This is a genomic window from Nonomuraea sp. NPDC049309, from assembly GCF_043196965.1.
GTDB lineage: Bacteria > Actinomycetota > Actinomycetes > Streptosporangiales > Streptosporangiaceae > Nonomuraea > Nonomuraea fastidiosa.
Map to the genome: position 1 here is coordinate 1 of NZ_JBICSH010000006.1, position 55,451 is coordinate 55,451.

Consider the following 55,451-nt stretch of genomic DNA (forward strand, 5'->3'; position numbering starts at 1 on the left):
TGGGGAGGCCGGGCTTTGTGTGGTGTCGGTCCTGCCGCAGACTCAGGGTGTTTCTGGTCACGTATGTTACGGTCGCTCGCTATCCGACGCCGGTGTCGGCGAAGCCACTCGCGCGTGTCTTGGGGCGGAGGGGTCACAGGCCCTGGTGTGTGTTTTGGGGTGAAGGTCGCAGCCGCTTGTGTGTCTTGGGTGGAAGGGCCCAGTCTGCTTGTGCGTGTCTTGGTGGTGGGGAGGGGCGGTGTCGGTGGGCTGAATGGTGGTGCATAGAGGTCGGTTTGCCCACTCGGTGCTGTTTGTGTGGGCGGTTTTCTGGTGAGGGTTGGTGGCGGTGTGGGGGTAGGAGCGCGCCTTCGGTGGGGTGGCGGGTGTGTCGGTGATGTCGTGATAATGCTCGAATGGTCGGGGCCTGGGGCAGGGTGGCGTGGCTGTTCGTGGGGCTTTTGGGGGTGATGGTGCCGCTGGTCGTCGGCGGTGACGTGCGGGCGGTGGTTCGAGGGTCTGCGGAGGCGGTGGTTCGGGGGCCTGCGGAGGCGGTGGTTCGGGGGCCTGCGGAGGCGGTGGTTCGGGGGCCTGCGGAGAGTGCGGGGGTGACCGGCGGCGGGCTTACGTTCCTTGGTGTGCGGGTGCCGCTGCTTGCGGCCGGATGGGAGGTTCTGCGGGGGCCGGAGGGTGCGCGGCTGCTGGTCGATCAGCGGCGGGTCTCGGCGCGAGGCGAGGTGCCCGGCAAGGAGATCGCGCGGCGACTGGATCGGTATCTGGCGGGGCGGACCGGGCGGGTGGCGGTGATGGTGAAGGAGCTGGGGTCCGGGCGGACCTACTCCTACCACGCCAAGGAGCGGATGATCACCGCCAGCGTGGCCAAGGTACAGATTCTCATGGCCCTGCTGCTGCGTACGCCGTGGAAGAAGCTGCCGGCGGCGGTGCGGCGGGACGCCGATCGGATGATCCGCTACAGCGACAACCACGCGGCCGACCGGCTGTGGGTGCGGATCGGCGGGGTGAAGGGGTTCGACGCGGCGGGGCGGAGGTTCGGGCTGCGGCACACCAGGGGAGTGGCGGGCAGGTGCGTGGACCTGTACTGCTGGGGGATCACGCAGACGTACGTCGACGACCAGGTACGGCTCATGGCGGCCCTCGTCGCGAAGAAGAGCCCGCTCGATCGGCGCGACCGCGCTCAGGTGCGCAGGCTCATGGGCGCGGTCGTGGACGGGCAGAACTGGGGCATCAGCGCGGCCGCCTGCCGCGGCGAGCGGGTGGAGCTGAAGAACGGCTGGCTGCGCCGGGAGTCGAACGGGCGCTGGGCCACGGCCAGCGTGGGGCTCATCAGGGGCGACGGGCGGGACTTCGCCGTGGCCGTGCTGAGCGAGGGCAGCCCTGAGGTGGGCTACGGCATCGCCACCGTCGAAGGCGTGGCCGAGCGCGTCATGAAGGCTTTTCGGAGCTGCCCGGGGTGACCAGCCGGTAGCCCACGCCGCGTACGGTCTGGATGAGCTGGTCGTCCTCGTCACCCAGGCGCGCGCGCAGCCGTTTGACGTGCACCGCGATGGTGTTCGTCGAGGTGCCGGCGGCGGCGTGCCAGACGTGGCGCATGATCTGCTCGCGGGTCACGGTGCGGCCGGCGTTGCGCATGAGGTACTGCAGCAGCTCGAACTCGCGCAGTGGCAGGTGGACGGCGCGGCCGCCGACGCGTACCTGGTAGGCGTGGACGTCCAGCTCGACGCCGCCGACGGTGAGGACCTGGCGCGGTTCGGGGGAGCTGGCCTGGATGAACGGCAGCAGTTCCGGCACCCGGTAGGGCCGGGCCACGCAGGCGGCGGCGCCCGCCGCGAGCGCGCGTACGGCCTGCTCGGCGTGCCCCTCACCGACGCCGAGCAGGACGGGCACCGAGCGTGAGATCCGTACCGCGCGGACGAACTCGACCGGGTCGATGACCGGCAGCGTGGCCGCGACGAGCACCACGTCCGGCTGGAGCGCTCCGGCCTGTAGCAGCCCTTGGGCGCCGTCGGGCGCCCCGGTGACGGCCACGCCTTCGCGTTCGAGGGCGGTGGCGACGTCGTCCACCACGGAGCCGTCGGGGTCGGCGATGAGCAGTACGGGCTTGGCCCTCGAGTCCCCGTTCATCGTGGGCGCCGCCTGCTGGTGGGCCATCAGCCGAAGCGCCCCGTGATGTAGTCCTCGGTGGCCTTCTGTGAGGGGTTGGTGAACATGCGCGACGTCTCGTCCATCTCGATGACCCTGCCGGGCTTGCCCTGCTCGGCGAGGTTGAAGAAGGCGGTGCGGTCGCTGACCCGGGCGGCCTGCTGCATGTTGTGGGTCACGATGACGATCGTGTACTGGTCCTTCAGCTTGGCCATGAGGTCCTCGATGGCCAGCGTGGAGATCGGGTCGAGGGCGGAGCAGGGTTCGTCCATCAGCAGGACCTCGGGGCGTACGGCGATCGCGCGGGCGATGCACAGGCGCTGCTGCTGGCCGCCGGACAGGCCGGCGCCGGGCTTGTTGAGGCGGTTCTTGACCTCGTTCCACAGGTTGGCGCCCTTGAGCGAGTCCTCGACGATGTCGTCCATCTCGGACTTGCTGATGCGGCCGCCGTTGAGCCGGAGCCCGGCGGCCACGTTCTCGTAGATGGACATGGTGGGGAACGGGTTCGGGCGCTGGAAGACCATGCCGATCATGCGGCGCACGGAGACGGGCTCGACCTCCGGGGCGTACAGGTCCTCGCCGTCGAGCAGCACCTTGCCCTCCACGCGCGCGCCGGGGATGACCTCGTGCAGGCGGTTGAGCGTGCGCAGGAACGTCGACTTGCCGCAGCCGGACGGGCCGATGAACGCGGTGATGGACCGCGGCTCGATGGTCATCGACACGTCCTCGATCGCCTTGTGCGACCCGTAATACGCGTCGAGGCCCGAAACCTGGATCTGCTTGGACATTGTGGTTATTACCCCCTATCGGCCCTTGGCGGGCGCACGCCACCAGGCGATCAGGCGCGCCACCAGGTTCAGCAGCATGACGATCAGGATCAGCGTGAGGGCTCCGGTCCACGCCCGGTCGATGGCGGTGTCGTTCGGACGGGCCGCCTGGTCGAAGACGAAGAGGGGAAGGCCCATCTGCGGCCCGCTGAACGGGTCGTGGTTGATGGAGTTGGTGAAGAACACCGTCATCAGCAGCGGAGCCGTCTCGCCGGCGACGCGCGCCACGGCCAGCATGACGCCGGTGACGATGCCGGTGAACGCGGTCGGCAGCACGACCTTGACGATGGTGCGCCACTTGGGCACGCCCAGCGCGTACGAGGCCTCGCGCAGGTCGTTCGGCACCAGCCGCAGCATCTCCTCGGCGGACCTGACGACCGTCGGCATCATCAGGATGGACAGCGCCAGCGCGCCCGCCCAGCCGGAGTAGGGGAAGCCGAGGAAGAGGATCCAGAACGCGAGGATGAACAGGCCGGCGACGACCGAGGGGATGCCGGTCATGACGTCGACGAAGAAGCTGATGGCCCGGGCCAGGCGGCCGCCCGCACCGTACTCGACGAGGTAGATGGCGGTGAACAGGCCGATCGGCACCGAGATGACGGAGGCCAGCAGCACCTGTTCGAGGGTGCCGACGATGGCGTGGTAGGCGCCGCCGCCCGCGTCCCTGGCGCCGATGCCGTTCATGGAGTGGGTGAGGAACTCCATGTCGAAGCGGGCCAGGCCGTTGGAGACCACCAGCCACAGCACGGAGACCAGTGGCACCACGGCCAGCAGGAACGCCGCATAGACCAGGCCCTGGACGACCCGGTCCTTGATGCGGCGGCCGGTGGAGATGCGTTGAATCGAGGTCATGCGCCGGCCCTCGCGTACTCCTTGCGGCGGTTGATGATCAGTCGCGCGGCCATGTTGACCAGCAGCGTGATGAGGAACAGCACCAGGCCGGAGGCGATCAGAGCGCCCCGGCCGATGTCGGTGGCCTCGCCGAAGCCGTTGGCGATGTTGGCGGCGATGCTGTTGGCGTGCGGGGTGAGGATCTCGAAGGTGATGTCGAAGGTGGCCGGGAAGATCAGCGCGACCGCGATGGTCTCGCCCATGGCGCGGCCGAGGCCGAGCATGGCGGCGCTGATGACGCCGGGCCGGCCGAACGGCAGCACGGCCATCCTGATCATCTCCCAGCGGGTCGCGCCGAGCGCGAGCGCCGCCTCCTCGTTCATCTTGGGCGCCTGGAGGAACACCTCGCGTGAGATGGCCGCGATGATCGGCAGGATCATGATGGCCAGCACGATGCCGCCGGCGAGCATGGTCTTGCCGCCGATCACGCCCTCGCCGGCGAACAGCGGGAACCAGCCGAGGTGCTCGTTCAGCCACTGCGACGGCGTCCGCATGAACGGCACCAGGAACGCAAGGCCCCACAGGCCGTAGACGACGCTCGGCACCGCGGCGAGCAGGTCGATGAGGTAGCCGAGCGGCGCGGCGAGCTTGCGGGGCGCGTAGTGCGAGATGAACAGCGCCACGCCGACCGCGATCGGGGTGGCGATGACCAGCGCGAGCGCGGAGCTGAGCAGGGTGCCGAAGGCCAGCGCGGCGATGCCGAAGACCTGCTCGCCGTTGGGGTCCCAGGTGAGCTCCGTGAGGAAGTTCGCCTTGTTCGCCTGCAGCGCGGGGATCGCCTCGCTGATGAGGAACACGGCGATGGCCGCCATGATCGCCAGCAGGGTGACGCCCGCAGCGGTGGAGACGAAGCGGAAGGGACCTTCACCGATGCTGCGCCGCGAGGCGGACCGGCTGGTGTCCGGTCCGCCTTCACGGGTACGTACGTCCGTCGTCATGTGCCGCTCAGGAGATGGCCTCGACGGCGGTCCTGACCTTGGTGAGCAGGTCGCCCGAGAGCGGGGCGTAACCCAGCTCCTTCAGCACCGCCTGGCCCTCGTCGCCGGCGGTGTAGGTCAGGAAGCTCTTGACGATCTTCTGCTGGTCCTCGGGCAGGCCCTTCTCGCAGGTGATCTCGTACGTCACCAGGACGATCGGGTAGGCGCCCGGGGTCTTGGTGGCGTAGTCGATGGACAGCGCGAGGTCGTTGCCGGTGCCCTTGATCTCGGCGGTCTCGACGGTCTTGGCCGCGCTCTCCGGGGTGAGCTCGACGAACTCGCCGGAGCCGTTCGCGATCTTGGCCTTCTGCAGCGAGGAGTTCTCGGCGTACGAGAGCTCGACGTAGCTGATCGCGCCCTCGGAGTCCTTCACGCTGGCGGCGATCTGGTCGGAGCCCTTGGCGCCCTGGCCGCCCGCCTCGGCGGGCCACGCCTTGGCCGGCTCGTACGGCCAGTCGCCGGTGGCCTTGAGGAACTTGGTGAAGTTGTCACTGGTGCCCGACTCGTCCGAGCGGTGGACCGCCTGGATCGGCGTGGACGGGAGCTGGGCGTCCGGGTTCTCGGCCTTGATGGCCGGGTCGTCCCACTTGGTGATCTTGCTGTTGAAGATCCCGACGAGCGTCTTCGGCGACAGCTGCAGGCCGTCGACGCCGGGGAGGTTGTAGACGACCGCGATCGGGCCGGTGACCATCGGGATGTTGATGGCCTTGCCGGTCTTGCACCGGGCGTCGGCCTGGGCCGACTCGTCGTCCTTCAGCGCCGAGTCGGAGCCGGCGAAGGCCACCGTGCCCTGGATGAACGCCTGCACGCCCGCGCCGGAGCCGCTGGGCTGGTAGTTGAGGGTCACTCCCGGGTTCGCAGCCGTGAAGTTCTTCGTCCACTCGGTGATCGCGTTGGCCTGGGCCGAGGAGCCCGCGGCGTTGACGGAGCCGCTCAGACCGTCGCCCGCCGCGGGCGCGGCGGCGCTGGCGGAGGTCGTGCTGCTGCCCGAGGGGTTGTTGTTGTCTGTGCCGCACGCAGCGAGCGAGAGCGCGCCGGCGACGGCGACGGCGACGGCGGCGAGCCGGCCTGCATACTTCACGGTTGGGTTCCTCCCACTTGGTCCTTAGTCGGGCATGAAGCTAGGCGGCGAAAGTGACTCAGCCCCCGAAAGCGGATGAACGGACAGTGAACGCTGCGGGTCGGTGTGCTGCACCGGCCCCGATGCGGCCGGTTCATCCGGCGCGGTACGTACGTGAACGGCGCAGGTCGGAGCACTTGCCCGGCTGGCCACAATGGAGGCATGACGTATCGCGTATGCGTGGTGTGCATGGGGAACATCTGCCGGTCGCCGATGGCCGAGGTCGTGCTGCGGAAGGTGCTGGACGACCGCGGTCTCGGCGGGCAGGTCGTGGTCGAGAGCGCCGGCACCGGAGGGTGGCACGTGGGCTACCCGATGGACGAGCGGGCGCTGGAGACGCTCTCCCTGCGCGGCTACGACGGCTCGTCGCACCGGGCCAGGCAGTTCACCAGGGACTGGTTCGACCGGTACGACCTCGTGCTCGCCATGGACCGGGACAACCTCTCCAACCTCCAGCGGATCGCCCCGGACGGGGCCGAGGTGCATCTGTTCCGGTCGTTCGATCCGGCCGCGCCGGAGGGTGCCGAGGTGCCGGATCCGTACTACGGGGGCCGCGAAGGGTTCGAGGAGGTGCTCGACCTGGTCGAGTCGGCCGCCGAGGGCATCGCCAAGCACATCGCCGATGAGATCCGCTGAGGAGCCGGGCCCTGAGAATCACTGAGGAACTGGGCACGTCGCACGGCCGGCGGCTGCGGCGGGGCGTGCTGGACGACGGGCGGGCGGTGTTCGTCAAGAGCGGTCCCGCCTCCGAGGTGCTGCTGTCAGAGGCCGCCGGGCTGCGCTGGCTCGGCGAGGTCGCGCAGGTGCCCGAGGTCATCGAGGCGGAGCCGGATCGGCTGGTGCTGGCCTGGGTACGCGAGGAGCGGCCCACTGCCGAGGCCGCCGAGCGGTTCGGGCGGACGCTCGCCAGGATGCACCGTGCGGGGGCGCCGAGTTTCGGCGCGCCCTGGCCCGGGTTCATCGCCGAGCTGCCGATGGACAACGCGGCCGCCCCCGACTGGCCTGCCTTCTACGGCGAACGCCGGGTGCTGCCGTTCCTGCGGCAGGCGCGGCTGCCCGCCTCCGACGTCGCGTTGGTCGAGCGGGCGGTGGAGCGGCTGCCCGAGGTGGCAGGGCCCGCCGAGCCGCCCGCGCGGATCCACGGGGACCTGTGGAGCGGGAACGTGCTGTGGTCCGGCGGGCAGGGCGTGCTGATCGATCCTGCGGCCCACGGTGGGCATCGGGAGACGGACCTCGCGATGCTCGATCTCTTCGGGCTGCCCTACCTCGATCGGGTGCTGGGGGCCTATCAGGAGGAGTGGCCGCTCGCCGACGGGTGGCGGGAGCGGGTGCCGCTGCATCAGCTGCATCCCCTGCTCGTGCACGTCGTGCTGTACGGCGGGGGGTACCGGGACAGTTTGATGGCCGCCGTTCGGCGGGTGCTGGCGCTCTGACCTCAGGGTTCCGCGGCCTCCGCGAAGCGCCCTGGCCCTCGCCTCGTTACGGTGTCCCGCGCTCTGTCACGGGCTTCGCGCCGTCATGGCTTTCGCGCCGTCATGGCTTTCGCGCCGTCACGGCTTTTTCTCGTCCGGTATGCGCGTTGCTGGCAGGCGCGGGAGCAGTAGACGCGGGGGCGGCCGGTGGAGGCGGGCTCCAACGGTCTGCCGCATTCGCGACACGAATCATCACGAGTTTCATCACGCTCTTGGATGAGGACCTCGATGCCGTCGAGGATGCGGCGCAGGCCGAACTCGAAGGAGTCCTCGGGGTCGTCCCAGCCGCCGGACTCCCACAGGCGGGTGATGGTGGGGTAGGCGGTCAGGCGTTCGTACAGGGAGTCGCGGGCGCCCCACCACTCCTCCTCGGAGACGCCGCTGCTGCGCTCCTCGCGCAGAATCTCGACCAGGCTCAGGGCCTCGGCGTCCACGAAGCGGCCGATCAGGTTGACGGCGGCGATCACCTCGTGAGGGCGGAGCGGGGTGTCGGCGAGGGTGCTCAGCATGCGTTCGAAGGTCGCGACCGCGTTCGGGCCGGGGATGTCGCGTGAGCCTCTCACCTCGGCGAGCCAGGGGTGGCGGCGGCGGAGACGCCAGCCCTGCCTGGCCAGCGCTTCGAGACGGGGGCGCCAATCCGGGCCCTGCTGATCCCGCCGGCCTGCCCGCCCTGTGCCGGCGTCCCGGCCTGGGCCGGCGTCCCGGCGCCCGTCAAGGCGCTCGTTTCGGTGCCCGTCCGGGTGATCGTTCCGGGGGTCGTCCGGGCGCTCGTGTCGGGGGTCATCCGGGTGATCGTTTCCGGGCTCGTCCGTACGTTCGCTCGGGTCTTCCGCTATCTGCTCGCCCATCACGGCGTCGCGCATGAGGGCGACGAGCCGGTCGCGGCCCGGTACGTGCCGGTAGAGCGACATCGTGGTGAAGCCGAGACGGTCGGCGACCTTGCGCATCGACAGGCCCTCAAGGCCCTCGGCGTCGGCCAGCTCGATGCCCGCCCGCACGATCCGGTCGAGGGTCAGCCCGGCGCGCGGCGCGCTCCCCTCGCCGCGGTCCCGCCACAACAGTTCGACGCCGTCGTCCATGCGTCCAGTTTATGGTGTACAAATCTGAGTACGACATAAACACAACAGGGGTGGTGTGCCGTGATCCAGATCTACGTGTCGCCGTCCGGTGACGACTCCGCGCCGGGCACCCGGGACCGGCCGTTCGCGACGCTCGAACGCGCCCGTGCGGCGGCGCGGGAGGCGGGTGGGAAGGCGGTCGTGCAGCTCAGGGGCGGTGTCCACGTCCTGGATCGGACCTTTGAGCTGGGCGCGGCCGGTTCGGGGACGGTCTACCAGGCGGCCGGCCACGGCACGCCCGAGCGGGAGGAGGCCGTCGTCAGCGGCGGCCGGGAGATCACCGGCTGGCGCGTGCGCGACGGGGTGTGGCTGGCCGGCGTCGGCGGCCTCGACATCCGCCGGCTCTACGTGAACGGCCGCCGCGCGCCCCGTGCCGCCGTACCGGGGCTGCCTGGCACGGTCACCGCGACCGAGACCGGTTGCGTCACCACAGCCCCAAGCCGCTGACCTGGCAGAACGTCGAGTTCGTGCACCGGGGCGTCTACCCGTGGACCGAGGCCCGCCTCCAGGTGGCCGGGATCGCGCGTGAGGGCGGCTCCACCGTGATCACCATGGCGCAGCCGGGGTTCGGGTGGGCGTACGAGCTGTACCGGTCCGTCTACGAGGGCCGCACCTCGACCGGACCCGGGCGGCCCACCTCCGTCGAGAACGACCCGAGCTTCCTGCGCGAGCCCGGCACGTTCGTGCTCGACCGGTCGCGGCCCGGCGAGCACGTGCTGATGTACCTGCCGCTGCCGGGGGAGGAACCGGAGTCCGCGCGGGTGGTCGCGCCGGTCCTGGAGACGCTGGTGCGGGTCGCGGGGGTGCGGGACGTGGCGTTCAGGGGGCTGGTGTTCGCCGAGGCCACGTGGACACGTCCCGGGCGGCCCGAGGGGTTCGTGCACTATCACGGCAGCGGGTTCCACGAGGGCGGGCCGGTCGGGCGGGCGGAGCTGGCTGAGGGCTCGTACGTGACGTATCCACTGAGTTCCGTCACGATTCCGGCGTGTGTAGAGATCGTCGGCGCGGATGGGGCCGAGGTCGAGGGATGCCGGTTCACCCGGATGGGCGCCACCGGGCTGGGCGTCAGCGGGGGCGAGGGCGTCACCGTATCCAGGTGCGAGTTCGACACACTGTCCGGCGGCGGCGTCACCATGAACGGCACCCGGGACGGCGCGATCGAGGACAACCGGGTGCGCGGGATCGGGCTGGAGTTCAGCGGGTCGCCCGGCATCGCCGTCACCGGCACCCGAGGCTGCGTCGTCGCGCACAACGAGGTCACCGGCGTGCCCCACTGCGGCATCGTGGCCGGGCCCGGCGAGGGAACGCGGATCCTGCACAACCTGACCGCGGACACCATGCAGGTGCTCGCCGACGGAGCCGGCATCTACCTCTCGGGGCCCCAGGGCGACTCGGCCGAGACCGGGGCCGTGATCCGGGGCAACGTCATCACGGACACGCGCACGCCGTACAACTTCGGGCTCTACACCGACTACGGCGCGAGCTGGGTGCTCGTCGAGGAGAACGTGGTCATGCACGCCCACAACACGGCCGTGCTGCACGTCGGCCCGCCGCTGGAGAACGTCACCTACCGGGGCAACTACTGGGACGCCGATCCGGTCGGGCACGACGATCCGCCGAGCGGGGTGACGTACGAGGAGAACGTCACGATCGCCGATGCGGACGCGCTCGCCGCCGCGACCCGGGAGATCCGGGACAGGGCGGGCGTGCGGCGTCGTTAGGTCCTGACCGTCGTGCCGTTGAGGCGGTCGATGACCTGGTCGTGCAGCAGGCCGTTCGTGCAGACGAGGCTGCCGCCCTCGAGGCCCTTGACGCCGGCGACGTCCGTCCAGATGCCGCCGGCCTCCTCCACGATCACGGTGAGCGCCGCCATGTCCCACGGCGACAGCTCCGGCTCGGCCGAGATGTCCACCGAGCCCTCGGCGACCATCATGTGCGACCAGAAGTCCCCGTACGCGCGGGTCCGCCAGCAGGCGCGGCTCAGGTCGAGGAAGTTGTCCAGCTTGCCGGCCTTCTCCCAGCCGCCGAAGCTCGAGTACGAGAACGACGCGTCCTCAAGCGACGACACCGATGACACGTGCATGCGGGTCGCCTTGGTCAGGCTCTTGCCCGTCCACGCCCCGCCGTCGGCCGCCGCCCACCAGCGCCGGCCCAGGGCGGGGGCCGAGACCAGGCCCACCACGACCTTGCCGTACTCCATGAGCGCGATCAGCGTCGCCCAGACGGGCACGCCGCGAACGTAGTTCTTGGTGCCGTCGATGGGGTCGATGATCCACGAGCGGGCGCCCCAGCCGGTCTTGCCGAACTCCTCGCCGACCACCGCGTCACGCGGCCTGGCGCGGCGCAGCGTCCCCCTGATGGCCTCCTCCACCGCGCGGTCGGCGTCGCTGACCGGCGTCAGATCGGGCTTGGTCTCGACCTTGAGGTCGACCGCCTTGAACCGTCGCATGGTCAGGTCGTCGGCGGCGTCCGCCATGACATGCGCGAGGCGCAGATCATCGTTATAACTCTGCACGGTCGCCCACGCTACCGTGTCGGCCTTACGGACATCAGTTACCAACGCCCCTTTTCTGGTAACCGCCTTTTCAGTTACTCATCAGTAGCATGTCCTGCATGTCGCAAGATGTCGGTGAGCTTCTGCTGCGATCGGTCCCTTTCGCTCGGACCCTGGGCATCGTCGTCGAAACCGCCGAGGACGGGCGGGCGATCTGCCGCGTACCGCCGCGGGCGGACCTCGCCAACCATGTCGGCGGGCCGCACGCGGGGGTGCTCTTCACGCTCGCCGAGTCCGCGTCCGGGGCCGCCGTGCTGTCCCTCTTCGCCGACCAGCTGGAACGGGCGGTGCCGCTGCCGACCACGGCGACCATCGCGTTCCGCAAGATCGCCACGGGCGAGGTGCGTGCCTCGGCCCGGCTGGCCGTCTCGCGGGAGGACGTGCTCGCGCGGCTGGACGCGGGGGAGCGGCCGGAGTTCGACGTGGAGGTGGAGATCACGAACGCGGACGGCGCCGTCGTCTCCACCCTCGCCGTCACCTGGACCCTCCGCCCCAACCGCCCCTGATAACCGCCGGTGGCGGGCCGGCGGCTTGCGCCCGGCCTTTGGTGCGCCTCGGCTGACCGCGCCGCATCTTCCGGGGTGGTTCCCGTGACCGGAAGCGTCTCGCCGGTCGCCGCACGTTCACCTCGTGCCAGGCGAATCTCACGGGCGTACTTCCCGGCGCACCGCGTGGCACCGCCGAACCGGGGCACTCGCCCCGGGGGTGCGCCCGCCGTGCCGGAGGGGTGCGGTCGCGCGCTCGCTCGGCGCGCAACGCGGCGCGTAGGTCACGCCCCACCGACACCATCGCCGGCCGGGATCGCTGCAGGCCGGGATCGCTGCAGGCTGCGACCACCGCCGGCCGACACCATCGCCGGTTGACACGACCGCCGGTCGACACCACCCCCGGTCGACACCACCGCCGGTCGCGACCACCGCCGGTCGCGACCACCGCACCGGTCGGTGCGCAGCCGACCGGCGCCCCCACGCAGGGTACGGCGGTACTTCAGTGGGCTGGAGGCGGCTTCGGGTCGGCGTCGCCTGCCAGGCGACGGTCGCCCACGCGGCCCTGCGGTGGTGCGCCGGTGACGTCCGTGGCGGCTCATGCGCGCCGGAGCCCTACGCCCCTGAACGCCCGGCCTTTTCAGGGTGTCTCGCCCGCCGGGGCGCCGTGGTGCTCGGAATGTTGCCTGGTGGTCAGAGGGCTCAGGCGTGGCGGGTGGCCGTGGGGTCGTCCAGGGTGCCCTCGCGGCTGGCCAGCAGGCGGCGCAGCGACTCCAGGCGGGCGGGGTCGGCGTTGCCCGCCGCGACCCAGGCGTCCAGAGCACAGCCCTCGCTCAGGTGATTACAGCCCTTGGGGCACTCGACCGTGCCCTCCACCAGGTCAGGGAACGCCGCCAGCACCGTCTCCGTCGAGACGTGGGCCAGCCCGAAGCTGCGTACGCCCGGCGTGTCGATGATCCAGCCGCCCTCCGGCAGCTCCAGCGCGACGGCCGAGGTCGAGGTGTGGCGGCCGCGGCCGGTGACGGCGTTGACCTGGGAGACGGCGCGGTTGGCGTTCGGCACCAGCGCGTTGACCAGGGTGGACTTGCCCACCCCCGAATGCCCGACCAGGACGCTGATCCGCCCCGCCAGGCGCTCGCGCAGCTCGTCGAGCGGGCCGCCCTTGTGCACGACGACGTGCGGCACGCCCAGCGGTTCGTACAGCGCCACCAGCTCGTCGGGCGGCGCGAGGTCCGACTTGGTGAGGCAGAGCAGGGTGTCGATCTCCGCGTCGAACGCCGCCACCAGGATGCGGTCGATCATGCGCGGTCTCGGCGGCGGGTCGGCCAGCGCGGTCACGATCACGAGCTGGTCGGCGTTGGCCACCACCGGACGCTCGATGCCGTCGCTGTCCTCCACGTCGTCGGCCGAGCGGCGCAGCATCGACGTGCGCGGCTCCACCCGTACGACGCGGGCCAGGGTGTCGGGCTTGCCGGACACGTCGCCGACCAGCGCGACCCTGTCGCCCACGACGATGCCCTTGCGGCCCAGCTCGCGGGCCTTCATGGCGACCACGAGCCGGCGCTGGGGCGGCCTGCGTTTCTGTGCCGAGCCCTTGGGGCGCTCGGCTTCGACCAGCGCGGTGTAGCGGCCGCGGTCCACGGCCACCACGAAACCTTCCACAGCGTCCTCATGCGCAGGACGAATCCGGGTCCGCGGCCTGGAACCCTTACCCGGCCTGACCCTGACGTCGTCCTCGTCGTACTCCCGCCTCCTCAGCGGTCCGCTCCCATGCGCTCGCTCCACTTTCGTGAGAATTGTCTTGGTAGTGGTGATGGTAGGCAGGTTGCGGAACGTCCTACGACATCCCGCGACCGATCGTCACCCGACCGTCGCCTGCCGGGTCGGTTGCCCGTCGAGTCCGTCGCCTGCCGGTCGGTCGTGGTCGTCCATGCGGTCGAATCGCTGGGCGGTCCCTCTCCGGCCGGCCCTCGCACCCATCCCGGCCCTGGCTTGTGCGCTCGGCCTGCAGGCCGGTGAGGCCGGGCGGGAGGCGGGTCGGCCGGCGCATCCGGTGCGGCGGTCTGCCTGCCGGCCCGCGTGCGGTGCTCTGCACGCCGGTCCGTGTGGCGGTCTGCGCGCCGGTCCGTGTGGCGGTCTGCGCGCCGGTCGGTGTGCGGCGGTGTGCGTGCCGGTCGGTGTGCGGCGGTTCGAGTGTCGGCCCGTGTGCGGTGTTGCCTGGACGATCGTCGTGTGTCTGCGCGCCGGTCCGTGAACCGGCCGTCGGCTTGCCAGTCCGCGTGGCGGGTGCGAGCCGACGGGTGGGGTGAGCCGGGTGCGGATGAGCCGGGTGGGCGGCTGCTCTCCGGCACCCGTGGGATGTGGTCGGGCCTGGCGGGCGAAAGTGCGTCTGGTGGCCGGGTGAGTGGTCTCCGGAGCGGGCGGTGTCACCTGGGGTCGCTCGAGTGGGGCGGGCGGCGTTACCCGGGGTCGCTCGGGTGGCGGTGTCGTGCTGGTGGGTCTCATGGTCATCCGGGCGACGTGCTCTCACGTGGTGGCCTTCACCGACGTGCCCGGGGCTCCCACGGTGAAACCAGCGGTGCCGGAAGGGTGGCCGTTCGCGCAGGTCAGGACCGTGACGCCGCTCCAGGGAGCCGTGGAGATCCGCGACCTGGCCTCAGCGGCCGCCGAGGCGTGGCGTGCGGAGGTCATCGCGGGTCCGGCGGTGGCGTGCACGGGGCGCTGATCACCGGGAGGCCAGCATCGTGGTCCACATCTGGACGAACTCCGGCAGGGTCTTGGCGGTCGTCGCGATGTTCTCCACCTCGACACCCGGCACCGCGAGGCCGATCACGGCGCCGGCCGTGGCCATGCGGTGGTCGTCGTAGCTGTGGAAGACGCCGCCGTGAAGCGGGCGGGGCCGGATGATCAGCCCGTCGTCGGTCTCCTCGGCGTCGCCGCCGAGGCGATTGATCTCGGTGACGAGCGCGGCCAGGCGGTCGGTCTCGTGGCCGCGCAGGTGGCTCACGCCCCTGATGCGGCTCGGCGTGGTGGCCAGCGCGGCGAGCGCGGCGATGGTCGGGGTGAGCTCGCCCACCTCGTGGAGGTCGGCGTCGAGGCCGGTGACCTTCCCGGTGCCGGTGACCACGAGGTCGTCGCCGGAGCGCGCGACCGTGGCGCCCATGGACGTGAGCAGCCCGCGCAGTGCGTCGCCCGGCTGGGTGGTGCGCTCGGGCCAGGCGGGGATCGTCACCGTGCCGCCCGTCACCAGGGCCGCCGCCAGGAACGGGGCCGCGTTGGACAGGTCGGGCTCGACCGTCACGTCCCTGGCCGCGATCGGCCCCGGCTCCACCCGCCACACGTCGCGCTCGCCGGCGTCGACCGAGACGCCCACCGCCCGCAGCATCTCGATCGTCATCTCGATGTGCGGCTGCGAGGGCACCGGCGGGCCGACGTGGCGTACGGTGATGCCCTTCTCGAAACGCGCGGCCGTGAGCAGCAGACCCGACACGAACTGCGACGAGCCGGACGCGTCGAGCGTCACCTCGCCGCCCGTCGTCGGCCCGCTGATCGTGAACGGCAGCGCGTCGTTGTCGACGCGGGCCCCGAGCGCGCGCAGCGCGTCGAGGATGGGGCCCATCGGGCGCTTGCGCGCATGGGGGTCGCCGTCGAACGAGACCGGCCCGTCGGCCAGCGCCGCCATCGGCGGCACGAACCGCATCACCGTGCCGGCCAGGCCGACGTCGATGTGGGCGCCGCCGCGGATCGGGCCCGGCGTCACCGCCCAGTCGACGCCCGCCGAGGTCTCGCGCGTGGCCTCGAACGTGGTGCCGAGCGCGCGCAGCGCCGCGACCATGAGGTCGGCGTCGCGGCTGCGCAGGGCCTGGCGCACGACGCCTGGACCGTCGGCGAGCGCGGCCAGCAGGAGCGCGCGGTTGGTCACCGACTTGGAGCCGGGCAGCGGGACGGTGGCGACGACGGGAGCCGTCGCCGTCGGAGCGGGCCAGTGCTGAGCGGGCATGGTCAAAGAGTACTGGCCGTGGGCGGGCGGAGACCGCAGGCTGTGGACGGCGGGTCCCGCACCGTCTCTCCCTGTGGACAACCGGCCCAGCCTCAGTGGGGGACCTGCGCAGGCGCGTCGGCCGGGCTCCAGCGGGGGCGACCCACGCAGGGGCGCCGGGTCGGCGGAAGAGGGCGGGTGGCGGCGGTCGGGTGGCGGCCGTGAGGCGAACATGCGCGCGAAAGCCGGACGTGGCAGTGTGGGGTCATGTGCGGTAGATACGCCTCGGCGCGCAAGAAGCACGAGCTGCTGGAGGAGTTCCAGGTCGAGCAGGACCCGGAGCCCGACAAGGAGCTCGGCCCCGATTACAACGTCGCGCCGACCAAGAACGTCTACGCAGTTCTGAGCCGCGTGCCCAAGGACGCCGAGCGGGCGGTGCGGCAGCTGAGGATCGTCAAGTGGGGCCTGGTGCCGGCGTGGGCCAAGGACCCGTCGATCGGCTCCCGGCTGATCAACGCCAGGGCCGAGACGCTGGCGGAGAAGCCGTCGTTCCGGCAGGCGTTCGCCAAGCGCAGGTGCCTGCTGCCGGCCGACGGCTACTTCGAGTGGATGCCGGTCGAGGGCGAAAAGAAGAAGCAGCCGTACTTCATCCATCCGGCCGACGGCGGGGTGCTGGCCATGGCCGGCCTGTACGAGTTCTGGAAGGACCCGTCCAGAGACGATGACGACCCGCTCAAGTGGCTGGTGACCTGCACCGTCATCACCACGAACGCCGAGGACCACCTCGGCCGCATCCACGACAGGATGCCGATGATCATCGACAGGGACCACTGGGCGGAGTGGCTCGACCCCAAGCTGACCGACGCCGAGCGGGCGGGGCGGCTGCTGGTGCCCGCCGAGACGGGGCGGCTCACCGCGTACCCGGTGTCCACGGACGTCAACAACGTCCGCAACAACGGGCCGGACCTCATCAAACCCCTTCCTGACGAGGAGGAGAGCGCGCTCTTCTGAAGGTGTAAGAAGCCCGGTAAGTGGGCATCCGGTGAGGAAAGCGATGCACCCGTTCACACGGTGTCACCGCTGAACGTTGCCCCCTTGATCACACCGGGCGGGACATCCGGGGGGTCCTGGCCGCGGCGTACCCCTTCACCCGGAGGTGCGGATTCGTGGACGTCACGACCGCTCGTGAGCGGCTGGAAGAAATGCTCGCCGACCTCGACCGTTCGATCGGGGTCCTGCGCGGCGAGCCAGTCGGTGTGCGCGACCGCTCTGCGGCCGACGCCGGCTCCGACCTGACCGACGCCGACCGGGCCCAGGCCATGCTGACCGTTGCCACGAGCCAGCGGCAGGCCATCCTCGATGCGCTCAAACGCATCGACGAGGGCGCGTACGGCCGGTGCGTCGACTGCGCCAAGCCGGTGCCGGAGGGCAGGCTCGAAGCCCGCCCCGAGGCGGCGAGGTGCGTGCCCTGCCAGGGCAAACGCGAACGCCGCCGCTGATCCGGTCCGATGCGGTGCGACCGGCCGGCCGGTCGGCGGGCGGGCCTAGGCGCCAGGCAGGAGGAAGCCCGGACAGGAGGCGGCCGCAAGAAGGAAAAGGCGCAGTCGCCGGACACGAAGAGCGGCGGATGCGGCCCCCTTCCGCAGGCGCGCGAGGGTCACTTCTTGCGGGCGCTGGCCACCAGGTGGATGCCGACCGTGTCGTCGTCATCCGGATGGGCCTCGAGCTCGGTGCGCACCAGGTAGTTGAGCGCCCGCGCGTCCGAGCCGAGCACGTGGTCGACCGTGGACGGCGACAGCACCGTACGGGGCCGCATCCATTCGATCTCCAGACCGGCGCCCTGGAGCAGCTCGCGCAGCTGCGTGCTGCTGAAGCAGCGCGTGATGCTCCCGTCGGGCCACGGCACGAGCATGACCTCGCCGGTCTGCCGGAGGTGCTGCCACTGCTCCTGCTCGGCCAGGATGGCCATGCCGAGCACGAGGGAGTCGACGCACACCAGGGCCCGGCCGCCGGGCTTCAGCACCCTGGCGACGTCGTTCATGGCGGACTCGGCCATGAGCTCGATGGACATCACGCGCTCTTCCGCGAGCACGGCGTCCACGCTCTCGTCGGGCAGGAACGCCAGGTCGTCGGCGCGCACGTGGCGTACGCGGTCGGCGTCGCGCAGCCGGGACTGGCCGTCGGCGGTGCGGCGGAAGTCGAGCACCTCGATCACCCGGTGCCCGGCTCTGGCGGCCTGGCCTGACCATCGTCCGCGGCCGCCGGAAAGGTCGAGGATGACGGAGGGCTCGGCGGGAAGCCATCGGTTGAGTTGTTCGGCGGCGACGGCGCGGTAGAAGGTCCAGTACGGCCCGAGCGTCCCTGAGCCGTTCAGTTCCTCGGCCGGAATGGGCAGCACACGCGACTCCTGGGTTCCGGAAAAAGGGCTACCAGCCGGTACGTATGACGTTCCCCGCACCGGGTCCTTCGTACCTTCTATCTTGCGGGAACAGACAAGGGCTCGGGTGTGTTGCGACGAGCATGCTCACAATGGTCGAACCCCGACCCGCTGACCCATTGGCCGCGAGCCAGCGGGTATCCTCCCCTGAGTACGGTGTACCGCCACAGCCGGCCACCGGTGATCTTAGGGGGGTGGGTCCGGTGCCCGCGACAGGCGCGGAGACGCTGGAGCAACGAAGTGAGCGCTTCGAGCGCGACGTCATGCCTTATCTCGAGCAGCTCTACTCCGCGGCGCTCCGGATGACCCGGAACCCCGCCGACGCCGAAGACCTGCTCCAGGAGACGTTCGCGAAGGCGTTCGCGTCCTTTCACCAGTTCCAGCAGGGCACCAACCTGAAGGCGTGGCTCTACCGGATCCTCACCAACACCTTCATCAACAGCTATCGCAAGAAGCAGCGGGAGCCGAAGCAGTCGGGCACCGAGGAGATCGAGGACTGGCAGCTCGCGCGGGCGGAGTCCCACACCTCGAGCGGTCTGAAGTCCGCCGAGGTCGAGGCGCTCGAGCACCTGCCCGACGGGGATATCAAGAAGGCGCTGGCGTCTTTGCCCGAGGAGTTCAGGATCGCGGTCTACCTGGCCGACGTCGAAGGCTTCCCCTATAAGGAGATCGCCGACATCATGGGCACCCCGATCGGGACCGTGATGTCGAGGCTGCACAGGGGACGCAGGCAGCTGCGGGGCCTCCTTGAGGACTACGCCCGCGAGCGCGGCCTGGTCCCGGCGGAGGGATCGAAATGAGCTGTGGCAACCCGCACGACACCGACTGTCGTGAAGTGCTCGACAAGGTCTACGCCTACCTCGACGGCGAGCTGACCGAGAGCGACGTCGCACAGATCAAGGTGCATCTCGACGAGTGCAGTCCCTGCCTCAAGGAGTACGACCTGGACAAAGCGGTCAAGGAGCTGGTCCACAAACACTGCGGTTGTGACCCGGTTCCCGCTGATCTGCGGTCCAAGGTGCTCGATCGCATCGCGCAGGTGAGGGCCGAACTCGCCGACTAAGATTCCCTTCATGCGCGTGTTGGTCACCGGCGGTGCCGGATTCATCGGATCGAATCTCGTCGATCGCCTGTTGGCCGACGGCCATGAAGTCGACGTCGTCGACGACCTGTCGTCCGGTAGGCGGGAAAATCTCGCCGAGGCGGCGACCAGCGACCGCTTTCGGCTGCACGAGATGGACATCCGCGACCGCGCGCTCGTCGACCTGATGACCGAGCTGCAGCCGGAGGTGGTCTGCCACCTCGCGGCGCAGATCAGCGTGCGCAAAAGCGTGGCGGACCCGGCCTACGACGCCAGGCTCAACGTCGAGGGCACGGCCGCCGTGCTCGCCGCCGCCCACGAAGGCCGCACCCGCAAGGTGGTCTTCGCCTCGTCGGTCGCCGTCTACGGGCGGCCGGCCACGATCCCGGTGCCGGGCGATGCGGCCACCGACCCGCGCTCGCCGTACGCGGCGTCCAAGCTGAGCGGCGAGATCTACCTCGCCACGTTCAAGGCCCTGTACGGCCTCGAATACACCACGCTGGTGCTGTCCAACGTCTACGGCCCCCGCCAGGCGCCCGACGGCGAGGCCGGCGTGGTCTCGATCTTCACCGACGCGCTGCTCAACGGCACGCCCACGGTCGTCTACGGCGACGGCACCCAGACCCGCGACTACGTCTACGTCGACGACGTGGTGGACGGTTTCGTCCGCGCCTGCGGCCCCGAGGGCAACGGCCGCCGCTTCAACCTCGGCACCGGCATCCAGACCACCGACCGGCGCCTGCACACGCTCATCGCCGACGCGGCCGGCGCGCCGGACAAGCCGGGCTTCGCGCCGCCGCGGCCGGGCGACCTGCCCGCGATGGCGGTCGATCCGGTGCCCGCCCACGAGGGCCTCGGCTGGCAGCCCCGCACCGACCTCGCGACCGGGCTGAAGAAGACGGTCGAGTGGGCCGCCGCGCGTCGCGGCAAGTAGTGACTTGATTACGCTTTGCTTGCGATTTCCGACTCTCCCCTTGCGGCCACCCCGTCTTCTGTAGCGTGAGAGCCACAAGTCGACGTGGAGGCATGTGGATGTCGAAGGTTACGGTCGCCCGGCTGCTCACCGCCCTCGTGCTGATCGCTCCCGCGGTCGCGCTGATGTCCGGCGGCGTCCTGCCTCCCGGAGTGACCTGGACCTGATGGCTATGGGGGGCCGCCATGCGTGATCTGCCGTGGCCCGCAAGGGTCTATCTGGCCGCCGTGATCGGGGCGGCGGCCGCTCTCATCATCCGCGGCGTGATCGTCTCCGGCGCGCCCGTGGTCACCGAGGATCTGGACATCCTCCTGGTCCTCGCCCTGCTGTTCCTGGTGTGCGAGTCGATGCCGACGCTGCTCAACGTGGAGCAGACCGCGGTGTCGGTCAGCTTCTCCGCCTCGCTCGCGGCGGTGGTGCTGATCGGTCCCGAGGGCGCCGCGCTGGTCGGGCTGACCGCGATGGTCAGCGTCAGGCCGGGCCTGCCGCTGGTCAAACGGCTGTTCAACGGCGCGCAGTTCGCCATCTGCGGTTACACCGCGGGGCTGGTCTACGAGGCGTTCGACGGCCGGGTCGGCGTGCCCGACGTCAACGCGTTCGACGACCTCATCGGCCCGTACGCCGCGGCCACGGCCGTGTTCGTGCCGCTCAACATCGCGCTCACGCTCACCATGATCCGGCTGGCCACGCGCGTGCGGGCCACCGAGATGCCGATGCGCGGCATGGCCCAGTTCCTGCTGTCGTATCTGGGGTACGGCACGTTCGGGCTGCTGGTGGCGGGGCTGTGGGCCACGGTCGCGTCGATCTCCGCGGTGCTGGTGCTGGTGCCGCTGTTCGTGGCGCGCTGGGCGTTCGGGCAGTATCACGCGCAGCAGCGCTCGTACGACGCGACGATCGCCGCGCTCTGCCAGGCCGTGGAGACGAAGGACTACTACACGCGCGGTCACTGCACGCGCGTCTCGCACGCCTCGTCCATGATCGCGCAGGAGATCGGCATGGGCCCCGAGCGGGTCCGCGCCATCCGCTACGCGGGCATGCTGCACGACGTGGGCAAGCTCGGCGTGCCCACCAAGGTGCTGCAGAAGGAGGGGCCGCTGACCGAGGAGGAGTTCGCCGCGATCCAGCTCCACCCGATGCGCGGGCTGGAGATCGTGCGCGGCATCGGCTTCCTCGACGAGGCGTACGCCGGGATCATGCACCACCACGAGCGGCACGACGGCACCGGCTACCCGATGGGGCTGGCGGGTGACGAGATCCCCGAGTTCGCCAAGGTCATCGCGGTGGCCGACGCGTTCGACTCGATGACGTCGGACCGTTCCTACCGGGGGGCGCGGCCGGTGCCGGTGGCGATCGACGAGCTGCGCAAGAGCGCGGGCACGCACTTCGACCCGGTCATGGTGGCGGCGTTCATCCGCGCGCTCGAACGCGAGCCCTGGCAGCCGCCGCGCCGCGTCGATCCGCCGCCTCCCGAGGTCGCCGAGACGCAGATCAAGGACCACGACGACCCGACGATGCCGATCCAGGTCGTGACCGGGCCATGATCGCCACCGAGCGCGTGATGAGGGGACGGGACCGGTCGCTGCACACGGTCCTGCGCAGGCTCGACTCGGGGCAGCTGCTGCTGATCTGCGCGGCCGGGCTGGTCGCGCTGACCGGTGTGGCGTACACGGCGGCCGAGGGGCTCGACCGGCCGGAGATCGCGGTCGGGTTCGGCGCGCTGATCGCGGTCGGTGAGCTGGCCAGGCTGACCATGCCGGGCAACAGGGAGGTCGCGCCCATCGGGGCGGCCGCCGCGCTGGGCTACACGCTGCTGCTCGACCTCAGCGAGAACCCGCTGCGTCACTCGGCGCTGCAGGTCGTGGCGGTGATCGCGGTCGGCATGCTGGCGGGGGCGCTGCCGCACCTGGCGGTGGGCCGCCCGCCGCGCCTCGACGCGATGGCCAGGCGGCTGCTCACCGGCGCGCTGCTGGCCTTCGCCTTCCGCCCGCTGGCCGACCCCCTGTACGAGCTGACCACGCCGCCCACGAGCACCTGGTGGCCGGCGCTCGCCGTGATGGTGACGTTGATCACGATCACGCTGCTGGTCGACGTGCTGATCGCCGCGCTGCTGCGGGCCGAGCAGGTGCGCACCGCGTTCCGGGTGGCGGTGCGCGACGAGCTCAACATGGCGTTCCCGCTGGGGGCGGCCGTGGGGTCGTCGGGCGTGCTGCTGGCGCTGGCCACGCACAGCATGGACCTGGTGGCGCTGCTGGTGTTCGCCGCGCCGCTGCTGGTCACGCAGGTGGCCTTCCGCAAGTACGCCGGCATCCGCGCCACTTATCTGCAGACCGTGCGCGCCCTGTCGCGGGTCACCGAGGTCGGCGGCTACGTCGAGCCGGGGCACTCGCGCCGGGTCAGCCGCCTGGCCGTGGCCATCGGCAGGGAGCTCGGCATGGCCGAGCCCGAGCTGCTGGAGCTGGAGTACGCCGCGCTGATGCACGACATCGGCCAGCTCTCGCTGCGGGACCCCATCCCGGGCGGTGCGACCGTGCTGACCGAGCCCGAGCAGGCGCGCCGCATCGCCGAGCTGGGCGCCGAGGTCATCAAGCAGACGGGCGTGCTCGACCGGGTGGCCGAGGTGGTGCGCAGGCAGTGCGACGTGATCGCCGACGACCCGCCGCTGTCGAGCCGTATCATCAAGGTCGCCAACGCCTACGACGACCTGGTGGGGCCCTCGACCGACCGCGACAGGAGCGGGGCGGCGCTGGAGCGCATCCGGTTGTCGGCCGGCAGCGCGTACGATGCCCACGCGGTGGAGGCGCTGGCCCGCGTGATCGACCGCGGCCGGATCTGAGATCTACAGCCGGCCGCGCTCCGGAGCTGTTTCCGGCCGCTCACTTTTGTGGGGTTCCTACAGATCGTGCTCGCCGGATCGGTGGTTTCGGGGGAAAGGGGTCAAGGCGGTGGCGGTCGTAGGGTGGTCGGCGTGCTTACTGAGACGCTCGGACCCGTTCTGATCGCCAACCGAGGGGAGATCGCGCGGCGGATCATCCGCACGGTCAAGCGGATGGGCCTGCGAGCCATCGCGGTCCACTCCGAGGCCGACGCCGACCTGCCCTTCGTCCGCGAGGCCGACGAGGCCGTGCTGCTCGGACCGGCCAATCCGGCGCAGAGCTACCTCGACGTCGCCAAGGTGCTGCAGGCGGCGCGCGACACCGGCGCCAGGGCGATCCACCCCGGCTACGGCTTCCTGGCCGAGAACGCCGCGTTCGCCAGGGCCGTCATCGAGGCCGGGATGGTGTGGATCGGCCCGTCGCCCGAGGCCATCGACAAGATGGGCGACAAGATCAACGCCCGTAACCTCATGGAGGCCGCCGGCGTGCCGGTCGCGGCGGGCACCCGCGAGCCGGTGACGGACCTGTCGCAGGCGCTCAGGGCCGCCGAGTCCATCGGCTACCCGGTCATGGTCAAGACCGCGGGCGGTGGCGGAGGCATCGGCATGAGCGTCGCCCACGACGAGGAGGCGCTGGGCAAGGCGTACGAGCAGGCCGCCAGGGCGGCGGCGCGGTTCTCCGGCGACGCGCTCGACGGCCCCGCCGTGCTGCTGGAGCGCTACATCGAGCGGGCCCGCCACGTCGAGGTGCAGATCCTCGGCCTGCCCGGCGGCGAGGTCGTGGCGCTGGGCGAGCGCGACTGCTCGGTGCAGCGCCGCCACCAGAAGGTCGTCGAGGAGTCGCCGTCGCCCGGCATCAGCGCCGAGCTGCGCGAGCGCATGCTCAAGGCGGCGGTGCGCGCCGGCGAGGCGGTGGGCTACGTCGGCGCGGGCACGGTCGAGTGCCTGGTCGACGCCGACAAGCAGGACTTCGTGTTCCTGGAGATGAACACCAGGCTGCAGGTGGAGCACCCGGTCACCGAGCTGGTCACCGGACTCGACCTGGTCGAGCTGCAGCTGCGGGTGGCGGCGGGCGAGCGCCCCGAGGTGCGGCCCGAGCCGCGCGGCCACGCCATCGAGTTCCGCGTGTACGCCGAGGACCCCAAGCGGTTCTTCCCCGGCCCCGGAAAGATCACGGCGTGGAAGGAGCCCGCGGGCGACGGCGTGCGCGTCGACTCGGGCTACGCGGAGGGCAACACCGTCACCCCGTTCTACGACCCGCTGATGGCCAAGCTGTGCGTCCACGGCTCCGACCGGGCGGAGGCGCTGGAGAAGGGCCGCAAGGCGATCGCGGAGTTCGTCGTCGAGGGCCCGAAGAACAACCTGCCGTTCTGCGCCGAGCTGCTGGAGAACGCGGAGTTCGCCGCCGGCGACTATGACACCGGCCTGGTCGCGCGGATGCGCGCGTAGGCCGCATGAGATTGTTGGATCAGTGAAGAGGGAGGTCCCGGTGGCTGAGGTACGCGCTGAGATGGTGGCGAACGTGTGGAAGGTCCTCGTCAAGGAGGGCGACACCGTCTCCGACGGCGACACGCTCGTCATCCTCGAGTCCATGAAGATGGAGATCCCGGTGATCGCCGAGGACGACGGCGTGGTGGCGCAGCTCAAGGTGGCCGAGGGCGACGTGATCCAGGAAGGCGACCTGATCGCGGTCATCGAGTAGTGCGGGCGAGGAACCTGGCACGGTCGACCACGACGCGCTCGATCGTGCCCGTGCCCAGCACGGCGCCGTGCTCGTCGTGGGCCTCGAACGCGAAGACCAGCCGCCGCCCGTCGACCTCGGTCAGCTCGACGCCGACCTGCACGCGCGCGCCGAGCGGGCCGGCGGCCAGGTGGTCGAGGGCGACCCGGGTGCCGACGGAGGTCTCACCGGGCGCGAGATGCCGGGCGACGGCGCGTACGGTCGCCGCTTCGGCCAGGGCGAGCAGCCTGGGTGTGGCCAGCACGGGCACATCACCGCTGCCGATCTCCTTGGCGGTGTCGGCCATCTCGACGACGGTCGAAAGCTGGGCGCGCAGCCCCGGTGCGAGCGTCATGGGGATCAGCCTAAAGGGCGGCGGAATGGGCCCGCTGACTTCCCGGAAACGCGGACAAGTGCGCACGCAAGGCCTCAGGATAGGCTTTGTACGGCTTGAGGCTTTTGAGTGGCATGTGAGACAGGTGAGTCGTACACTCTCTGAGTTCCGTGACCACTGTGTAACCTCACCGCGACAAAACTTCGCTTTGTTGGAGACCCGCGGGGTGGGAGAGGTACGGACGTAGGGGGGTAGCGGGGGAATCATGGTGGCCCAAGGGACGACGCTGGCGGGGCGGTATCGCCTGGATACCCGCATCGGCGCCGGTGGCATGGGCGAGGTGTGGCGAGGCGAGGACACCGTCCTGGCCCGCACCGTCGCCGTCAAAGTGCTGCTCCCAGGCCGCATGCAGGACCCCGGCTTCGTCGCCCGCTTCCAGGGGGAGGCGCGGGCGATGGCCACGATCAACCACCCCGGGGTCGTGGACGTCTACGACTACGGCGTCAGCGGCGACACCGTCTACCTGGTGATGAAGTTCGTCGACGGCGAGCCGCTCGACCGGCTGCTCGCCCGGCTGGGCCGCATCCCGCCGCAGGCGGCCATGGAGCTGATCGCGCAGGCCGCCTCGGCTCTGCAGGCCGTCCACGACCAGGGCATCGTGCACCGCGACGTCAAGCCGGGCAACCTGCTCGTGCAGCGCGACGGCACGCTCGTGCTCACCGACTTCGGCATCGCGCGCTCCGACATCGCAAGCCGGCTCACCGACGCCGGCATGGTGCTCGGCACTGCCGCCTACTGCGCTCCCGAGCAGGCGGAAGGCGCCCCCGTGACGCCCGCGGTCGACATCTACGCGCTCGGCGTGGTCGCGTACGAGTGCCTGGTGGGCCAGCGGCCCTTCGACGGCGACAGCGCCGTCACGATCGCGCTCAAGCACATCCGCGAGGCTCCGCCGCCGCTGCCGGCCGACATCCCGCAGCCGGTGCGCCGGCTCGTGGACATCGCGCTGTCGAAGGATCCCGCCAGGCGCTACCCCAACGCGCGCGCGATGAGCGAGGCCGCCAGGGCGATCGCCAGCGGGCAGGCACCGGCCGAGCCCGAGGCGCTGGCCGGACTGTCCGGCGCGCCGTCCACGGGGGCGACGATGGCGCCGCCGTCCGAGGCGTACCAGCAGACCGGCTCCTACCAGCCGCGCGAGGGCGACCCCTACCAGACCGGCGCCCGGCTGGCCCAGGAGGACACCGCGGTCTCCGAACGGCGCGGCGGCCGGCGTGCCGCCAAGGCGCCGCGCAGGACCGGGCTGGTCGCCGGCATCGCGGCGGCCGTCGTGCTCGGCGCGGGCGCGGGCGCGGTCGCGCTGACCGGATTCACCGCCACGCCCGTCGAGCCGACCCAGACCACCTCGGCCATGGCCAACCAGGGCGACGGCAAGGAGGTCAAGCCCAAGCCGACCAGGCCCGCCGCCAAGACCAGGACGCCCGAGCCGCCCACCGTCGAGCCCGAGCCGACCCGGGTGGCCGAGCAGACCGTCAACCGGCCCCAGAGCCCCACGCCGTCCGTCACGCGGACCATCCAGGAGCCGACGAAGACGCCCACCAGCACGCCGTCCGCCAGCCCGTCGCCGACGCAGTCGCCCTCCGCGAGCCCGTCGATCAAGAAGGTGCTGGTGCCGAACGTGGTGGGCAGGCGCCTGCTCGAGGCCCAGGGCATGATCGAGGCGGCCGGCCTGCAGCCGGTGATCGACGACCGCACGACCACCACCGACGGCCGGCGCTGCGGACGGATCAAGGCGACCACGCCGGGGCCCGGCAAGGCGGTGGAGAAGGGCGCGGAGATCACGATGGTGCTCATCGACAGCGCCTGCCCCGAGGACAGCCCGCCGGAGACGCCCACGCCGACCCCCACGCCCTCCAAGGCGCCCTGACGGGTCAGACGCCCGTCGTGTTGCGCGGGTAGGCGATCTGCGGGTCCGTGGCGATGTTCACCATGTACGGCACCCCGGAGTCGAACGCCCTGCGCAGCGCCGGGCCGATCTCCGACGGCGCGGTCACCAGCTCGCCGCCGCCTCCGAGGGCCGTGACCACCTGGTCGTAGCGGCACTGCGGCTGCAGCTCGGCCGCCACGTCGTAGCCGTACAGCAGCTGCATGGGGTGCTTCTCCAGGCCCCAGATGCCGTTGTTGCCGCAGATCATGACGACCGGCAGCTTGTGCCGCACCAGGGTGTCGACGTCCATCAGCGAAAAGCCCGCTGCGCCGTCGCCGAGCAGCAGCACCACCTGCGAGGACGGCCTGGCCAGGCGGGCGGCGATGGAGTAGCCGAGGCCGGTGCCGAGACAGCCGTACGGGCCCGGGTCGAGCCAGTTGCCCGGCCGCTTCGGCTCGACGTACTTGCCCGCGTACGACACGAAGTCGCCGCCGTCGCCGATCACCACGGCGTCGTCGTCCAGCACCTTGGCCAGCTCTCCGTAGATGCGCATCGGGTGGATCGGGTCGGCGTCGGAGGCCAGCAGCTCGGCGTCGCCCGCGATGGCGGCCTTGGCGGCGCCGGCCAGCTTCTCCACCCACGGCGCGTACGCGTCGGGCTTGACCCCCGCCTCGGCGCAGGCCGTGCCGAGGCTCCAGAACACCACCGACAGGTCGCCCGCGGCCGACGCGGCCGGCTGCATGTGGGTGGTGAGCTGCGAGGGCGCGTCGGCGATGTGGACCACCCTGGCGAGCGGCGCGCCGTCCTTGCCGCCGAACCAGCCGTAGCCGAGCCGGAAGTCGAGCGGCGTGCCCACCACGATCACCAGGTCGGCCTGGCCGAACGCCATGCCCCGCGCCCTGGTCACCAGCAGCTCGTGGCCGGACGGCAGGATGCCGCGGCCCTGGCCGTTGGGGATGACCGGCAGCCGCCACGTCTCGGCGAAGTCGCGGGCCGCCTCCTCGGCGCGGTCCATCCACACGTCGGAGCCGTACACCAGGACCGGGCGCTCGGCCTCGGCCAGCAGGCGCGCGATGCCCGCCAGGTCGTCGGGGTCGGGCTCCAGCGGGGACGGCGTCTGCGTGCGCACCTCGTGGACGGGGGAGGGCGAGAACAGGTGGTCCATGTAGAAGTCGAGGAAGACCGGGCCGCGGTGCGGTGCCACCGCCGTGCGGAAGGCCACCTCGACGTCCTGCCCGATCGAGTCGGCCCCGCTCGCCGTGAACGACAGCTTGGTGATCGGTTCGAGCAGCGGCGGATGGTCCATCTCCTGCAGCGCGCCGCTGCCCCAGCGCGACTGCGGCGCACGGCCGCCGAGCACCACCACGGGAGAGCCGTTGAAGTGCGCCGTCGCCACGCCGCTCACCCCGTTGGTGACGCCGGGGCCCGCCGTGAGCACCGCCAGGCCGGGGCTCCTGGTCAGCCGTGCGGTCGCCTCGGCGGCGAAGACCGCGCTCTGCTCGTGGCGTACGTCGACGATGCGCATGCCTTCGTGCACCGCGCCGTCGTAGAGGGGGAAGACGTGGCCGCCCGAGAGAGTGAACATGGTCTCGACGCCGTAGGCCTTGGACACGGCGACGGCGGCGTCACCGGCGTGCTTCGCAGACTCCATGCCGGGAACTTACCAACCAGTCACAGGAGTAAACAGAGTTCGACCGGCGCGTTGACCGGCCTTGGCGTGCGGCGAATCAGGACTATTGGCAGCAGACCGTGACGATGCCCTCTGCGGTCGTCGCGACGATCGTGCGCTTGGCGTCCTCCCGCTGCGGGACGTCCACCGTGGTGTTGGTGCCGGAGACCGTGACGTCGTAGGCGTGGGCGCCGTCGGTGCCCACGCGCGCCTGCGGCGGCACGTGCACGCTGACGTCACCCGAGGCACGCACGACCGCCTTGACCTGCGACGGCGTCACCGCGAACATCAGCTCCACATCGCCAGAGCCGACCTCCACATCGGCCTTCTTGCCGGTCAGCCCGTCGGCGTCCACGCTTCCCGTGCCCGAGCGCGCCCAGAGGTCGCCCGAGACCTCCCTGACGTCGACGTCCCCCGACACCGACGTCAGGCGCACGTCGCCGAACAGCCCGTGCACCGTGATGTGACCGCTGCGAGTGCTCGCCTCCAGGTCCGTCTCCGGCGGTACGAAAAGCGTGTAGTCGGCCTGGCAGAGGGGGCCCTTCGGCTGGTCGGAGCCGGGGCAGACCGCCTCGAGCGACAGCGTGCGGGAGCGCGGGTCCCAGTCCTCCGTCACCTTCGGCCGCTCGCCGTCCCAGCGCAACGCGCGCTCCACGAGCAGCTCGCCGGCCTTTCCCGGCAGCACGGACAGCGCGACCTGCCCCTTGCCCGCCTTGACGCGGACGCTGTCGCCGTCGAACGGGATCGAGCGCAGGGTGACGTCCCTCGGCGTGCGCGCGCCGGCGAACACCCGCCACAGGTTCAGCGTCGAGAGCGTCAGCGCGACGACCGTGGTCACCGTGCCCGCCACGAGCCACACCTTCCTCATGGAAGGCTCCTGATCTTGAGGAACTGCAGCACCGCGAGCACCCGCCGGTGGTCGCCCTCGTCAGGGGCCAGGCCGAGCTTGGCGAAGATGTTGCCGATGTGCTTGCCCACCGCGCCCTCGCTGAGCACCAGAGCCTGCGCGATGCCCGCGTTGGAGCGGCCCTCGGCCATCAGCTTCAGCACCTCGTGCTCGCGCGGTGTGAGCCGCTCCAGCGGGTCGCTGTTGCCGCGCAGCAGCAGCTGGGCGACCACCTCGGGGTCGAGCGCCGTGCCGCCCGCCGCCACCCTGCGCAGCGCGTCGATGAACTCCGCCACGTCCGCCACCCGGTCCTTCAGCAGGTAGCCCACGCCGCCCGTCGCGGCCGATGCGAGCAGCTGGGCGGCGTAGCGCTCCTCGACGTACTGCGAGAGCACCAGCACCGCGAGCTTCGGCTGCTGGCGGCGCAGCACCAGCGCGGCGCGCAGGCCCTCGTCGGTGTGCGTGGGCGGCATGCGCACGTCGGTGATGACCAGGTCGGGCCGGTGCTCCTCGGTCGCGCGCAGCAGGCCCTCGGCCTCGTCGACGGCCGCCACGACCTTCATGCCGGACGCGTCGAGCAGCCTGATCAGCCCTTCGCGCAGCAGCACGGAATCCTCTGCGAGCACTACTCGCACGGCAGCTCCACCTCGATCGTCGTCGGTCCGCCCAGCGGGCTGGACAGTCGCAGCGTCCCGTCAACGGAATCGACCCGCTGGGCCAGTCCGCGCAGCCCGGTGCCGCCGTCCATCCTGGCACCACCGCAGCCGTCGTCCCAGACGAGCACGTGCAGGCGGTCGCGCTCGCGCCGCACCCGCACCTCGGCCTTCGTGGCCGCGGCGTGCTTGGCGGTGTTCGTCAGCGCCTCCGACACCACGAAGAACGCCACCGCCTCGATCGTCGGCGTCGGCCGCCGGTCGATGTCGACGTGCAGTTTCACCGGGAAGGGCGCGCGGGCCGCCACGCCCGACAGCGCCGCGTCGAGACCCTGGTCGTTCAGCACCGCGGGGTGCAGGCCGCGGACGAAGTCGCGCAGCTCCTTGAGCGCCTGCTTGGCCTCCTCGTGGGCCTGCGCGATCGCCTCGCGCGCCGGATCGGGCAGGTCCGTCAGCGTCGCCCTGGCAAGACCCAGGTTCATGGCCAGCGACACCAGCCGCTGCTGCGCGCCGTCGTGCAGGTCGCGCTCGATCCTGCGGCGCTCGGCGTCGGCCGCGTCGATCACCCCGGCCCGGCTCTCGGTCAGCGTCTCGATCCGCTGGTCCAGCTCGCTGCGGCTCGGGCCGAGCAGCGTACGCGCCACCGCCAGGTCGAGCGCCGCCATGCCCCGCGCCAGCAGCGGTGCGAGCAGCGCCAGCGCCAGCCCCACGAGCATGTAGACCATCACGACCCGGTTGTCGCGCAGGTCGAAGAGGAACTCAAGCGGCGGCTTCTGGAACTTCGCGGGCAGGAACGCGAGCAGCCCCACCACCGAGCCGCCCCACGCCGCCGCCACCAGACCCGCGGCGATCACGCTCACCCACGGGGAGAGCAGGTGGTAGCCGATCTGCCGCCACGTCGCGGGCGCGCGCAGCCGCGCAGGAGAGCGTACGGCCGCGATGCGGGCGCCGAGGAACGCCTCGAACCGCGATCGCTGCACCCCCGTGAACCTCGGGACCACCCGCGCCAGCAGCGGCGGCACCACGGCCAGGGCCAGCGTGAGCATGCCGAGCAGCAAGGAGACGGGCACACCGACCGTGACATGCGCCGTGTCCAGCCAGGCACGCGCCGACCAGGGACGGGGGACTTTCATGACTCAACGGTATTGAGCGGCGGTGGTGAAGCGAAATGGGCCTGGTGTGCCGGTGAAAGGTGGGGAAAACCCCACCCCCCGCCCGCCTCGCCGCCCCCGGCGTCAGGTGGTCTGGCGGAAGGCGGACGGATCGAACGTGCCGCCCAGCGTCGGGCTCAGCCCGCGCCGCGCGACCTCGCGGAACGCCTCAGGGCCCGGCAGGTCGCCGGCGCCGTCGGGCAGCACCCCTGCGAGGGGCCGGGCCGCCAGCATCTCCAGGTCGGCCACGGCGGCGCGCTCCGCCTTCCCCGGCTCGGCCGGCCAGCGGCCGATGACGACCCCCGCGAGGTCGAGCCCCCGGTGGGCCAGCGCCTCCAGGGTGAGCGCCGTCTGGTTGACCGTGCCGGCGCCCGCTCCCGCCACGACGAGCACCTGCGCGCGCAGCGTACGCGCGAGGTCGGCGATGGTCGCGCCGTCCTCGTCGTAGCGGTCGAGCAGCCCGCCCGTGCCCTCCACGAGCACATGCCGGTTGCTCTCCGCCAGCTCGCGCGCCAGCCTGGCCGCCGAGGCCATCGACACGGGCGGCATCTCGCAGGCGCGGGCGGCCGCCGCCGGCGGCAGCGCGTCGGGGAAGCGGCTCAGCTCGAACGTCGTCCGCACCCCGGACAGCCGCATCACGCGATCGACGTCGCCGTCGTCGAGCGGGGCCGCCCCGGTCTGCGCGGGCTTCACCACGGCGACGTCGGCCCCGCGATCCACCGCCAGCGCGGCCACCGCGGCCGCCACCACGGTCTTCCCCACACCGGCTCCGGTGCCCGAGACGACGAGAACGCTCATGCGCCCAAGCGTAGAAGATCGGCGCCAGGGGAGGATCAGCCGTAGCGCAGCGCCTCCTCGCGGGCGACGGCCGGAGGCACCTTGCTCGGCGTGCGCCGCAGCTCCTCCTCCAGCTCCTCGACCACCTGGCGGGCCCGCCTGCGCAGCTCCTGCCGCTGCCTGCTCAGCTCCTCGCCGAACCGCCGCGCGGCCGGCCCCACCCACACCCTGGTGTTCGCGAACCGCTGGACGGGCTCGTCCAGCGCGGCCTCGAGCTGGGCCGCGCGGACCCGCACGTTCCGCAGGGCATGCTGCAGCGCCTGGTGACGGGGACTGTCGACGAGCTCTTCCGCGGAGGCGTGTGTCATCGGCGATACCTGTCCGGGAGATGCCCGAACGGAACGGGCTGAGTGAGGGAACATGAGAGCTGCGACGGTGTGAGGTGGAGGCGGTTCCGGTGACTGGTGCGCGGCTGTGCCTGGCGGCGATGACGGCGTTCACCCTGGTCGCGGGGTGCGGGGGCGGCGGCGATCCGGGGCCGAGCGCGGCGCAGGCGGGCGAGACGCTCAAGACCCACATCACCCAGCTCATGACCAAGGCTGACCTGCGGGACTTCGATGTGACCGACCCGGGGGGCAAGGACGTTCCGTGCGGCGACGAGGGGACAAAGCGCACCTACGGCGTCAAGTCCACCTTCCGCATGGACCAAGAGGTGCTCATCGCGGAGCTGGTGGGGACTCTCAAGGACGTGTGGGGCTACAAGGTCGACCATGTCGTCGTCCCCTACCAGGGGAAGACCGTGCTCAAGCTGGCCTCGGCCCGCACCACGGTGACTCTCGATCTGCCGGAGACGGACGTGCTGACGGTCACCGGCGAGACCGACTGCGTGGCCGACGGAACCTGAAAGGCGTGTCATTGGTCCCGCCCCGTCAGCATGGATGTGAGGCGCTTGTCGGAGGCTGCGAGCAACGCTTGGGCCACGTCCTGCTGCGCTGAGAACTTGCTGGCCGCGCTCGCTGCAAGCCTTCCGAAGGAGCGGCGGTCGGCGCGGTCGTCGGTGCTGCCGTTGGACTTCAGCCATTCCAGGAAGGCGGTCATCGCCTTGGGGTCCTTGGCGATCTCCGCGTACGGCCTGAGCCGCCCGTCGTCCCCGACGATCAGCGGGTCGGTCGGCGCGCGGAACCTCACGGGCGGCTTCGCGCCGGTGTACCCGCCGTCCATCAGCGCCGCCGCCATGTCGTGCAGGGCGGCCATGGTCTTGGTCAGCTCCTTGTCGTTGACGTCGGGCAGGCGGGCGTCGGGTTCGAGCACGGCGCCGAGGCCGTCCTTGACCGCCCAGCTGAACACCGTCCACCCGGCCGCGGCGGCCGCGGCGGGCAGGCCGAACGTGGGGGTGGACAGCAGCGCGATGTCCGCGCCCTTGTCGAGGGCGAGCTCGAACGTCTCGTAGCCGCGCCTGGCCTCGGCGTCGGCCGTCCCGCGCACGACCTTCATCGCCGCGAACTGCATCCCCGAGACCGCGCCGAGCCGGGAGAACAGATGCTCCACCGCGGTCACCGGCTGCGAGCCGTCCGCCGGCGGGTGGGCGATGCGGTGCTTGTCGATGTCCAGGCTCAGGGTGAAGAGGCGCTGGGCGAGGCCCGCCATGCCCCGGTCGAAGGGCTCCATGTTCTCGTCGGTGTCGGCGAAGAGCTGCAGGTAGCGGTAGCCGTCCCGCAGGGACAGGCGGAAGGCGGGCTTGGTGCCGGGCAGCTCGTCGTCGAAGGTGCCGAATCTGCCGGCTCCGCTGGAGCCGGGGTCGAGGGTATCGGCGCCGGCGGCGAACTCGGTCGCGTACGAGCCGCCGATCTCCGCCAGGTGCCGCTTCATGACGTCGTGCATGGAGAGCTCAGGCGCGGTCGTGATGACGTGGAAGGCGAACCTCGCGGCGTCCTGGCTGTGCGCGCCGTCCTTCTCGTCGTACACGCCGGAGGCCGCCGCGAGCATGCTGCCGAAGGCGTCGCTGGTGCGCCGGTCGCCGGCCACGTACGCGTTCATGACCGACAGCACACCCCCGAGCGTGGGCCGGGGGATGCCGGACGGCACCGGCAGCGTGGAGGGCGGCTGGGAGGTCCAGTCGCCGCCCGCGCCACCGACGGCCGCGCGCGCCGCCGCCGGGTTGCCGGCCAGCGCCCGCAGGAACCTGGACGTGGTGCCGAGGCTGATCTCCGTCTGCCGCAGCGTACGGCTGAGCATGGGCAGCACGACGTTGGCCCGCGCCACGCTCGCCAGCCAGCCGGTCGGGAAGTGCCCGGTGCTGACCAGCCACGACAGCCCGTCCCTGTGCGCTTCGTCGCCGCGCCGCGCCAGGTCGTCCATCACCTTGCCGAACGCGGGCACGCGGCGGCGCGCCGCGGTGGCGGCGGCGAACGCTGCGGACAGGCCGGCCAGCGCCGCCTCTTTGCCGGTGTGCCGATCGTCGACGGGGACGGTGGGGGAGTCGTCGTAAAGCAGCCGGACGTCCTCGGGCAGGCGCACGGTCGCGCGGGCGCCCAGCCCGGCGAAGAAGGCCGCGGCGAAGTCGGCGTCGCCCTTGCGCGCCAGGAGCCGGCTCAGCAGGGCCGCCCGCTCCTCGCGGAGCCCCTTCGTGTCCACCTTGCCGGCGCTGCGCGCCAGGTTGTCGCGGTAGAGTGCGGCGAGCGCGGCCCCCTCCTCGCGGGACTCTCCGGGGGAGGCGTACGGCACCTGGCCCTCGTCGTACGTGATCAGCCCACGCGCCGTGACGAGCGGCCCCCAGCCGGGCACCTTCCTGCGGATCACCTCAAGGCGTGTGCGCAGCCGCGGAAGCTGCTCGCCGGTCCAGTCCTCGACGGCCTTGACGGGGGTCAGCGCGGACGCGCTCACGCGGGCCCGCTCCAGCTCGTCGCGGAGGGCCCTGGAGTGCTCGCCGATCAGCGCGTGGGCGCGGCTCATGGCGGCGACGAAGCCGTCCATGAGCGCCGGGTCGATGCCCGAGACGCCAGGGTCGAGCGGCCCCGTGCCGGAAGGTGTCGGCGACATCGTGTCGCTCCCTGCTGTCACACCGGTGGCGGTACGGCCAAGTGCCCTCACTGTCCCACAAAGGCGCCCCGGTCAAGGGCTGTTGTGCCGAGAGGGTCAGGGGCGGCGCAGGCGGGTGACGAACTTGTACCGGTCGCCGCGGTAGAGCGACTGCGCCCACTCCACGGGGTTGCCGTCGGCGTCGAAGGCGTGGCGGGTGAGCAGGAGCATGGGCAGGCCCACGTCCACGCCGAGCGCCTTGGCGTCGTACGGGGTGGCGAGGACGGTCTCGATGATCTCCTCGGCGTCCGTCAGCCGCACGTTGTAGGCGTTGTGCAGGGTCTCGTACAGGGAGGAGTGCGCCTCGAGCTCGCGCCGCAGGCGGGGGAAGCGGCGCGCGGACAGGTGGGTGGTGTCGATGGAGACGGGCTCGCCGTTGGCCAGGCGCAGGCGGTGGATGCGCAGCACGCGGCCGCCGGGGTTGATGGCGAGCCGGCGGGCGAGCGTCTCGTCGGCGGTGATGTAGCCCATTTCGAGGATCTTGGTGTCGGGCTCGAGGCCGGCGGTGCGCAGGTCGCCGATGTACGAGGTGAGCTGGAGCACCTGGGCGACCTTGGGCTGCGCCACGAACGTGCCCTTGCCCTGGATGCGCAGCAGCCGCCCCTCGACGACCAGCTCGGTGAGCGCCTGCCTGACGGTGGTACGCGAGGTCTCGAACCGGACGGCGAGCGTGCGCTCGGGGGGCAGCGCGGTGCCCGGGGGAAGGGTCTTGGTGAGTTCGAGCAGGGCCCGTTTCACGTCGTAGTACTTCGGTACCCGGGGGCTGTCGTCGCTCACGCTCTCACCTTCACTTCTGCCACGGCGGTGAGGGCGTGTCTGGTCACCGCGAGATCATCGGAACTCACTTCGGCCCGAGTGGTCAACCACGGGCCGCGGCGGCCGACCGGCGCCGGGCGCGTGCGGGTGTGGGCACGCGCGGATCCGGGCAGCTCAGGTTGATGGAGAAGGATATCCACAGCACCGTGCGCGATCGCAACCGAGGCGGCTCCGCGCGCCGTGTCGCAGGGGGGCCGGGAGAACCTCGCGCTCGTGGGGATCACCTCCGGCTGATCGCGTACCGGCGCGTTCTCGTGGGCTCGCGGCTTCGGCGGTATGACGCTTCTCACAATATGAGATTTCGTGATGAGTCCAGCGAAGTGGACGGTGTCGTGTCTGTCGTCACTGTACGAGCGAGCAGCCGCGCCACCGCTCCGCACGCCGGCCGTGGCGGACGAAAGGGCGTACCGCGCCCACCCGTCACCCCTGTAGTGAAACATGCCCGCCCGCCCGGGGGTCGGTTTGGTTGTTGCGGCCGAAAGCACGCATGATGCACTCGTGCCGACTCTCAGCGACCTCGTAGCCCGCCACACCGCTCTCGACGAAGCGGACCTCGACTGGCTGCACTCGCTGGTCTCCGACTGGCAGCTGCTGGCCGACCTGTCGTTCGCCGATCTCGTCCTGTGGGCGCCGCTGCTGGGGGAGAACGGCTGGATCGCCATCGCCCAGATGCGCCCGACCACGGGTCCCACGGTCTATCACGACGACATCGTGGGCACGGTCGCGGCGAAAGGCGAGCGCCGGCTCATCGACACGGCGTGGAACGAGCGGCGCATCTGCCGCGAGGGCGACCCCGACTGGTCCACGGGCGTGCCGGTCAGGGAGGAGACCATCCCCGTGCGCCGGGCGGTCGAGGGCGGCGAGGGCCGCTTCCTCGCGGTCATCCAGCGCTCGACGAACCTCTCCTCGGCCCGCACCCCGTCGCGCCTGGAGCTGACCTACCTGCAGAGCGCGTCCGATCTCGCGCAGATGGTGGCCGAGGGACGCTTTCCGTTCTCGGAGGACGAGCCGATCCTGGTCCGCTCGCCGCGCGTGGGCGACGGCCTGCTCAGGCTCGACAGGGCGGGGCGCGTCACGTACGCATCGCCCAACGCGCTGTCGGCCTACCGCAGGCTCGGCCTGCACGCCGACCTGGTGGGCGCCGAGCTCGGCAGGGTCACGGCCCAGCTGTGCTACTCCGACGAGCCGATCAACGAAGACCTCATGGTCGTGGCCAGCGGCAAGGCGGCCAAGGAGACGGAGGTCGAGTCGGGCGGCACGATCGTCCAGCTCCGCGCGATCCCGCTGATCGTCGGCGGCGGCCGCATCGGCGCGCTCGTCCTCATCAGGGACGTCACCGAGCTGCGCAGGCGCGAGCGCGAACTGATGACGAAGGACGCCACCATCCGCGAGATCCACCACCGGGTCAAGAACAACCTGCAGACCGTGGCCGCGCTGCTGCGGTTGCAGGCCAGGCGGCTGCAGGTGCCCGAGGGGCGCGAGGCGCTCGAAGAGGCCGTGCGCCGGGTCGGGTCGATCGCGATCGTTCACGAGACGCTGTCGCACGCCCCCGAGGAGTTCGTCGACTTCGACGAGATCGCCGACCGGGTGATCGCCATGGCGGGGGAGGTCTCGTCTCCCGAGGTGGCGGTCACGCCGCGCCGGGTGGGGGAGTTCGGCGTGCTGCCGTCGCTGATCGCCACCCCGCTGGCGATGGCGCTGACCGAGCTGTTGCAGAACGCGATGCAGCATGGGCGGCCCAAGCGGCTGGAGGTGATGGTCGAGTCCGCGGACGAGCGGCTGAACGTGACCGTCTGGGACGACGGCCGCGGGCTGCCCGACGGCTTCGATCTCGACAGCTCCACCAGCCTGGGGCTGCAGATCGTGCGCACGCTGGTGGAAGGGGAGCTGTCGGGGCGACTCGCCATCGAGCCGCGCCTTGAAGGCGGTACGAAGGTCGTGCTGTCGATCCCTCTTCCGCCCTGCTGACAGCGTCGTCGTAGGTGGGGAAGCCGAGCGGTCAGGCGGTGGCGCGGGCGCGGGCGCGGGCGGTGCGGCGCTTGAGCGCGCGGCGCTCGTCCTCGCTCATGCCGCCCCAGACGCCGGCGTCCTGGCCGGACTCCAGGGCCCACTTCAGGCAGGCGTCGATCGCCGAACAGGAACGGCAGACCTGCTTGGCCTCCTCGATCTGCAAGAGTGCCGGGCCGGTGTTGCCGATCGGGAAGAACAGCTCGGGGTCCACGTCACGGCAGGCAGCTCGGTGGCGCCAGTCCATGCGTCCACTCCTTAGTAGATGGAGCCTTCGGTCGGGCTCCGTGCGGCCACTACTTTGTGAAGAGTTTCACTAACTCGTGCGAACAATGACCCGGATCCTGTGGGGAGTCGGGCTTGTCCGGCGTCCGCCGGAGGACCCTAGGGGTTGTTAAAGGTCCTACGTTCGGACGTCATGCTTGAGCCTGTCAGCCACGCAGAGTGCACGCAAGGGGGTTGCAGGTAACTTTTGGCGGTTATGGATGTCGGATGCGTCACACAATGACCGAATGTAACCAGCTAGACCAGAACTTGTAACGCGTTCGGTGTAGATCGGAACGTTACGGTCTCGCGTTCGCCCAGGTAGTCACCGTCCAGCTGAAAGGCCACGGGACGGTCCGCGGTGATCGTGAACTCGGCCTCGTCGTGGAGCTGGACGAGGTGCCGGCCCGAGGGCAGGGCCTCACTCTCCGTGAGGATGTGCCGGATGAGGGGCGCGAGCGTCAGCGGGCCCATCTTGCGCAGGCCCAGGAGGTCGAGCCCGGTCTCGAAGCTCGCCCACGGGGTGGGGCGCACCGGGTGGCTGCCGACGTACGTCCACGGCGAGGTGTTGGAGATGATCGCCAGGAACACCCCTTCGGCCGCCGGGATGCCGGGACCGGTCACGGTCATCGCAGGATGCCGCTTGTCCGTGGCCAGATAGTGCCTCAGAGCCGTGTTCACATACCGTGCGGGGGTCGCCTTACGGCCGGTGCCTCTCAGGCCCTCTACGGCCCGTACAACCTCGGCGTCGTACCCCATGCCGGAGCAGAAGGTGAAGTAGCGGCTCTGGCCCTCCCACAGGGCCTGACCCAGGCCGACGGTCCTGCGCCGGCCCCGGCTGAGCGCCTCGAGCACCTGGCCCGTCGCCTCCACCGGGTCGTTGGGCAGGCCGAGCGCGCGGGCGAAGACGTTGGCGCTGCCGCCGGGGATGACGATCAGGCCCGGCCGTCCCGCGCTGGGGTCGCTGGCCGGCGCCTCGCCGTTGACCGGGTTGAGCAGGCCGTTGACGGTCTCGTTGACCGTGCCGTCGCCGCCCAGCACCGCCACCAGGTCGTAACCTTTGGCGCGGGCGGTGGCCGCCAGCGACGCCGCGTGGCCCCGGTAGAGGGTCTCCTCGACGGCGAGGTCCACGGCCGCCCCGAGCGCGCGGATGAGCACGTCGCGCGTGCGGGCGTTCGTCGTGGTGGCCTTGGGGTTGACCAGCAGCATGGCGCGCATGGCGCCAGCGTATCCGGTGTGCTTGTCCGGCTTATCGGCCGAAAGTCCCATTTCCAGGGGCGGCCGCCCCTGGAGGTAGGGTACGGACCGTGAACGGTCGCCCGCTTACCCTGCTCATCGCCGCCGCGATCGTCGCCGTCGAGGGCCTGATCGCGCTCGGGCTCGGCGTCTTCGTCGCGATCGAGACCCTGACCGGCCGGCCCGACGACATGACCACCGCCCTGGCGGAGGCGGCGTTCGGGCTCCTGGTCGGCGCCGGCCTGCTCTGGGTCGCCCTGGGTGGGCTGTTCAGGATGGAGAAGTGGGGAAGGTCGCCGGGGGTGCTGACCCAGATCTTCATGCTGCCGGTCTCCGTCACGCTGCTGCAGTCGGGCCAGGCGCAGCTCGGGATCCCGCTGCTCGTGGTGGCCGTCGCCGGGATCGTGACGCTGCTGGCTCCTCCCACCACCCACGCGCTCTACGGCGACGGATAGGCGCGCGGCCGCGCTCGTCTCCGGTGACGGACGGCCGCGCCGCGCACCCGCGCGTACCCGGACACGCGCCGGTTCACGGCGGCGGATCAGCGCGTGCCAGGCGGACGAGCGTGCGTGCCCGGACGGATGACGTGCGTCCCGGCCGCCGGCAGGTGTGTTTTCCGCACGTCGCGCCCTTTCGCGGTGCGGGTGCGGAAAACCCGGGTGTCAGTCTTCGGCCGTCAGACCCTCGCGGAGCTGGGCCAGGGTGCGGGCCAGCAGGCGAGAGACGTGCATCTGTGAGATGCCCAGCTCGGTGGCGATCTGCGACTGCGTCATGTTGCCGAAGAAACGCAGCAGCAGGATGCGCTTCTCGCGCGGCGGAAGCCGTTCGAGCAGCGGCTTGAGCGATTCGCGGTACTCGACGCCCTCAAGCGACTCGTCCACGATGCCCAGCGAGTCGGAGACCGCGGGCGCGTCGTCGTCGCCGGAGTCGGGCGCGTCGAGCGAGACCGTGGAGTAGGCGTTGGCGGACTCGAGCCCTTCGAGCACCTCCTCCTCGGTCATCTTGAGGTAGGAGGCGAGCTCTGCCACCGTCGGGGCGCGCCCCTCGCGCTGCGACAGGTCGCTGATCGCCTTCGTCAGCGAGAGCTTCAGCTCCTGAAGCCTGCGCGGTACGCGAACCGCCCAGCCCTTGTCACGGAAGTGCCGCTTGATCTCGCCGACGATGGTGGGCGTGGCGTAGGTGGAGAACTCCACGCCGCGGTTGAGGTCGAACCGGTCGATGGACTTGATCAGACCGATGGTCGCGACCTGGGTGAGGTCGTCGAGCCACTCGCCCCGATTGCGGAAACGGCGCGCCAGGTATTCGACCAGGGGAAGGTGAAGCTCGACCAGCTCATCCCTGATGCGCTGGCGGCGCGGCTCGTCGGGGCCCAGCTCGGCCAGCTCGGCGAAGAGCATGCGAGCACGCACCCGGTCGGGCACGGCGTGTTCGCTGGTGGCCATGGCTCCAGTCCTTTCCGTCACGCCGGCCCCGCCGCACTCTGGGTCGCGCCTCGGCGCTTTCGCAGGACGATCGCCATGCGATCGGGGGAGTCGGTCACCGCGTCGACGTCGTCGGCCAGGGCGGTCAGGACCATCCAGGCGAAGTCATCGCGTTTGGGCGCGGAGCTGCCGACCGTGGTCACCTCCACTCTGACCTGCATCTCCTGCCCCGTGAGCTCGAACTCGGCGGTGAGGTCCGTGCCGGGCACCGCCTCGCTCAGCAGCATCGCGCAGGCCTCGTCGACGGCGATGCGAAGGTCCTCGATCTCGTCCAGGGTGAAGTCAAGCCGCGCAGCCAGGCCGGCGGTAGCCGTACGCAGCACAGACAGGTAGGCACTCGCCGCGGGGAGCCTGATGCTCACCACATCGCGGATGCCGGCCACGCCCTCCGCGCGCGTCTCGGTTTCCTCGGTCACGTTCCTCCTCGCGAATCCGACGCTGACTGCAACTTACCGCCCCTGAGCGGTGCTTGGACGATTCAGACTCGCCATCAACGGAAAAGGCTCTGTGCGGTACGTAACCGCACAGAGCCTTATGTGCCGTTTTAGGCGGCCTTGGTCTCCCAGAAGATCTTGGAGATCTCGTCGATCTTGCCCAGCAGCTCCTCGGCCTTCGACACGTCGACCGTGCCCTTGGCGCCGGCCGCACCGGCCAGCTTCGTGGCGTCCCAGAAGAGCTGGTGCAGCTGCGGGTACTGCTCCAGGTGCGGCGGCTTGAAGTAGTCGGTCCAGAGCACCCAGAGGTGGTGCTTGACCAGCTCGGCGCGCTCCTCCTTGATCTTGATGGCGCGGGCGCGGAAGACCGGGTCCTCGTTGGCCGCGTACTTCTCCATGATCGCCTTGACCGACTCGGCCTCGATGCGGGCCTGGGCGGGGTCATAGACACCGCAGGGCAGGTCGCAGTGTGCGGATGCGACATGCCTCGGTCGTAGCAGTCGTGCGAGCATCAGAAAGTCCTTCCTGGATGCTGAATCAGCTTGGTCCACAACCGACCTTACTCGGGTCCCGACGCCTGCGGAGTAGGGGGTCACAGCCGATGAGAGTGCGTGTCGAAGGGGATTCGATGCGACCGGCGCTGCTACCAGGCGACTGGCTGCTCGTACGCCGGGGCGCCGCCGTGCGGCCCGGCGACCTCGTCGTGGCGCGCATGCCCGGCGACGGCCGCCTGATCGTCAAGCGCGCCCAGTGGCGCTCCGACGAGGGCTGGTGGCTGGAGAGCGACAACCAGCGGGCCAGCGGGCGCCGCGACAGCTGGGACTTCGGGCCGGTGCGCGACATCGTGGGCCGGGTCGTGCTGCGCTACTGGCCGCTGACGCGCGGGCCGCTCGTCGGCAGGAGCCCCTCGCGGCGGCGGGCGCGGTAGGCGGCCACGTTGGCGCGGCTGGCGCAGCGGGCCGAGCAGTAGCGGCGCGAGCGGTTGGACGAGGTGTCGAGGAACGCGCGGCCGCAGCGCGCGTCCTGGCAGCGCCCAAGGCGGTCCACGCCCAGCTCCGCCACCACCGCGGCCAGGCCCATCGCCGCCGTCGCCGCGGGGTCCTCGGCCAGGTGCAGGTGCCAGCCCGAGCCGTCGTGGTCGGTGAGCTGCGGGCGTACGGGATAGCGCTCGAGCAGGGCGTTGAGCCGCGCGGCCACCGCGCGCTCGTCGCCGGCGGCGTCGAACACGGCGGCCAGCTCGTCGCGCAGCCGCAGCAGCCCGGCCGGCGGCGAGGGGTCGTTGACCAGCCGGACCGCCCACTCCGCGTAAGAGGTCAGGTCCATGCCGGTGTATTACACCAGAAGGGCGGGGACGCCGCTCGCGTCCCCGCCCTCCGGTTCGAACGGAGATCCCGTCAGTCCTCCGGGTGCAGCACGCGGTGCAGGAACGTCCGCGTGCGCTCGTGCTGCGGATCGCCGATCACCTGGGACGAGGGGCCGTCCTCGACGATCACGCCGCCGTCCATGAACACCACCCGGTCGGCCACCTGGCGGGCGAAGCCCATCTCGTGGGTGACCACCATCATCGTCATGCCCTCCTCCGCCAGCTTGCGCATGACGGTGAGCACGTCGCCGACCAGCTCGGGGTCGAGCGCCGACGTCGGCTCGTCGAAGAGCATGAGGTCGGGGTTCATGGCCAGGGCCCTGGCGATGGCCACCCGCTGCTGCTGGCCGCCGGAGAGCTGGCCGGGCAGCGCGTCGCACTTGGCGCCGACGCCCACCTTCTCCAGGTTCTCCCTGGCGATGACCTCGGCCTCCTTCTTGCTCCGCTTCAGCACCCGCCGCTGGGCGATCATGACGTTCTCCAGCGCGGTCATGTGCGGGAACAGGTTGAACTGCTGGAAGACCATGCCGATGCGGCGGCGTACGGCGTCGATGTCCACGTCGGGGTCGGTCACCTCGACGCCCTCGACGAACACCTTGCCCCGGGTGGGCGTCTCCAGCAGGTTCACGCAGCGCAGCAGCGTGGACTTGCCGGAGCCCGACGGCCCGATCACGCAGACCACCTGGCCGGGATCGACGGTCATGTCGATGCCCTTGAGCACCTCGTTGTCGCCGAAGCACTTGTGCAGGTCGCGCAATTCGATGGCGTGCGTCATCGAGTCCCTCCCTTGCGTCCCTCGAGCCGGGACGCGAGGGAGCCCAGCGGGATGGTGACGATCAGGTACGTCAGGCCCGCGACCATGATGGGCGTCGCGTTCGAGTACTGGGATGCCAGGTCGTTGCCGAACTTGGCGAGCTCGACGTAGTCGCTGGACACGCCGAGGAACAGCACCAGCGACGAGTCCTTCAGCAGCGCCACGAACTGGTTGGTGGTGGGCGGGATGACCATGCGGACGGCCTGCGGGATCACCACCGTGACCTGGGCGCGGAAGGCCGACATGCCGAGCGACCGCGCGGCCTCGACCTGTCCCTTGGGCACGGCCTGCAGGCCCGCGCGGAAGACCTCGGCCTGGTAGGCCGCGCCGATCACGCCGAGGCCGAGCGCGACCTGGCCGTACGTGCCGAACGGCACCTCGAACCCGGGCAGCGCTAGCGGCAGGAACGTGATCAGAATGAAGATCAGCAGGGCCGGCAGGCCACGGAAGATCTCGATGTAGACGATCGCGATCCACCGGTACGGGCCCACCGACGACAGCCTCATGAGCGCGAGCACCAGGCCGGCCACGAAGGCCAGGACGAACCCGCTGACCGTGTAGATGATCGTGTTCCGCAGCGCGACGGTGAACAGGTCGGGCAGCGCCTCGCGCGCCACGTCGCCCTTGGCGAAGTTCTGGGCGAGGCTGCCCCAGTCGGCGTACAGGATGAGGCCGATCAGCAGGACGACCAGGACGGCGTACTGGATGCCCCGGCTGATCTGCTGCTTCTTGCGGGGGCTGAGCCTGGCGCGGGCAGGCTCAGCCGTCGTGGGCTGTTCGGCCATGGATCAGCCCAGCTCGCCAGGCTTCTTGCCGAACCACTTCACGTAGATCTTCTCGTAGGTGCCGTCCTGCTTGGCCTTGGCGATCTCCTCGTTGATCGTCTTGAGCAGCACCGGGTCGGCGTTCTTCTTCAGGCCGATGCCGTACTGCTCGCCGGTGTCGAGACTGGCGATCATCTCGAACTTCTCCGCGACGTCGGGCTTCTTCAGCCAGGTGAGCACGACGGGCAGGTCCTGGACGATCACGTCGGCCTGCCCGGCCTGCAGCGCGAGCAGCTCCTTGGCGGAGTCGGCGTACTCGGTCGGGTCGAAGCCCTGCTTCTTGACGTAGTCGAGGCCGGTGGTGCTGGCCTGGGCGCCGAGCTTGAGCCCCTTGGCCTTGACGTCCTCGAGGGACGTGGCCCCGGTGCCCTTCTTGGCCAGCAGGGCCTGCGTGGCGTCGAAGTAGGGGTCGGAGAAGTCGATGTTCTGCTGCCGCTCGGGCGTGATGGTCATGCCGGCGGCGGCGACGTCGCACTTGCCGGCGGCCATGGCGGCGCCGCTCTTGATCACCGCGAAGTCGATGTCGACGATGTCCTGCTCGACACCGAGCTTCTTGGCGACCAGGTCGACGATGTCCACGTCGAACCCGACGATCTTGCCGCTGTCGTCCTTGAACTGGAACGGCTCGTACGGGATGTTCGTGCAGACGGTGAGCTTGCCTGGCTGCACCAGCTTGACGCCGGCGGCCGCGCCGGAGGCGCTCGCGCTGGTGGTGCCGGAGCTCGAGCCGCTCTCACCGCCGCACGCGGTCAGCGTGAGAGCGGCGGTCAGGGCGAGCACGCCGGCGGCGTAGCCGCGGCGGCCCTTCGGGCTGAGGGCCATGTACGGCCTCCTCGGGAAGTCAAGTGCCATGAAGTGCGTTTTGTGCAGTTTAAATGGGGTTTTGTCCGTAACTGCCATCGGGCGTTTAACGATGCGTCAACGGAACGGCGTCGGCGGTGACACCGGCCGCCCCGGATCACCGGCGGGCGTGGGGAATCGGCACGTGACCGGCCGCCGGCCCGCCGCGGCACCGCGGAAACGACATCGATCACCATCTCACGATGTGGCAGTATGGGGACACGGGTGACCCCCGAACCCCCTCAACGAGACGTTCGGCGAGGGGAATCTGGCAGCTACCGAAGCCAGCCCGCTCGCGCTCGTCCGCAGAAGGTTTCTCCGCTACCAATCACTACAGGGGTCGCTGTGGCTGCCACGCCCGCTTCTGATTCCACGTCATCGCTCGACGACGATCCCGCCTTCGCGCTGCACCGCGGCGGCAAGATCGAGATCCGCTCCACCGTGCCCGTCCGCGACGCCGCCGACCTGTCGCTCGCCTACACGCCGGGCGTCGCCAGGGTCTGCTCGGGCATCGCCGACGATCCCGCCCTCGCCGCCGACTACACCTGGGTCTCCCGGGTGGTCGCCGTGGTCTCCGACGGCACCGCCGTGCTCGGGCTCGGCGACATCGGCCCGTCGGCCGCCATGCCGGTCATGGAGGGCAAGGCGCTGCTGTTCAAGGAGTTCGGCGGCGTCGACGCGGTGCCGCTCTGCCTCGACTGCACCGACGTCGACGCGCTGGTCGAGACCGTCGTACGCCTCGCGCCGTCGTTCGGCGGCATCAACCTCGAGGACATCAGCGCCCCGCGCTGCTTCGAGATCGAGCGGCGGCTGCGCGACGCGCTCGACATCCCCGTCTTCCACGACGACCAGCACGGCACCGCCATCGTCGTGCTCGCCGCACTGAAGAACGCCGCCCGCCTGACCGGCCGCACGCTCGGCGACCTGCGCGCCGTCGTGGCGGGAGCCGGGGCGTCCGGGGTCGCCGTCACCCGCATCCTGCTGGAGGCCGGCATCGGCGACATCGCGGTCGCCGACTCCAAGGGCATGATCTACGAGGGCCGTGACGGGCTCAACCCGGTCAAGCAGGCGCTCGCCCGCGACACCAACAAGGCCGGGCACACCGGCTCGACGGAGGAGGCGCTGGCCGGGGCCGACGTGTTCGTGGGGCTGTCCGGCTCCACGGTCACCGAGCGGGCGATCGCCTCCATGGCGGAGGACGCCATCGTGTTCGCGCTGTCCAACCCGACGCCCGAGGTGCACCCCGACGTGGCCGCCCGGCACGCCACCGTGGTCGCCACCGGCCGCTCCGACTTCCCCAACCAGATCAACAACGTGCTCGCCTTCCCCGGCGTCTTCCGCGGCGCGCTCGACGTGCGCGCCACGACGATCACCGAGAACATGAAGGTGGCCGCCGCCGACGCGCTCGCCGGCGTGGTGGGCGACGACGTGTCGGCGACGTACGTCATCCCGAGCCCGTTCGACGAGCGGGTCGCGCCCGCCGTCACCGCCGCGGTGGCCGCGCAGGCTGGAAAGGACGGCGTCGCGCGCCTGTGACCTGCCGCTTCGGCCGTCCGTGAGTCACGGGGGCGGGGGAGGGCCGCCGGCCCTCCCCCGCCCCTTTCGCTCTCTTCGCCCGTGCCGGTTACCCGGCCGTTCCGCGGGTAGGTGCGCTTCCCGTCCGGGAGCGGCGCCGGCGCCGGGCGCGGACCGGATGGGGCCGGCCTTGGCAATCCGTCATCAATCTTTTACTCAAGGTGATATAACAGTAGCTCTCTGTAAGGATGTGGGCGCCGACTCCTTGACGAGGAGAGCGATGGAACGCGAGCCGAACCGACTGCTGCAGCAGCTCATCGCAGAGGCGGGCTTCTCCCACAAGGGACTGGCCAGGCGTCTCAACGATCTCGGAGCCGCCCGTGGCACCCCGGGCCTCAAGTACGACCACAGCTCCGTGCTGCGCTGGATCGGCGGACAACGGCCGCGCGACCCGGTTCCCGCCCTGCTCAGCGAGATCTTCGCGCTGCGGCTGGGCCGGCCGATCACCTCTGAGGACCTCGGCATGCCGGCCACCATCACACCCCTCGATCTCGGACAGCAGTTCACGCACACGTGGCAGGAGGGGGTCGCGACCGTGACGGCACTGTGGCGGGCCGATGTGGAGAGGCGGAGGTTCCTGATCGACTCGACGTTCGCGATAGGAGCAGGCTCCGTCGGAGCCGTACGCTGGCTGACGTCTCCACAGGAAGGACGCTTGAGCGGCACAGGCACGCGGCGGGTGGGCCGCGCCGACATCGCCGCCATCCACGAGGTCACTCGATCGTTCAGTGAGCTCGACAACCGATTCGGCAGCGGCAGGGTCCGCTCGTCGGTCGTCAAATATCTCGACACCGCCGTCGCGCCTTTGCTGAAGGACGGCGCTTACGACGAGGCCACCGGCCGCCGCCTCGCCTCCGCCGCGGCGGAGCTGACCAGGCTGGCCGGATGGATGGCCTACGACATGGAGCAGCACGGTCTCGCCCAGCGCTACCTCATCCAGGCTCTGCGCCTGGCCAGGGGCGCCGACGACCAGACCCTGGGCGGCGAGATCCTGGCCGGGATGGCACACCAGGCCATCTACATGGGCCAGCCGGCACACGCGCTCGACCTGGCCAGGGCCTCCCAGCTCGCGGCCCGCAAGGCCGGCGTGCAGACGCTGCTCGCATCCGCCCACGTCCTCGAGGCGCACGCGCACGCCGGCCTGGGCGACGCCCGCGCCTGCGGCGCCTCGCTCAACGAGGCCGAACGCGCCTTCGAGGCGAGAAAGCCCGACGACGAGCCCACCTGGCTCGGCTATTTCGACGAGGCCTACCTGTCCGCCAAGTTCGCCCACTGCTTCCGTGACCTCGGTGGCGAGGGCGAGCGCGTGGTGCGCCAGGCGCGGCGCTCGCTCGACATGGACGGCCGCTACGTGCGGGGGCGGATGTTCAATCTGTCCCTGCTCGCGGCGGGCCTGCTGCAGTGCGGCGAGCTGGAGGAGGCGTGCTCGGTCGCGGCCGAGGCGCTGACGCTGGCCGGTGAGCTGCAGTCGGCGAGGTCCCGGTCGTACGCGGCCGACCTGCGGCGGCGGCTCGAGCCGTACAAGAACGAACGGCCGGTGCTGGCGCTGCGGGAGCACACCCGCGAGCTGACGGCCGTCTGAGCGCGCGAACGGCCGGCACCCCGATCGATCGCCGGGGGGGCCGGCCGTTCAGCGGGCGGTGCTTACTGCAGCAGCTCGCCCTTGGGGGTCACGATGGCCCCGGTGTCCTTGTACTGGGCCTTGTTGTAGACGTCGGCGACCTCGCTGTCGAAGATGGCCGAGCTGATGTGGTCGATCCGGCCGTTGCCGTCGTTGTCGGCGAACACGCTGGTCACGCCGTTGACGTAGCCGGTGCGCTTGCTGTTGTTGTACTTGAGGAGCCACGGGCCGCCGTCGGCGCCGGCGGTCATCGAGCACTTCAGCATCTGGTGCGTCTCGACCTTGAAGGTGTTGACCTGCACGCTCTTGGTGTAGGTCTTGCCGGAGCACCACTTCGGCGTCACGCCGGTGTACGGCTTGTCGCCGTCCGGGTGCGGGGCGCTCGGGTAACCGAAGGCCGTCACGCTCTGGCCGAGCGGCTGGTTCCAGGCCACGCCCTGGCCGCCGACCACGTCGCCGAGCGCGCCGAGGTCCTTGGCGACGCCGACGGTCCACTGCGCGTGGTAGTACTTGCGGCCGCTGTCGGGCTTGACCCACTTCTGCGTGTAGTAGTGGGTGATGGTGTAGTTGCCGAGCTTGTCCTTGCCCTTGGTGCCGGGGCCCTTGTAGGCGGCGTACTCGCGGGCGGTGACCTGCTCGGTCACGGGCGTGCCGAACTTGTAGCCCTGGCCCTTGCCCGTGCGGGCGCGGTCGTAGACGGCCTTGGAGACCTCGACCCGCTCGACCACGGCGTCCGGGTGGTCAGGACCGGCGAGGCTCGGCGCCCCCTGGCCCTGCGTCCAGCAGTCGCCCAGGTCGAGCTTGCACTTGAGGTACTCCTGCGCGTTGATCTCCTGGGGCTTGACCCACTTGTCGCCCCGCCAGGCGTCGAACTCCTTGCGGGAGACCGCGCGCTCGGGGGCGAGGGCGAAGCCGTTGTGGACCGCGACGAACGCGAAGTCGCCGTCGTAGTCGTCGTAGGTGTCGAGGTCGTAGGCGGTGTAGGCGTAGGCGCCGACGTACACGCCCCAGGGGGCCTTGCCCTGGTAGTAGCCGGGGACGAACACCCACTTGTCGAAGACGTCGTCCTTGCCGTGCTGGAACACGCAGTGACCGGCGGTCGCGACCAGGTTGCGGTTCCTGGACTGGATCGACGTGGCGGAGCACCAGCGGTACCGGCCCTTCTCGTCAAGGAAGAAGACCTTGCCGATCGTCTTGGGCAGATTGACGTTCTTGCTGCTGGTGGCGGCCTTGGTGTTGGTGGTGGGGCCGGTCATGCCGGGCTTGCCGCTCGGGGCGGACTTGCTTCCGGTGGAGACGAGCTTGGGTGCGGCCTTGGTGTCCAAGGTGTACTGCGTCGCCTTGCGGAGCGCGGCCCCGTTGGCGTCGAGCCAGAAGTAGGCGGCTCCGTACGCGTCGGCTGGTTTCGGCGTCAGGGGGTCGGAGGCCCAGTTCGGCTGGGCGGTGGCGGGTGCTGACAGTACTGCGGCGCTGAGGCCGGCGCTTACTAGGGGGATGAGCAGGCGCTTCAACGGAGGCTCCACTGTTGTCAAAAAGGGCGTAAAGACCCTATCGACTCACTGGTCACTCTGGTAACCGAAATGCTCACAAATTCCTCACGAAACGCGAATAGGGTCCGACCGGTTGCGGAGCCCTCCACTCCTGTCCGGCGATCAGGGACACTCGCCGATCACGAAGCCGCGTCTTCACGGAACGAGCCGGCCGGGGTACGAATTCACGGCGGCCGGCCACAGACCACCGTCGTGGCCGGGGCACGCACCGGCGAAACCGGGCGGGGCTCGTCCGGGGATAGCAAAAGGGCCCGGCAGGATGCCGGGCCCTTCGCTCGTAACGATGAACGATCGGTCAGAACCGGTCGCTAACCGCTACGTCAGACAATCTTGCCGGACCAGCTGTTCGCCGCGGCCTTGTAGACCGTGTTGGTCTCGCCGTCGAAGTACGGCGACGAGATGTAGTCCACGCGGCCGTTGCCGTCCTGGTCGTTGAAGGTGCTGGTGACACCGTTCACGTAGCCGAGACGCTTGGCGTTGCTGTAGTTGTACAGCCACGGACCACCGTCGGCGCCCTCGGTCATGGCGCACTTGAGGGCGACGTGCTCCTCGATCTTCTTGGCAGCAGAACCGACCAGCTTCTTGGTGGTCTTGCCGTAGCACCACTTCGGAGTAATGCCGGTGTAGTTCTTGTTGCCGTCGGGGTGCGCAGCGGCCGGGTAGCCGAACACGCGAACGGCCTTGCCGGTCGGCTGGTTCCACGCGAAGCCCTGACCGCCGACGTTGTCACCGAGCCGCCCAGCGTCGAGCGACTTGTGGTCGATGATGTAGAAGACGGTCTTGAAGTACTTCGTGTCGGTGCCGGGCTTGTACCACTGCTGCACGTAGAAGTGCGTGATGGTCCAGTTGCCGCGGCGGTCCTTCTCGACCTTGGCCGGGTACTGCCTCGGGTTGCGGCGCTGCTTGGCCTTGTAGGCGGAGGCCTCGTTGGCGGTCACAACCTCGGTGACGGGCTCACCGAACTTGCGGCCGTTGCCCTTGCCGATGCCAGCACGCTTGTACTGGGCCTCGGAGACCTCGACCTTGCCGACCTCGGCACCGGGGTAGTCGGGGCCGGTCGCCTCGGGGGCGGAGCCCCGCTTGACCCAGAAGGACTCCGTCGAGGTCGGGTCGAGCTTGCCCTTAAGGAACTCTTCCTTGCTGATCTCGACGTCCTTGGCGCCCTTCAGGCCCGTGTACTTGTCCCACTCGGCCTTGGAGACGTTGGTGCTCTTCTCGCTACCGTCGACCTTGACGCCGTTGTAGACGGTGACGAACGCGTAGTCGCGGTCGTAGTCCTCGTAGACGTCGAAGTCGTAGTGGGTGAAGGCCGTCTTACCCACGTAGATGCCCCAAGGAGCCTTGCCCTGGTAGTAGCCGGGGACGAAGACCCACTTGTCCATCACGTCGCGGTTGGCGCCAGTGTCGTACACGCAGTGACCGGCCGTGGCGACCAGGTTGCGGTACTTCGACTGGATCGAAGTGGCGGAGCACCACTTCTTCTCGCCCTTGCTGTTGACGAAGAACACCTTACCGATGGTCTTCGGCATGTTGACGTTCTGCACCTTAGCGGCGGTCTTCTTCTCCTCGCCGATCGGCGCGGTCGAGCCCGGCTTGGTGTCCGTGGTGGCGCCGCCCTTGGTCTGCAGCTTGGCGACGTCCGTCTTGTCCCAGACGTTGGACTCGGTGGCGGCCTTGAGGGCGGCACCGTTGTTCTCGGCCCAGAACTGAGCGATGGCGTTCGCGTTCGCAGCAGAGGTCGCCAGCTCGTCCTTGGCGACGTCAGACGCGGCGGAGGCCGTACCGGCGAGGCCGGCGGCCAGCAGACCGGTGGCGAGAACGGCGCCACCGGCGGGGATGAGGATGCGCTTCAAGGGAACTGCTCCTTGCTCTGTCGTGGGTCGCAACTTGCGTCCCATGCGTCAGTAAAGGGATGGCAAGGACCATAGCGTGGTGATCACCGCAGGTGAAACCCGCTTCGCAAGATCCGGTACCGACCCTGACCGCCGTGACCTTTCCGTTATCAACGAGTGATCTCCGCGAAGCGCGACGAACGGATCACGTCGTCGCAGGATATGTGGGCGATGATGCTCTTGGGGCGAAAGAGTGGTTAGTATGTCGATACGGCGGGTGACTGGCCAGATGTGACTTAGATCACAGGAACCAGATTGGCGCCTTCGCCCGTCTAACCTGCCCCCCGCCTTCCGAGTGATCTTCAGCTCCCGCCTCTCGACCCCTCAGGAACCCCGCTCGCATCGGGGGTTTCGTGTCTGCGCGGCCCTCCGCGCGCCAGCGGGAACAAGATCGTGGACGAGCCCTGAGGGCCGCTCTGGCCGCCCCGCACCCCTTCCGGAGGCCTTGGAGTCGCGTACGGGCCTCAGCGGGCTCTCAGGCGCGCGTGAGGCGCATCCAGCGGGATATGGCGGGGTTCGTTGCGGGGCGAACCCCCGCACGATCGGGGCCTGGTGGCCGATTCAGCTGGGGAATCGGACTTTCGGTTGTAACGGCCGCAGAGACTGCTCTTTCTTGCTAAAGGGTGGCAGAGGCCACGTGTACGGGCTGAACCTCCCCAAAACACAAGGCGAGGGCCTCGGTGACCCGAGACCCTCGCCTTCCCCTGGTAGGGCTTACTTGTACAGCTCGCCGTTCCGGCCGACGATCTTGCCGGACCAGACGTTCTTGGCCGCGTTGTAGACCGCCGCCGTCTCGCCGTCGAAGTACGGCGAGGTGATGTAGTCGATCCGGTCGTTGCCGTCCTGGTCGGCGAACGTGCTGGTGACGCCGTTGACGTAGCCGGTGCGCTTGCTGTTGCTGTAGTTCAGCAGCCACGGGCCGCCGTCGAAGCCCGGGGTCACCGCGCACTTCAGGCCCACGTGCTCCTCGATCTTGAGCCAGGAGGCGCCGACCCGCTTGCCGGTGGGCTTGCCGTAGCAGTGCTTCGGCGTCACGCCGCTGTACGGCTTGTCACCGTCGGGGTGCGGTGCGGCCGGGTAGCCGAACGCGCGCACCGGCTTGCCGGTGGGCTGGTTCCAGGCGAAGCCCTGGCCGCCGACGTTGTCGCCGAGCCGGCCCGCGTCCTTGACGAGCAGGAGGTGGTAGCGGCCGCCCCAGGTGCGCTTGGGGCCGGTGAAGCGCTGGTACTCGCGCTTGTTCACCGGCTTGACCCGCTGGAGGGTGATGCCGTTGTAGACGGTGACGAACGCGAAGTCGCGGTCGTAGTCCTCGTAGACGTCGAAGTCGTAGTGGGTGAAGGCCTGCTTGCCCACGTAGATGCCCCAGGGAGCCTTGCCCTGGTAGTAGCCGGGGACGAAGACCCACTTGTCCAGCGTGGCCCTGTTGCTGTCGGTGTCGTACACGCAGTGGCCGGCCGTGGCGACCAGGTTGCGGTAGTTCGACTGGATCGAGGTGGCCGAGCACCAGCGGTACTTGCCGTGCGCGTCGACGAAGAAGACCTTGCCGACGGTCTTGGGCAGGTTCACGTTCTGGCCGCCCGCCGCCTTGTTGCCGCTGGTCGGCGCGGTCGTGCCGGGACGGCCGTCAGGGGTGTAGCCGCCCTTGGAGACGACCTTCCTGACCTCCTTGGAGTCCCACGTGTACTGGGTCGCGGAACGCAGCGCCGCACCGTTGGCGGCGAGCCAGAAGGAGGCGATGGAGACCGCGGCGGAGGAGTTGCGGGCCATCGGGTCGTGGGCGACGCGGCCGGCGGCCTGTGCGGTGGCGGGCAGGCTGGAGGCGAGCAGGCCGGTCGCCAGAAGGGCGCCGCCGGCGGGCAGGAGGATTCGCTTCAACGTGACTCCAGGTTGCGCTGGCAGGGAGGTGCCTCTTGCCCCTCCTGAACTCAGCAAACGGACAGCCCCGGAACCTACAGCTTTGATCCTCTTCCTGGGAATTTGCTGGAGATCATCCCCGTGCGCTTTAAGCGTGCCGTGATCGTCCCGTGACGAAGAAGACGCTGGACACCTGAGGGGCCCGATCGGTTGCTGTGATCTACGTCACATTTGCCGGGGTGGTCAGCCTGGCGGCGTGCCGGTAGACCTCCCCGGTGGTGGTGTCGAAGTAGGGCGAGGACACCGCGTCATAGCCGCCCTTGGCGTCCCTGTTCCAGGTCAGGCTGTTGACCCCGTTGAGGCTGCCGAGCCGGCGCGTGTCGTCGTAACCGATCACCCAGGGCCCGCCGCTCGCCCCCGGGCTGAAGTCGCACGGCGCGAGCTCCACGCCCTTTTGCAGGTCACGGCTCGGCGCGACGGTGAAGCGGGTGGTGCGCTCCGGGCACTTGCGCAGCGTCTTGCCGTTGAACGGGGCCGAGCCGTCCGGCTGCAGCCCCGCCGGGTAGCCGAACGCGGCCACCGTGTACGTGCCGGGCTTCTTGTTCAGCTCGATGCCGAGGCCGCCCACGTTGTCCTGGAGCCGGCCCACGTCCTTCATGACGTAGTCGCCGTCCTTGGGCGTCCAGGTGAAGCCCCGGTGCACGGTGACGAACGCGTAGTCGTAATCGTAGTCGGCCTTGCCCGACCAGTCCTCGTGCAGGGCGATGGACGAGCCGACGTAGATGCCGTCGGGCGTCTCGCCGTTGGGGCCGGGGTTGGGGACGAAGATCCAGTAGTCGGCGGGCTTGGCGCTGCGGGAGTCGTAGGCGCAGTGTCCCGCCGTGGCGACGACGCTGCGGTTCCAGGCCGCGACCGAGGCCGCCGAGCACCAGTACTCCTTGTCGCCGAACCGGAAGAAGACCTTGCCCATGGTCCGCGCGGCGCCGCCGTTGCGCGGCGCCACGGCGCGCACGCTCTGCGCGGCCGTCGAACGCCGGACCGCCGCCACGGGGGCGGCGGACGCGGTGCTGGTCGCGGCGACGTTGTCGGAGGTGCCCGGCGTGGCGGGGTTGAAGCTGTCGGCCTTCTTCAGGCGGTCGGGCTTCCAGTACTCGGCCACCCGCTTGACGTCCGCGGCGGTCTTGGCCAGCGGGGCGGCGTAGACCTTGCTCTGCGGGGCGGCCACCGCGGCCGTCCTGGCGGTGGCGGCGGCGCCGGCCTGCGCGTGCGCGGGCGTCGTGAGCGCAGGCAGCACAAGCAGCGCGCTGCCCAGGGCAGCGGCCGCGAGGTGCCTGGCTCGGGGGATCATGAATTGCCTTTCTCGGGTGGTAAGGGTGGATTTTTCCAGAAGTACAGACTCTATTGCAGCTCGGATAGAGATTCGTTACCTGATCAAGAGTGCACCGTGAGCTATAAGGATGTCGTCAGTGATAGCGCGACCATACGCGTAAATGATCATTATCTTGCGGCGTCCGCGCAGGTCAGGGGTGGTGTCAGCGTATCTGAATTTGAGCATGGCGCATCACCGCGCGCGGGCCGCGCGCGGCGGCTTTCACGGCACGGCTGCAGGCCCCGGAACCAGCGGAACCGGGGCCTGAGACGCCGTTCGATCAGCGCGGCATGTTGCCGGTCCAGCGGTTCGCCGCGGCCTTGTAGACCTCGTAGGTGTCTCCGTTGAAGTACGGCGAGGAGATGTGGTCGTAGCGGTCGTTGCCGTCGGTGTCCCA

Annotated in this window: 56 protein-coding genes (1 of these 56 running past the window's edge); 23 read left to right on the forward strand and 33 right to left on the reverse strand. The window is 70.4% G+C overall.

Annotation, left to right across the window (positions count from 1 at the left end):
* Positions 1-617 precede the first annotated feature (617 nt).
* Positions 618-1,454 (forward strand): serine hydrolase, encoded by an 837-nt coding sequence (locus tag ACGFIM_RS31695; protein WP_393207806.1) that lies wholly within the window; start codon positions 618-620, stop codon positions 1,452-1,454.
* Here the strand turns inward: ACGFIM_RS31695 and ACGFIM_RS31700 are convergent.
* The 5 genes from ACGFIM_RS31700 to pstS are packed head-to-tail and all read right to left on the reverse strand — an operon-like array spanning position 1,423 to position 5,915.
* On the reverse strand, positions 1,423-2,121 hold the full coding sequence (locus tag ACGFIM_RS31700; RefSeq protein WP_393207809.1) for a response regulator transcription factor: 699 nt from the start codon (positions 2,119-2,121) through the stop codon (positions 1,423-1,425). The genes ACGFIM_RS31695 and ACGFIM_RS31700 overlap by 32 nt on opposite strands.
* Before the next feature lie 26 nt (positions 2,122-2,147).
* Positions 2,148-2,927 carry a phosphate ABC transporter ATP-binding protein PstB gene (pstB, locus tag ACGFIM_RS31705; RefSeq protein WP_393207812.1) on the reverse strand — a complete coding sequence of 260 codons (780 nt, stop codon included), beginning with the start codon at positions 2,925-2,927 and terminating at the stop codon, positions 2,148-2,150.
* A 15-nt stretch (positions 2,928-2,942) separates the two neighbouring features.
* Positions 2,943-3,818: a phosphate ABC transporter permease PstA gene (gene pstA, locus ACGFIM_RS31710; protein ID WP_393207815.1), complete on the reverse strand. Its 876-nt coding sequence runs from the start codon at positions 3,816-3,818 to the stop codon at positions 2,943-2,945.
* On the reverse strand, positions 3,815-4,795 hold the full coding sequence (gene pstC / locus ACGFIM_RS31715) for a phosphate ABC transporter permease subunit PstC (RefSeq protein ID WP_393207818.1): 981 nt from the start codon (positions 4,793-4,795) through the stop codon (positions 3,815-3,817). The genes pstA and pstC overlap by 4 nt, the downstream gene beginning before the upstream one ends.
* Before the next feature lie 7 nt (positions 4,796-4,802).
* Positions 4,803-5,915, reverse strand: coding sequence for a phosphate ABC transporter substrate-binding protein PstS (pstS, locus tag ACGFIM_RS31720; RefSeq protein WP_393207821.1), 1,113 nt, complete (start codon positions 5,913-5,915; stop codon positions 4,803-4,805).
* Positions 5,916-6,116: 201 nt separating this feature from the next.
* On the opposite strand from pstS, the gene ACGFIM_RS31725 reads away from it, so the two are divergent.
* Together ACGFIM_RS31725 and ACGFIM_RS31730 are read left to right on the forward strand one after the other, a co-directional pair.
* A complete protein-coding gene (locus ACGFIM_RS31725; RefSeq protein ID WP_393207824.1) occupies positions 6,117-6,590 on the forward strand; it encodes a low molecular weight protein-tyrosine-phosphatase in 474 nt (157 codons plus the stop codon).
* A gap of 65 nt (positions 6,591-6,655) precedes the next feature.
* Positions 6,656-7,387, forward strand: a complete 732-nt coding sequence (locus tag ACGFIM_RS31730) for a fructosamine kinase family protein (RefSeq protein WP_393207827.1) — start codon at positions 6,656-6,658, stop codon at positions 7,385-7,387.
* Positions 7,388-7,470: 83 nt separating this feature from the next.
* Here ACGFIM_RS31730 and ACGFIM_RS31735 read toward each other — a convergent pair whose 3' ends face one another.
* Entirely contained in the window at positions 7,471-8,505 is a 1,035-nt protein-coding gene (locus ACGFIM_RS31735; protein ID WP_393207830.1) for a TetR/AcrR family transcriptional regulator, read from the reverse strand.
* A 60-nt stretch (positions 8,506-8,565) separates the two neighbouring features.
* Between ACGFIM_RS31735 and ACGFIM_RS31740 the strand changes: the two genes are divergently transcribed.
* Positions 8,566-8,991, forward strand: coding sequence for a hypothetical protein (locus tag ACGFIM_RS31740; protein ID WP_393207833.1), 426 nt, complete (start codon positions 8,566-8,568; stop codon positions 8,989-8,991).
* On the forward strand, positions 8,964-10,265 hold the full coding sequence (locus tag ACGFIM_RS31745) for a right-handed parallel beta-helix repeat-containing protein (RefSeq protein WP_393207836.1): 1,302 nt from the start codon (positions 8,964-8,966) through the stop codon (positions 10,263-10,265). The genes ACGFIM_RS31740 and ACGFIM_RS31745 overlap by 28 nt, the downstream gene beginning before the upstream one ends.
* Here the strand turns inward: ACGFIM_RS31745 and hisN are convergent.
* A complete protein-coding gene (gene hisN, locus ACGFIM_RS31750) occupies positions 10,262-11,059 on the reverse strand; it encodes a histidinol-phosphatase (RefSeq protein ID WP_393207839.1) in 798 nt (265 codons plus the stop codon). The genes ACGFIM_RS31745 and hisN overlap by 4 nt on opposite strands.
* Before the next feature lie 98 nt (positions 11,060-11,157).
* On the opposite strand from hisN, the gene ACGFIM_RS31755 reads away from it, so the two are divergent.
* Entirely contained in the window at positions 11,158-11,604 is a 447-nt protein-coding gene (locus ACGFIM_RS31755) for a YiiD C-terminal domain-containing protein (RefSeq protein WP_393207842.1), read from the forward strand.
* A 681-nt stretch (positions 11,605-12,285) separates the two neighbouring features.
* Here the strand turns inward: ACGFIM_RS31755 and rsgA are convergent.
* A complete protein-coding gene (gene rsgA, locus ACGFIM_RS31760; RefSeq protein WP_393209236.1) occupies positions 12,286-13,341 on the reverse strand; it encodes a ribosome small subunit-dependent GTPase A in 1,056 nt (351 codons plus the stop codon).
* Positions 13,342-14,071: 730 nt separating this feature from the next.
* Between rsgA and ACGFIM_RS31765 the strand changes: the two genes are divergently transcribed.
* Complete coding sequence (locus ACGFIM_RS31765) at positions 14,072-14,308, forward strand: hypothetical protein (protein ID WP_393207845.1); 237 nt, start codon at positions 14,072-14,074, stop codon at positions 14,306-14,308.
* On the opposite strand, the gene aroA is transcribed toward ACGFIM_RS31765, so the two are convergent.
* Positions 14,309-15,583 carry a 3-phosphoshikimate 1-carboxyvinyltransferase gene (gene aroA / locus ACGFIM_RS31770; protein ID WP_393207847.1) on the reverse strand — a complete coding sequence of 425 codons (1,275 nt, stop codon included), beginning with the start codon at positions 15,581-15,583 and terminating at the stop codon, positions 14,309-14,311.
* A gap of 246 nt (positions 15,584-15,829) precedes the next feature.
* On the opposite strand from aroA, the gene ACGFIM_RS31775 reads away from it, so the two are divergent.
* Positions 15,830-16,573, forward strand: coding sequence for an SOS response-associated peptidase (locus tag ACGFIM_RS31775; protein ID WP_393207850.1), 744 nt, complete (start codon positions 15,830-15,832; stop codon positions 16,571-16,573).
* Between the two features lie 155 nt (positions 16,574-16,728).
* On the forward strand, positions 16,729-17,061 hold the full coding sequence (locus ACGFIM_RS31780) for a TraR/DksA family transcriptional regulator (protein ID WP_393207853.1): 333 nt from the start codon (positions 16,729-16,731) through the stop codon (positions 17,059-17,061).
* A 158-nt stretch (positions 17,062-17,219) separates the two neighbouring features.
* On the opposite strand, the gene ACGFIM_RS31785 is transcribed toward ACGFIM_RS31780, so the two are convergent.
* Positions 17,220-17,960: a class I SAM-dependent methyltransferase gene (locus ACGFIM_RS31785; RefSeq protein ID WP_393207856.1), complete on the reverse strand. Its 741-nt coding sequence runs from the start codon at positions 17,958-17,960 to the stop codon at positions 17,220-17,222.
* A gap of 233 nt (positions 17,961-18,193) precedes the next feature.
* On the opposite strand from ACGFIM_RS31785, the gene ACGFIM_RS31790 reads away from it, so the two are divergent.
* The 7 genes from ACGFIM_RS31790 (at position 18,194) to ACGFIM_RS31820 (ending at position 24,627) form a co-directional block, all read left to right on the forward strand.
* Entirely contained in the window at positions 18,194-18,799 is a 606-nt protein-coding gene (locus tag ACGFIM_RS31790; protein WP_364059479.1) for a sigma-70 family RNA polymerase sigma factor, read from the forward strand.
* Positions 18,796-19,062, forward strand: coding sequence for a mycothiol system anti-sigma-R factor (gene rsrA, locus ACGFIM_RS31795; protein WP_393207860.1), 267 nt, complete (start codon positions 18,796-18,798; stop codon positions 19,060-19,062). Before ACGFIM_RS31790 ends, rsrA begins: the two co-directional genes overlap by 4 nt.
* 10 nt (positions 19,063-19,072) lie before the next feature.
* The gene (locus ACGFIM_RS31800; protein WP_393207863.1) at positions 19,073-20,014 is read left to right on the forward strand and encodes an NAD-dependent epimerase/dehydratase family protein; all 942 of its coding nucleotides are present in this window, start codon (positions 19,073-19,075) and stop codon (positions 20,012-20,014) included.
* Positions 20,015-20,238: 224 nt separating this feature from the next.
* Positions 20,239-21,594 (forward strand): HD-GYP domain-containing protein, encoded by a 1,356-nt coding sequence (locus ACGFIM_RS31805; RefSeq protein ID WP_393207866.1) that lies wholly within the window; start codon positions 20,239-20,241, stop codon positions 21,592-21,594.
* On the forward strand, positions 21,591-22,886 hold the full coding sequence (locus tag ACGFIM_RS31810) for an HD-GYP domain-containing protein (protein ID WP_393207869.1): 1,296 nt from the start codon (positions 21,591-21,593) through the stop codon (positions 22,884-22,886). The genes ACGFIM_RS31805 and ACGFIM_RS31810 overlap by 4 nt, the downstream gene beginning before the upstream one ends.
* A 132-nt stretch (positions 22,887-23,018) precedes the next feature.
* Positions 23,019-24,374, forward strand: a complete 1,356-nt coding sequence (locus tag ACGFIM_RS31815) for an acetyl/propionyl/methylcrotonyl-CoA carboxylase subunit alpha (protein ID WP_393207872.1) — start codon at positions 23,019-23,021, stop codon at positions 24,372-24,374.
* Between the two features lie 40 nt (positions 24,375-24,414).
* The gene (locus tag ACGFIM_RS31820) at positions 24,415-24,627 is read left to right on the forward strand and encodes a biotin/lipoyl-binding carrier protein (protein ID WP_364059461.1); all 213 of its coding nucleotides are present in this window, start codon (positions 24,415-24,417) and stop codon (positions 24,625-24,627) included.
* On the opposite strand, the gene ACGFIM_RS31825 is transcribed toward ACGFIM_RS31820, so the two are convergent.
* Complete coding sequence (locus tag ACGFIM_RS31825) at positions 24,617-25,000, reverse strand: thioesterase family protein (protein ID WP_393207875.1); 384 nt, start codon at positions 24,998-25,000, stop codon at positions 24,617-24,619. The genes ACGFIM_RS31820 and ACGFIM_RS31825 overlap by 11 nt on opposite strands.
* Positions 25,001-25,244: 244 nt before the next feature.
* Between ACGFIM_RS31825 and ACGFIM_RS31830 the strand changes: the two genes are divergently transcribed.
* Positions 25,245-26,900 (forward strand): protein kinase, encoded by a 1,656-nt coding sequence (locus ACGFIM_RS31830; RefSeq protein ID WP_393207878.1) that lies wholly within the window; start codon positions 25,245-25,247, stop codon positions 26,898-26,900.
* Positions 26,901-26,904: 4 nt separating this feature from the next.
* On the opposite strand, the gene ACGFIM_RS31835 is transcribed toward ACGFIM_RS31830, so the two are convergent.
* From ACGFIM_RS31835 to ACGFIM_RS31860, 6 genes are all read right to left on the reverse strand, one after another.
* Positions 26,905-28,551: an acetolactate synthase gene (locus ACGFIM_RS31835; RefSeq protein WP_393207881.1), complete on the reverse strand. Its 1,647-nt coding sequence runs from the start codon at positions 28,549-28,551 to the stop codon at positions 26,905-26,907.
* An 82-nt stretch (positions 28,552-28,633) separates the two neighbouring features.
* Positions 28,634-29,437 (reverse strand): DUF4097 family beta strand repeat-containing protein, encoded by an 804-nt coding sequence (locus ACGFIM_RS31840; protein WP_393207884.1) that lies wholly within the window; start codon positions 29,435-29,437, stop codon positions 28,634-28,636.
* Complete coding sequence (locus ACGFIM_RS31845) at positions 29,434-30,090, reverse strand: response regulator (RefSeq protein ID WP_393207887.1); 657 nt, start codon at positions 30,088-30,090, stop codon at positions 29,434-29,436. Before ACGFIM_RS31845 ends, ACGFIM_RS31840 begins: the two co-directional genes overlap by 4 nt.
* On the reverse strand, positions 30,081-31,241 hold the full coding sequence (locus ACGFIM_RS31850; protein ID WP_393207889.1) for a histidine kinase: 1,161 nt from the start codon (positions 31,239-31,241) through the stop codon (positions 30,081-30,083). Before ACGFIM_RS31850 ends, ACGFIM_RS31845 begins: the two co-directional genes overlap by 10 nt.
* Before the next feature lie 102 nt (positions 31,242-31,343).
* Complete coding sequence (gene bioD / locus ACGFIM_RS31855) at positions 31,344-32,057, reverse strand: dethiobiotin synthase (protein ID WP_393207892.1); 714 nt, start codon at positions 32,055-32,057, stop codon at positions 31,344-31,346.
* A 35-nt stretch (positions 32,058-32,092) separates the two neighbouring features.
* Entirely contained in the window at positions 32,093-32,404 is a 312-nt protein-coding gene (locus ACGFIM_RS31860; protein ID WP_393207895.1) for a hypothetical protein, read from the reverse strand.
* An 89-nt stretch (positions 32,405-32,493) separates the two neighbouring features.
* Between ACGFIM_RS31860 and ACGFIM_RS31865 the strand changes: the two genes are divergently transcribed.
* Positions 32,494-32,940: a hypothetical protein gene (locus ACGFIM_RS31865; RefSeq protein ID WP_393207898.1), complete on the forward strand. Its 447-nt coding sequence runs from the start codon at positions 32,494-32,496 to the stop codon at positions 32,938-32,940.
* An 8-nt stretch (positions 32,941-32,948) separates the two neighbouring features.
* On the opposite strand, the gene ACGFIM_RS31870 is transcribed toward ACGFIM_RS31865, so the two are convergent.
* The gene (locus ACGFIM_RS31870; RefSeq protein ID WP_393207901.1) at positions 32,949-35,075 is read right to left on the reverse strand and encodes a hypothetical protein; all 2,127 of its coding nucleotides are present in this window, start codon (positions 35,073-35,075) and stop codon (positions 32,949-32,951) included.
* A gap of 96 nt (positions 35,076-35,171) precedes the next feature.
* Entirely contained in the window at positions 35,172-35,891 is a 720-nt protein-coding gene (locus tag ACGFIM_RS31875; protein ID WP_393207904.1) for a GntR family transcriptional regulator, read from the reverse strand.
* A 537-nt stretch (positions 35,892-36,428) separates the two neighbouring features.
* Between ACGFIM_RS31875 and ACGFIM_RS31880 the strand changes: the two genes are divergently transcribed.
* Positions 36,429-37,898, forward strand: coding sequence for a histidine kinase N-terminal domain-containing protein (locus ACGFIM_RS31880; RefSeq protein WP_393207907.1), 1,470 nt, complete (start codon positions 36,429-36,431; stop codon positions 37,896-37,898).
* Positions 37,899-37,929: 31 nt separating this feature from the next.
* On the opposite strand, the gene ACGFIM_RS31885 is transcribed toward ACGFIM_RS31880, so the two are convergent.
* Both ACGFIM_RS31885 and ACGFIM_RS31890 read right to left on the reverse strand, forming a co-directional pair.
* Positions 37,930-38,184 carry a WhiB family transcriptional regulator gene (locus ACGFIM_RS31885; RefSeq protein ID WP_364059431.1) on the reverse strand — a complete coding sequence of 85 codons (255 nt, stop codon included), beginning with the start codon at positions 38,182-38,184 and terminating at the stop codon, positions 37,930-37,932.
* A gap of 275 nt (positions 38,185-38,459) precedes the next feature.
* Entirely contained in the window at positions 38,460-39,419 is a 960-nt protein-coding gene (locus ACGFIM_RS31890) for a diacylglycerol/lipid kinase family protein (protein WP_393207911.1), read from the reverse strand.
* A gap of 89 nt (positions 39,420-39,508) precedes the next feature.
* On the opposite strand from ACGFIM_RS31890, the gene ACGFIM_RS31895 reads away from it, so the two are divergent.
* Positions 39,509-39,892: a hypothetical protein gene (locus tag ACGFIM_RS31895; protein WP_393207914.1), complete on the forward strand. Its 384-nt coding sequence runs from the start codon at positions 39,509-39,511 to the stop codon at positions 39,890-39,892.
* Positions 39,893-40,099: 207 nt separating this feature from the next.
* Here ACGFIM_RS31895 and ACGFIM_RS31900 read toward each other — a convergent pair whose 3' ends face one another.
* From ACGFIM_RS31900 to sodN, 3 genes are all read right to left on the reverse strand, one after another.
* On the reverse strand, positions 40,100-40,879 hold the full coding sequence (locus ACGFIM_RS31900) for an RNA polymerase sigma factor SigF (RefSeq protein WP_364059422.1): 780 nt from the start codon (positions 40,877-40,879) through the stop codon (positions 40,100-40,102).
* 17 nt (positions 40,880-40,896) lie between these two features.
* Positions 40,897-41,334, reverse strand: coding sequence for an anti-sigma factor (locus ACGFIM_RS31905; protein WP_393207917.1), 438 nt, complete (start codon positions 41,332-41,334; stop codon positions 40,897-40,899).
* A gap of 128 nt (positions 41,335-41,462) precedes the next feature.
* Positions 41,463-41,864, reverse strand: a complete 402-nt coding sequence (gene sodN, locus ACGFIM_RS31910) for a superoxide dismutase, Ni (RefSeq protein ID WP_364059416.1) — start codon at positions 41,862-41,864, stop codon at positions 41,463-41,465.
* Positions 41,865-41,881: 17 nt separating this feature from the next.
* Here sodN and ACGFIM_RS31915 point away from each other — a divergent pair, with 17 nt between their 5' ends.
* The gene (locus ACGFIM_RS31915) at positions 41,882-42,280 is read left to right on the forward strand and encodes a S24 family peptidase (protein WP_393207920.1); all 399 of its coding nucleotides are present in this window, start codon (positions 41,882-41,884) and stop codon (positions 42,278-42,280) included.
* On the opposite strand, the gene ACGFIM_RS31920 is transcribed toward ACGFIM_RS31915, so the two are convergent.
* From ACGFIM_RS31920 to ACGFIM_RS31935, 4 genes are all read right to left on the reverse strand, one after another.
* Complete coding sequence (locus ACGFIM_RS31920) at positions 42,217-42,675, reverse strand: CGNR zinc finger domain-containing protein (RefSeq protein ID WP_393207924.1); 459 nt, start codon at positions 42,673-42,675, stop codon at positions 42,217-42,219. The two genes, ACGFIM_RS31915 and ACGFIM_RS31920, sit on opposite strands and share 64 nt — an antisense overlap.
* Positions 42,676-42,746: 71 nt before the next feature.
* Positions 42,747-43,490 carry an amino acid ABC transporter ATP-binding protein gene (locus ACGFIM_RS31925; RefSeq protein ID WP_393207927.1) on the reverse strand — a complete coding sequence of 248 codons (744 nt, stop codon included), beginning with the start codon at positions 43,488-43,490 and terminating at the stop codon, positions 42,747-42,749.
* Positions 43,487-44,314 carry an amino acid ABC transporter permease gene (locus tag ACGFIM_RS31930; protein ID WP_393207930.1) on the reverse strand — a complete coding sequence of 276 codons (828 nt, stop codon included), beginning with the start codon at positions 44,312-44,314 and terminating at the stop codon, positions 43,487-43,489. Before ACGFIM_RS31930 ends, ACGFIM_RS31925 begins: the two co-directional genes overlap by 4 nt.
* Before the next feature lie 3 nt (positions 44,315-44,317).
* Complete coding sequence (locus ACGFIM_RS31935; protein ID WP_393207933.1) at positions 44,318-45,175, reverse strand: ABC transporter substrate-binding protein; 858 nt, start codon at positions 45,173-45,175, stop codon at positions 44,318-44,320.
* A gap of 363 nt (positions 45,176-45,538) precedes the next feature.
* On the opposite strand from ACGFIM_RS31935, the gene ACGFIM_RS31940 reads away from it, so the two are divergent.
* Both ACGFIM_RS31940 and ACGFIM_RS31945 read left to right on the forward strand, forming a co-directional pair.
* A complete protein-coding gene (locus ACGFIM_RS31940; protein ID WP_393207936.1) occupies positions 45,539-46,729 on the forward strand; it encodes an NADP-dependent malic enzyme in 1,191 nt (396 codons plus the stop codon).
* A 259-nt stretch (positions 46,730-46,988) separates the two neighbouring features.
* Entirely contained in the window at positions 46,989-48,350 is a 1,362-nt protein-coding gene (locus ACGFIM_RS31945) for a hypothetical protein (RefSeq protein WP_393207939.1), read from the forward strand.
* A gap of 62 nt (positions 48,351-48,412) precedes the next feature.
* On the opposite strand, the gene ACGFIM_RS31950 is transcribed toward ACGFIM_RS31945, so the two are convergent.
* The 5 genes from ACGFIM_RS31950 to ACGFIM_RS31970 form a co-directional block, all read right to left on the reverse strand.
* Complete coding sequence (locus tag ACGFIM_RS31950) at positions 48,413-49,900, reverse strand: trypsin-like serine peptidase (protein ID WP_393207942.1); 1,488 nt, start codon at positions 49,898-49,900, stop codon at positions 48,413-48,415.
* A 359-nt stretch (positions 49,901-50,259) separates the two neighbouring features.
* Positions 50,260-51,792: a trypsin-like serine peptidase gene (locus tag ACGFIM_RS31955; protein ID WP_393207945.1), complete on the reverse strand. Its 1,533-nt coding sequence runs from the start codon at positions 51,790-51,792 to the stop codon at positions 50,260-50,262.
* A gap of 753 nt (positions 51,793-52,545) precedes the next feature.
* Positions 52,546-53,706: a trypsin-like serine peptidase gene (locus ACGFIM_RS31960; protein WP_393207948.1), complete on the reverse strand. Its 1,161-nt coding sequence runs from the start codon at positions 53,704-53,706 to the stop codon at positions 52,546-52,548.
* A gap of 199 nt (positions 53,707-53,905) precedes the next feature.
* Positions 53,906-55,033, reverse strand: coding sequence for a trypsin-like serine peptidase (locus ACGFIM_RS31965; RefSeq protein ID WP_393207951.1), 1,128 nt, complete (start codon positions 55,031-55,033; stop codon positions 53,906-53,908).
* 301 nt (positions 55,034-55,334) lie between these two features.
* Positions 55,335-55,451: the 3' portion of a trypsin-like serine peptidase gene (locus ACGFIM_RS31970; protein WP_393207953.1), read on the reverse strand. Its footprint extends 1,062 nt past the window's final position; the window shows 117 of its 1,179 coding nt (coding positions 1,063-1,179); its start codon lies off the right edge, out of view; it ends in the stop codon at positions 55,335-55,337.

What these genes read in the sequence shown, in the direction of transcription:
- ACGFIM_RS31800 (WP_393207863.1), top strand. Translation starts at nt 19,073, where the DNA reads ATGCGCGTGTTGGTCACCGGCGGTGCCGGATTCATCGGATCGAATCTC.
- pstA (WP_393207815.1), bottom strand. Translation starts at nt 3,818, where the DNA reads ATGACCTCGATTCAACGCATCTCCACCGGCCGCCGCATCAAGGACCGG.
- ACGFIM_RS31860 (WP_393207895.1), bottom strand. Translation starts at nt 32,404, where the DNA reads ATGACACACGCCTCCGCGGAAGAGCTCGTCGACAGTCCCCGTCACCAG.
- ACGFIM_RS31755 (WP_393207842.1), top strand. Translation starts at nt 11,158, where the DNA reads ATGTCGCAAGATGTCGGTGAGCTTCTGCTGCGATCGGTCCCTTTCGCT.
- ACGFIM_RS31840 (WP_393207884.1), bottom strand. Translation starts at nt 29,437, where the DNA reads ATGAGGAAGGTGTGGCTCGTGGCGGGCACGGTGACCACGGTCGTCGCG.
- ACGFIM_RS31900 (WP_364059422.1), bottom strand. Translation starts at nt 40,879, where the DNA reads ATGGCCACCAGCGAACACGCCGTGCCCGACCGGGTGCGTGCTCGCATG.
- ACGFIM_RS31805 (WP_393207866.1), top strand. Translation starts at nt 20,239, where the DNA reads ATGCGTGATCTGCCGTGGCCCGCAAGGGTCTATCTGGCCGCCGTGATC.
- bioD (WP_393207892.1), bottom strand. Translation starts at nt 32,057, where the DNA reads ATGAGCGTTCTCGTCGTCTCGGGCACCGGAGCCGGTGTGGGGAAGACC.
- ACGFIM_RS31810 (WP_393207869.1), top strand. Translation starts at nt 21,591, where the DNA reads ATGATCGCCACCGAGCGCGTGATGAGGGGACGGGACCGGTCGCTGCAC.
- ACGFIM_RS31850 (WP_393207889.1), bottom strand. Translation starts at nt 31,241, where the DNA reads ATGAAAGTCCCCCGTCCCTGGTCGGCGCGTGCCTGGCTGGACACGGCG.
- sodN (WP_364059416.1), bottom strand. Translation starts at nt 41,864, where the DNA reads ATGCTCGCACGACTGCTACGACCGAGGCATGTCGCATCCGCACACTGC.
- ACGFIM_RS31725 (WP_393207824.1), top strand. Translation starts at nt 6,117, where the DNA reads ATGACGTATCGCGTATGCGTGGTGTGCATGGGGAACATCTGCCGGTCG.
- ACGFIM_RS31735 (WP_393207830.1), bottom strand. Translation starts at nt 8,505, where the DNA reads ATGGACGACGGCGTCGAACTGTTGTGGCGGGACCGCGGCGAGGGGAGC.
- ACGFIM_RS31700 (WP_393207809.1), bottom strand. Translation starts at nt 2,121, where the DNA reads ATGAACGGGGACTCGAGGGCCAAGCCCGTACTGCTCATCGCCGACCCC.
- ACGFIM_RS31825 (WP_393207875.1), bottom strand. Translation starts at nt 25,000, where the DNA reads ATGACGCTCGCACCGGGGCTGCGCGCCCAGCTTTCGACCGTCGTCGAG.
- pstC (WP_393207818.1), bottom strand. Translation starts at nt 4,795, where the DNA reads ATGACGACGGACGTACGTACCCGTGAAGGCGGACCGGACACCAGCCGG.
- ACGFIM_RS31930 (WP_393207930.1), bottom strand. Translation starts at nt 44,314, where the DNA reads ATGGCCGAACAGCCCACGACGGCTGAGCCTGCCCGCGCCAGGCTCAGC.
- ACGFIM_RS31830 (WP_393207878.1), top strand. Translation starts at nt 25,245, where the DNA reads ATGGTGGCCCAAGGGACGACGCTGGCGGGGCGGTATCGCCTGGATACC.
- ACGFIM_RS31915 (WP_393207920.1), top strand. Translation starts at nt 41,882, where the DNA reads ATGCTGAATCAGCTTGGTCCACAACCGACCTTACTCGGGTCCCGACGC.
- ACGFIM_RS31885 (WP_364059431.1), bottom strand. Translation starts at nt 38,184, where the DNA reads ATGGACTGGCGCCACCGAGCTGCCTGCCGTGACGTGGACCCCGAGCTG.
- ACGFIM_RS31835 (WP_393207881.1), bottom strand. Translation starts at nt 28,551, where the DNA reads ATGGAGTCTGCGAAGCACGCCGGTGACGCCGCCGTCGCCGTGTCCAAG.
- pstB (WP_393207812.1), bottom strand. Translation starts at nt 2,927, where the DNA reads ATGTCCAAGCAGATCCAGGTTTCGGGCCTCGACGCGTATTACGGGTCG.
- ACGFIM_RS31890 (WP_393207911.1), bottom strand. Translation starts at nt 39,419, where the DNA reads ATGCGCGCCATGCTGCTGGTCAACCCCAAGGCCACCACGACGAACGCC.
- rsrA (WP_393207860.1), top strand. Translation starts at nt 18,796, where the DNA reads ATGAGCTGTGGCAACCCGCACGACACCGACTGTCGTGAAGTGCTCGAC.
- ACGFIM_RS31965 (WP_393207951.1), bottom strand. Translation starts at nt 55,033, where the DNA reads ATGATCCCCCGAGCCAGGCACCTCGCGGCCGCTGCCCTGGGCAGCGCG.
- ACGFIM_RS31775 (WP_393207850.1), top strand. Translation starts at nt 15,830, where the DNA reads ATGTGCGGTAGATACGCCTCGGCGCGCAAGAAGCACGAGCTGCTGGAG.
- ACGFIM_RS31920 (WP_393207924.1), bottom strand. Translation starts at nt 42,675, where the DNA reads ATGGACCTGACCTCTTACGCGGAGTGGGCGGTCCGGCTGGTCAACGAC.
- ACGFIM_RS31925 (WP_393207927.1), bottom strand. Translation starts at nt 43,490, where the DNA reads ATGACGCACGCCATCGAATTGCGCGACCTGCACAAGTGCTTCGGCGAC.
- aroA (WP_393207847.1), bottom strand. Translation starts at nt 15,583, where the DNA reads ATGCCCGCTCAGCACTGGCCCGCTCCGACGGCGACGGCTCCCGTCGTC.
- ACGFIM_RS31935 (WP_393207933.1), bottom strand. Translation starts at nt 45,175, where the DNA reads ATGGCCCTCAGCCCGAAGGGCCGCCGCGGCTACGCCGCCGGCGTGCTC.
- ACGFIM_RS31870 (WP_393207901.1), bottom strand. Translation starts at nt 35,075, where the DNA reads ATGTCGCCGACACCTTCCGGCACGGGGCCGCTCGACCCTGGCGTCTCG.
- ACGFIM_RS31945 (WP_393207939.1), top strand. Translation starts at nt 46,989, where the DNA reads ATGGAACGCGAGCCGAACCGACTGCTGCAGCAGCTCATCGCAGAGGCG.